Source organism: Burkholderia sp. BCC0097, from assembly GCF_902832985.1.
Taxonomy (GTDB): domain Bacteria; phylum Pseudomonadota; class Gammaproteobacteria; order Burkholderiales; family Burkholderiaceae; genus Burkholderia; species Burkholderia orbicola.
On record NZ_CADFDM010000006.1, the window covers coordinates 452,574 to 510,244 of the forward strand.

Here is a 57,671-nt window from a genome sequence, read left to right on the forward strand (position 1 = left end):
GTGCCGTTGTTCTTGGCATCGGCGATCTGCGACCCGGAGCCGACAGCGATGTTGCCGTTGCCGGTGCCCGGTTTCGCGGCGACGACTTCGCCGCTATCCTTGCCGCTGCCGCCCGTGCCGCTGATCAGGTCGTTGCCGTTCTTGCCCGAACCGCCGGTGTTGTCGTCGCCGGGCTTGGTTGCCACGGTCAGGCGTTCGTCGATATCGTTGACGCGCCCTTCCAGTTTCGAGAACTGGCCGTAGTTCACGGCGTCGTACTGGGTCTTGCCGTCCGCGACGTTCGTCAGCACCACCGGCCCCGTCGACAAGCCGTTACCAAGCGTCACCTTGCCCCAATTCACGGTGCCGTCGCCGTTCTTGTCGTACGCGACCGCGCCGACCAGCTTCGTGGCTTCACCGAGATTGTTCTGGATCTGCGTGACCCGCGTGTCGATGTTGGTCAATGCGTCGCCCGCGTTGTGGAAGCTGTCGCCACCCACCTTGTAGGTCGGTGCAACAACCTCGCCAGTGGTCTCGTCGATCTTGGCACCGCCGCCGAGCGCATCGGTCACGCCGCTCAGCTGGCTGACGTTCACCGCATCCGTCTTGGCCGTACCCGCCGCCACGTTATGCAATGCGACAGGTGCTGCGGCGCCCTTGCCGCCGAGCGTCACAGAGCCGTAGTTCGTCGTGCCGTCGTCGTTCTTGTCGTACACGACCGCCGATTGCAGCTTGCCGTCTTCACCGACCAGGCCGGCCGAGCGCAACTGCCGCACGTTGACCGCATCGGTTTCGTCGGTACCGTCCGCGACGTTCTTCAGCTTGACCGGCGCGGCCGCACCCACGCCACCGAGCGTGATGGAGGTGTGGTTGTCGTCGTCGTACTGAACCGCGTTCTTGACGCCCTGCTTCAGCGTCTCGATCTGCGTCGTGTTCGCCGTCGTACGCTCATCGACATGCTTGAACGCATCGCCGACGTTGTCGTACGTGTCCTTGAACCCGTCCGCCCCGGTCAATTCATACGTCGGCGCCGAAACATCGCCGGTCACCGGATCGAACTTGGCGCCGCCGCCGAGACTGTCCGCGATGCTGGACAACGCGAAATTCATCTGGCCACCGTTGACTGCCTCGGTGCTGTCCAGCGCCAGCGAACCGTCCGCGACGTTGCGAATCACCGTGCCCTTCGCGCCTGCCAACGTCACCGATGCCTTGGTGGCGTTGTCATAGGCGACCGCGTTCGGGTTCGTGCCGTTGCCGGAACCGCCGTCACGCTGCTCGAGCGCCTTGATTGCATCGCCGACCGACGCGTAGTCCGTGCCGTCGACCGTATACACCGGCGCGGTGATCTTGCCGTCCGCGTCGATGCCCAAGCCGCCACCGATCGCGTCGGTCACGCCCTTCAGCTGCGACACGTTGACCGCGTCCGTCGATGCCTTGCCGTTTGCGATGTTATGCAATGCGACAGGGATACCGGCGTTCGTGCCCCCGAACGTCACCGACGCGAAGTTCGTGGTGCCGTCGGCGTGCGTGTCGTAGGTCACGGCCGAGAGCGATTTTCCGCTCTCGCCGATCAGGCCCGACGACTTCAGCTGCGCCACGTTCACCGCGTCCATGTCGGCCGTACCGGCCTTCACGTTCGACAGCGTCGTGCCGCTCTGGCCAGCCAGCGTCACCTTGTCCTTGCTCACGTTGTCATAAGCCACCGCCAGCGGGTTCATACCGCCTTCCACGTCACGGATTGCGTCCGTCAGTTGATCGACGTTCACCGCGTCGGTGCCAGCCTTACCCTTGGCCACGTTCGACAATGTCACCGGATCCGCCGACTTCCCGCCGCCCAGCGACACCGAGCCGTAGTTCGTCGTGCCATCCAGGTTACGGTCGTACGTCACCGCGGCAATCGACTTGCCGTCGTCACCGATCAAGCCCGACGACTTCAGCTGCGACACGTTCACCGCGTCCGTGTCGGCCTTGCCCGCCGCCACGTTCGACAGAACCGTGCCGCCTTCGCCCGCGAGCTTCACCGACTTGTAGTTCGGCGTGCCGTCCGCGTTCTTCTCGTACGTCACTGCGGCAACCGACTTGCCGTCCTCGCCGATCAGGCCGGACGACTTGAGCTGCGACACGTTCACTGCGTCCATGTCGGCCTTGCCCGCCGCCACGTTCGACAACGTCGTACCGTTCTGGCCGGCCAGCGTCACCGAGTCCTTCTGCGCACCGTCATAGGCGACCGCATTCGGATCCGTGCCGTTACCGCCATCGCTGCCACTCTTCGCCGCAGCCTGCAGCGCGTCGTTGACGTTGTGGTACTCCTTGCCGTCGATCGTGTACGTTGGCGCGGTCACGTCGCCATTCGCGTCGAAGCCCGTACCGCCGCCGACCACGTCCGCGAGACCCTTGAGCTGCGCGAGGTTCACCGCGTCGGTGTTCTGCGTGCCCTTCGCGACGTGGACGATCTGACGCTCGGCGCCTGCCGAGCCGATCGACAGCGCATTCGCACGATCCGCGAGCGAGCCGGCGCCCAGCGCGATGCTGTTCGACTGAGTCGCCTTCGCGTTCGCTCCGAGCGCGACGGCGTCGGCCACGTTCTTTGCCACGTTCGCGTTCGTGCCGATGGCGATGCCGTTCACACTCCCGCTCAGCGTCGTCGCCTTGTCGCCCAGGGCGATCGAGCTCTTGCCAACGGCCATCACGCCGTTGTTACCGACCGCCACCGCGTTTTCCGCATTGGCCTTCGCGTGGGAACCGATGGCGAGCGCACCGGCGCCGTTCGTCGTGACCATGCTGCCCATCGCGACCGAGAACGGTTGATCAACCCCCGTCTGCGCAAAGCTGCCGAGCGCAACCGAGCTCGCCGAAAGGGCGCCCGCCTGCAGACCGATCGCGACCGCATCGAGCCCGCCCGCGGCGCTCCCTACGCCGATGGCCGCGGCCGTTCCGAGCGTCGGATCCGCACCGCCAATCGATGCCACGTTCGGCATGGTGCCGTCCGCACCCATCCCTTCGATCGCAACGAAGGTGCCTGGCTTCGATTCGACGTCACGCGTCATTCGCAGCATCTTCTGATCGATGTTCGTATTGGCGGTTTTCATCGCATCGGTCAGCTGCTGCATCGTGACGGCATCCGTTGCGTCAATGCCATCGGCGAGGTGGACGATTCGGCGCTTCTGACTCGTGTCGCCGACAGCCACCGTGAAGTCCTCGTCGGCGACCGAGTTCGCACCGATTGCAACCGAATGGTCGCCGGTCGCGCGCGAACCCGAACCCAAAGCCAGCGTAAAGGGCTTGCTTGCAAACGCGCTCGAACCGATCGCGACAGATTCAGCGCCGTTCGCAACTGCCTTGAGACCTGCCGACTTGACCTTGATGTACTTGAGATCGATCGCGCCGTTGGTGAGCCTGTCATACATATCGTCCAACTGGTCGACGTTGACGGCATCGGTGCCAGCCACACCGGCCGCCACGTTCGACAGCGTCACCGGGCCCGTCGACTTCCCGCCGCCCAGCGTCACCGCGTTGTAATTCGGCGTGCCGTCCGTGTTCTTGTCGTACGTCACCGCGGCAATCGACTTGCCGTCGCCGTCGATCAGGCCCGACGACTTCAGCTGCGATACGTTCACCGCGTCCGTGTCGGCCTTGCCTGCGGCAACGTTCGACAGGATCGTGCCCGTCTTGCCACCGGCCAGCGTCACCTTGTCCTTCGACGTGCTGTCGTACACCACCGCCAGCGATTCACCCGTCGTGCCGTCGATGACGCCGCCCTCCTTCAGCGCGTCCTTCAGGCCGCCCAGGCTCTCGTTCGTCGCGAACAGTTGCGAGCCGTTCACTGCATCCGTGCTCGTCGCCGACAGTTCGCCAGCCTTCACGTTCGTCAGCGTCGTGCCGCCTTCGCCTGCCAGCGTGGCTGACTTGTAGTTCGTCGTGCCGTCCGTATTCTTGTCGTACGTGATCGCGGCCAGCGACTTGCCGTCCTCGCCGATCAGGCCCGACGACTTCAGTTGCGATACGTTCACCGCGTCCTTGTCAGCCTTGCCATCCGCCACGTTCGACAGAACCGTACCGCCTGCACCGGCCAGCTTCACCGACTTGTAGTTCGGCGTGCCGTCCGCGTTCTTCTCGTAGGTGACCGCGGCGACCGACTTGCCGTCCTCGCCGATCAGGCCCGACGACTTCAGTTGCGATACGTTCACCGCGTCCGTGTCGGCCTTGCCCGCCTTCACGTTCGACAGCGTCGTACCGCCTTCGCCCGCCAGCGTCGCCGACTTGTAGTTCGGCGTGCCGTCCGCGTTCTTGTCGTACGTGATCGCGGCCCGCGCCTTGCCATCTTCACCGATCAGGCCCGTCGACTTCAGCTGCGATACGTTCACCGCATCCTTGTCGGCCTTGCCGTCCGCCACGTTCGACAGGATCGTGCCGCCTTCGCCCGCCAGCGTCGCCGACTTGTAGTTCGGCGTGCCGTCTGCCTTCTTGTCGTATGTCACCGCGGCTAACGACTTGCCGTCGTCGCCGATCAGGCCCGACGACTTCAGCTGCGACACGTTCACCGCGTCTTCGTCGGCCTTGCCGGCCTTCACGTTCGACAGCGTCGTACCGCCTTCGCCGGCCAGCTTCACGGACTTGTAGTTCGGCGTACCGTCCGCGTTCTTCTCGTACGTGACCGCGGCGACCGACTTGCCGTCGTCACCGATCAAGCCCGACGACTTCAACTGCGACACGTTCACCGCATCCTTGTCGGCCTTGCCGTCCGCCACGTTCGACAGGATCGTGCCGCCTTCGCCAGCCAGCGTCGCCGACTTGTAGTTCGGCGTGCCGTCTGCCTTCTTGTCATACGTCACCGCAGCCAACGACTTGCCGTCGTCGCCAATCAGCCCCGATGACTTCAGCTGCGACACGTTCACCGCGTCCGCATCGGCCGTACCGGCCTTCACGTTCGACAGCTTCGTGCCGCCTTCACCCGCCAGCGTGGCCGACTTGTAGTTCGGCGTGCCATCCGCGTTCTTGTCATACGTCACCGCGGCCAGCGTCTTGCCGTCTTCGCCGATCAGGCCCGTCGACTTCAGTTGCGATACGTTCACTGCATCCATGTCGGCCGTACCGGCCTTCACGTTCGACAGCTTCGTGCCGCCTTCGCCAGCCAGCGTCGCCGACTTGTAGTTCGGCGTGCCGTCCGCGTTCTTGTCGTACGTCACTGCGGCCAGCGTCTTGCCATCTTCGCCGATCAGGCCCGACGACTTCAGTTGCGACACGTTCACCGCGTCCATGTCGGCCGTACCAGCCTTCACGTTCGACAGCTTCGTGCCTCCTTCGCCAGCCAGCGTCGCCGACTTGTAGTTGGGCGTGCCGTCCGCGTTCTTGTCGTACGTCACCGCGGCACGCGTCTTGCCGTCTTCGCCGATCAGGCCCGACGACTTCAGTTGCGACACGTTCACTGCATCCTTGTCAGCCTTGCCATCTGCCACGTTCGACAGGACCGTGCCGCCTGCACCGGCCAGCTTCACCGACTTGTAGTTCGGCGTGCCGTCCGCGTTCTTGTCGTACGTCACTGCGGCAATCGACTTGCCATCGTCGCCGATCAGGCCCGACGACTTCAATTGCGACACGTTCACCGCGTCCGCATCGGCCTTGCCAGCCTTTACGTTCGACAGCGTCGTACCGCCTTCGCCTGCCAGCGTCACCTTGTCCTTCGCCACGGTGTCATACGACACCGACAGCGGGTTCATGCCGCCTTCCACATCGCTGATCGCCTTCGTCAGCTGATCGACGTTCACCGCGTCAGTGCCGACCTTACCCGCGGCAACGTTCGACAGCACCGTGCCGCCTTCGCCTGCCAGCGTCACCGACTTGTAGTTCGGCGTGCCGTCCGCGTTCTTGCCGTACGTCACCGCGGCAATCGACTTGCCTTCGCCGTCGATCAGGCCCGACGACTTCAGCTGCGATACGTTCACCGCGTCCGTGTCGGCCTTGCCTGCGGCAACGTTCGACAGAATCGTGCCCGTCTTGCCGCCGGCCAGCGTCACCTTGTCCTTCGACGTGCTGTCGTACACCACCGCAAGCGACTCACCCGTCGTGCCGTCGATGACGCCGCCGTCCTTCAGCGCGTCCTTCAGGCCGCCCAGGCTCTCGTTCGTCGCGAACAGCTGCGAGCCGTTCACCGCGTCCGTGCTCGTCGCCGACAGTTCGCCAGCCTTCACGTTCGTCAGCGTCGTGCCGCCTTCGCCCGCGAGCTTCACCGACTTGTAGTTCGGCGTGCCGTCCGCGTTCTTCTCGTACGTCACCGCAGCAATCGACTTGCCGTCTTCGCCGACCAGACCCGACGACTTCAGCTGCGACACGTTCACTGCATCCGTGTCGGCCTTGCCTGCGGCAACGTTCGACAGAATCGTGCCCGTCTTGCCGCCGGCCAGCGTCACCTTGTCCTTCGACGTGCTGTCGTACACCACCGCCAGCGATTCACCCGTCGTGCCGTCGATGACGCCGCCATCCTTCAGCGCGTCCTTCAGGCCGCCCAGGCTCTCGTTCGTCGCGAACAGTTGCGAACCGTTCACCGCGTCCGTGCTCGTCGCCGACAGTTCGCCAGCCTTCACGTTCGTCAGCGTCGTACCCTTCTCGCCAGCCAGCGTCACCTTGTCCTTCGCCACGGTGTCGTACGACACCGACAACGGGTTCATGCCGCCTTCCACGTCGCTGATCGCCTTCGTCAGCTGATCGACGTTCACCGCGTCAGTGCCGACCTTACCCGCGGCAACGTTCGACAGCACCGTGCCGCCTTCGCCTGCCAGCGTCACCGACTTGTAGTTCGGCGTGCCGTCCGCATTCTTGCCGTACGTCACCGCGGCAATCGACTTGCCGTCGCCGTCGATCAGGCCCGACGACTTCAGCTGCGATACGTTCACCGCGTCCGTGTCGGCCTTGCCTGCGGCAACGTTCGACAGGATCGTGCCCGTCTTGCCACCGGCCAGCGTCACCTTGTCCTTCGACGTGCTGTCGTACACCACCGCCAGCGATTCACCCGTCGTGCCGTCGATGACGCCGCCCTCCTTCAGCGCGTCCTTCAGACCGCCCAGGCTCTCGTTCGTCGCGAACAGCTGCGAGCCGTTCACCGCGTCCGTGCTCGTCGCCGACAGTTCGCCAGCCTTCACGTTCGTCAGCGTCGTGCCGCCGTCGCCTGCCAGCTTCACCGACTTGTAGTTCGGCGTGCCGTCCGCGTTCTTCTCGTACGTCACCGCGGCAACCGACTTGCCGTCTTCGCCGATCAGACCCGACGACTTCAGCTGCGACACGTTCACTGCATCCGTGTCGGCCTTGCCTGCGGCAACGTTCGACAGCACCGTGCCGCCTTCGCCTGCCAGCTTCACCGACTTGTAGTTCGGCGTGCCGTCCGTGTTCTTGTCGTACGTCACCGCAGCGCGCGTGTCGCCATCACCGTCCACCAGGCCGGTGTTCGTGAACTGGTTATTGATGTTCGTGATGTCGCCCGTGTTTTTCGCCACACGGTTGTCGAGATTCTCCAGTGCATCGCCGACCGTGTGATGCTCGACCTTCTTCGAGTTATCCGAAGGATCGGTCAGGCTATACGTCGGCGCCGTCACCTTGCCGTTCTCGTCCACCGTCGAGTCACCGCCCAACGCGTCCGCCACGCTCTTCGCCGTGCCGTAAAGTTGCGAACCGTTGACCGCGTCCTTGCTGTCGACGCTCACCTTGCCAGCCTTCACGTTCGACAGCGTCGTACCGCCTTCGCCAGCCAGCGTCACCTTGTCCTTCGCCACGGTGTCATACGACACCGACAGCGGATTCATGCCGCCTTCCACGTCGCTGATCGCCTTCGTCAGCTGATCGACGTTCACCGCGTCAGTGCCAACCTTACCCGCGGCAACGTTCGACAGCACCGTGCCGCCTTCGCCTGCCAGCGTCACCGACTTGTAGTTCGGCGTGCCGTCCGCATTCTTGCCGTACGTCACCGCGGCAATCGACTTGCCGTCGCCGTCGATCAGGCCCGACGACTTCAGCTGCGATACGTTCACCGCGTCCGTGTCGGCCTTGCCTGCGGCAACGTTCGACAGGATCGTGCCCGTCTTGCCACCGGCCAGCGTCACCTTGTCCTTCGACGTGCTGTCGTACACCACCGCCAGCGATTCACCCGTCGTGCCGTCGATGACGCCGCCATCCTTCAGCGCGTCCTTCAGGCCGCCCAGGCTCTCGTTCGTCGCGAACAGCTGCGAGCCGTTCACCGCGTCCGTGCTCGTCGCCGACAGTTCGCCAGCCTTCACGTTCGTCAGCGTCGTGCCGCCTTCGCCCGCGAGCTTCACCGACTTGTAGTTCGGCGTACCGTCCGCGTTCTTCTCGTACGTCACCGCGGCAACCGACTTGCCGTCCTCGCCAATCAGGCCCGACGACTTCAACTGCGATACGTTCACTGCATCCGTGTCGGCCTTGCCTGCGGCAACGTTCGACAGGATCGTGCCCGTCTTGCCGCCGGCCAGCGTCACCTTGTCCTTCGACGTGCTGTCATACACCACCGCCAGCGACTCACCGGTCGTGCCGTCGATGACACCGCCATCCTTCAGCGCGTCCTTCAGGCCGCCCAGGCTCTCGTTCGTCGCGAACAGCTGCGAGCCGTTCACTGCGTCCGTGCTCGTCGCCGACAGTTCGCCAGCCTTCACGTTCGTCAGCGTCGTGCCAGTCTTGCCCGCGAGCGTCACCTTGTCCTTCGTATCGGTGTCGTACGCGACTGCGTTCGGATCCGAACCGCCGCTGTTCTTCGCCATGGCGTCCAGCGCATCGCCGACATTGTTGTACGTCGTGTCACCGACCTTGTACGTCGGTGCCTTGATGGTGCCATCCGTATCGACGAGCGCGCCGCCACCGAGCGCGTTGGTCACGCCCGTCAACTGGCTTACGTTCACCGCGTCGTTGTTTTTCGTGCCCTTCGCGACATTGACGATCTGGCGCTGCATCGAGTTTGACCCGACGGAAAGCGCATTGCCTCGATCGGCGACGGAATTGGCGCCGAGCGCAACACCGCCGTTATTGCCCGACGCCACGCTTGCGTTGGCACCCAATGCCATGGCGTCGGTTACGTTTTGGGCAATCTTTGCAGACGTGCCGAGCGCCACACTATTCGTGCTGCCGCCCAGCGTCGTCGCCTTGTCGCCCATGGCAATCGAGCTCTTGCCGATGGCCATCGCGCCGTTGTTACCGACCGCCACCGCGTTTTCCCCGTTGGCCTTCACGTGGGAACCGATGGCCAGCGCACCCGCGCCGTTCGTCGTGACCATGCTGCCGATCGCGACCGAGAACGGTTGTTCGACGCCCGTCTGCGCAATGCTGCCGAGCGCGACCGAACCCTCAGAAAGGGCAGCCGCCTGCAGGCCGATCGCGACCGTATCGAGGCCACCCGCAGCGCTCCCTACACCGATGGCCGCAGCCGTTCCCAGCGTCGGATCAGCGCCGTTGATCGATGCCACGTTCGGCATGGTGCCGTCCGCACCCATCCCTTCGATTGCGACGAAGGTACCCGGCTTCGATTCGACGTCACGCGTCATCCGCATCATGCGCTTGTTGGTGGTTTGCATCGCATCGGTCAACTGCTTCATCGTGACGGCATCGGTTTCGTCGACACCATCGCTGACGTTGACGATCCGGCGCGTCGCCGCAGTGTCGCCGACCGACACGGTATTGGCGCCCGACGCGACCGAGTTGATCCCGATCGCGACGGAGTTCCTGCCCGACGCCCGGGCACCCGAGCCGATCGCCAGCGTATCGGCGTTGGTCGCCATCGCCTGCGAGCCGATCGCCACGCTGTTCTTGCCCAGCGCATTGGCCTGCATGCCCGTGGCATTGACCTTGATGTACTTCATGTCCAGCGTGCCGTCGCCGAGGTCCTTCTTGATCTCGTCCTTGACGTCGCTCATGCCGCTTTGAAGCTGAGCGACGTTGACGGCATCGGTCGCGGCCGTGCCCGTCGCGACGTTCTTCAGCGCGACCGGCTTCGTCGCAGTCGTGCCGCCCAGCGTCACGCTCGACTTGTTCGTGCCGTCATAGTGCACGGCGTTCGCATCCTCGCCGCCGGCGCCGGCCGACGAGGCCGCGGCCTGCAGCGCATCGCCGACGTTGTTGTAGGTCTTGTCGCCGACCTTGTAGGTCGGCTTCGAAAGGGTGCCGTCCGAATTGACGGTCGTTTGGCCACCGAGTGCGGACGCGACGCTCGTCGACACGTCGTACAGTTGACCGCCGTTCACGGCGTCCTTGCTGGCCGACGCGACCTTGCCGGCCTTCACGTTCGTCACGACCGTGCCGCCCGAGCCACCCAGTGCGACGGCGCTCTTCGTGGCATCTTTGTAGACAACGGCGAGCGATTCACCCGTCGACGGATCGATCAGGCCGCTGTCGTTCAGCGATTGCTCGACCTTCGTTACGCGATTGTTGGTCGCGAACAGTTGCGCGCCGTTGACGGCGTCCGTGCTGTTCGCCGACAGCGTGGCCGCGCGCACGTTGGTGAGCTTGACCGCGGGCGCGCCCGTATCGCCGAGCGTCACCGAAGTCTTCGCGTCGGTGTCGTACTCGACCGCGTTCGCCGCTCCGCCCCCCGACTTGGAGGCGGCCAGCAGCGCATCGCCGACGTTGTCGTAGGTCTTGTTGTCGATCGTGTAGGTCGGCTTCTTGATGTTCCCGGTGGTGTCGACGCCGGCGTTGCCGCCCAACGCGTCGGTCACGCCCTTGAGCTGTGCGACGTTGACGGCGTCGGTCGCCTGCGTGCCGCGGCCGACGTTGACGATCTGACGCTCGAAGCCGGCCGTACCGACCGATACCGTCTGATCCCGGTCGGCTTCCGAGTACGAGCCGAGTGCGAGGGAGTCGGCACCGCGCGCCGCCGCGCTCTGACCGATCGCGATTGCATTTTCCGCGGCAGCCGCGGCCTGCGAGCCGATCGCCATCGTGCCCTGGCGCGTCGCCATCGACGAATCGCCGATCGCCAGCGCGGATTCCCCGGTTGCCTTTGCCTTCCGGCCGAGTGCATAGGCGCCCCAACCGGTCGCCTGCGAGTCGTTGCCCAGCGCGATCGACGACTTGCCGCTCGCGTTGGCGCCCGCGCCCAGCGCGATCGCCCCTTCTTCGCCCAGGGCCGCCGCATTGGCGCCGAACGCGACGTTGTTGCCCGACGCCGTCGCCGCATTGCCGATCGCCACCGCACCGCCGAGGCCCGTCGCCGACGGGCGCGTGCTCGCCTTGGCGCCGATCGCGATCGAATTCTGGCCCATCGCCGATGCGTTGTCCGAGCCATCGCCCTTCGCGTCGACCTTCACGTATGCGCTGTTGTCGGTCACGACGGCCCGCGTGTTGGGCGCACCCCGCTTGAGGTTCTCCGGATTCTCGAGCTTCACTTCCGTCAGCGGAACGCGATCGTCGGCCGGGGAATCTGTCGCGTCGACCTCGTCCGCGTACGCGGCCCCCATGGAAGCAACGACGAGCGCGGCAGCCGCCGCGATTTTCGATTTCGCGGAACGCGACGATTTCGAGCGCCCTCGGGCAATTTCCGATGCCGCGCACCAGGTGCTGGTCGATGCGTTCCACACGACACGATACGACTTGTTCATACGAACGTTTTCCTTTGGTAAACCTCTCCACGATGCGCATCGGTCCTGTACAGCGATATCGATACGGCGACTCGGCGAGAGCGATGACAAATAAGCTCAACGCTTACGGCTTTCCGGAAAGAAATGCGAAACGTGCGTGCTGGGGAATCACCCGAACAGGAGGTGAAAAATCATGCCGCAGGGCCGCCGAATCACGCGTTTCAACCGGATAGTGAAAGCTGGTTGGAACTCTATTGGCGGGCACCCATCTCGAAAACGGGACTGTTACTAAATCAGTCCGCATGGAACTAGAATTCGTACTATTTATTTTTGATACTCGTGAATTTTTACAAGATTTGAAGGATCTAGCGCGCCATGCTTCCGACTGAATAATTTGATATTTTTTGTATTGAAAATCGGAGCATCCGGTCTTGCAGACGCAAATCGGGCACGGCCGCACGCGTCGATACCGGGCGTGAGCGGGCCCCTGCGATCGCGCACGCGCCCGCCGCGAAAAATCCGCTATACTTTGCCGACTTGCCGCCCCTGCGGCGGCAGGTCGGAAGCGCGCCGATTTGCTGACTCGATTGCGGGCGCGCGAACCGGCCGGAACATTGACGTGCTGATGTGCGTTCGTCCCGGCGGTTCACTACAAATGCGGCTAAAGAGGTCGTCAGCCGCGCACCTTCGCCTCCGCGCATCGCCGACACCGTTTAGCCGCCCAGTCATAAGGCGGAACGAATGGAATCGATCGGCATCGTCGCTCCACAGACCATGCACTTCGCCGAACCGCTGCGCTTGCAAAGCGGCAGCGTGATCGGCAACTATCAGCTCGTCGTCGAGACGTACGGCGAGCTCAACGCCGCGCGCTCGAACGCGGTGCTCGTGTGCCACGCGCTCAATGCGTCGCACCACGTCGCCGGCGTCTACGCGGACGATCCGCGCAGCACCGGCTGGTGGGACAACATGGTCGGCCCGGGCAAGCCGCTCGACACCAACCGCTTCTTCGTGATCGGCGTGAACAACCTCGGCTCGTGCTTCGGCTCGACCGGCCCGATGAGCATCGACCCGTCGACCGGCAAGCCGTACGGCGCCAAGTTTCCGGTGGTGACCGTCGAGGACTGGGTGCATGCGCAAGCGCGCGTCGCCGACGCATTCGGCATCGAGCGCTTCGCCGCGGTGATGGGCGGCAGCCTCGGCGGCATGCAGGCGCTCGCATGGAGCTTGATGTATCCGGAGCGCGTCGCGCACTGCATCGACATCGCGTCGACGCCGAAACTGTCCGCGCAGAACATCGCGTTCAACGAGGTCGCGCGCTCGGCGATCCTGTCCGATCCCGATTTCCACGGCGGCGACTACTACGCGCACGGCGTGAAACCCAAGCGCGGCCTGCGCGTCGCGCGGATGATCGGCCACATCACGTACCTGTCCGACGACGACATGGCCGAGAAATTCGGCCGCGCGCTGCGCCGCGCCGACGGCGCGCTCGATGCGTACAACTTCAGCTTCGACGTCGAGTTCGAGGTCGAGTCGTACCTGCGCTACCAGGGCGACAAGTTCGCCGACTACTTCGACGCGAACACGTACCTGCTGATCACCCGCGCGCTCGACTACTTCGATCCGGCGAAGGCGTTCGACGGCAACCTGACGGCCGCGCTCGCGCACACGCAGGCGAAGTACCTGATCGCGAGCTTCTCGACCGACTGGCGCTTCGCGCCGGCGCGCTCGCGCGAGATCGTGAAGGCGCTGCTCGACAACAAGCGCACGGTCAGCTACGCGGAAATCGATGCGCCGCACGGCCACGACGCATTCCTGCTCGACGACGCGCGCTATCACAACCTGCTTCGCGCGTATTACGAACGAATCGCCAACGAGGTGGGAGCATGAACCAGCAAGCACTGAACTCCCTGTCCGCGCGCGCGGACTTCCGCACGATCGCGCGCTGGGTCGAGCCGCGCTCGACCGTGCTCGACCTCGGCTGCGGCGACGGCTCGCTGCTCGCGCTGCTGATGGAGGAGCTGGACGTCACCGGCTACGGGATCGAACTGAACGACGCGGGCGTGCTCGCGAGCGCGAAGAACGGCATCAACGTGATCCAGCAGAACCTCGAGGACGGCCTGCGCCTGTTCGAGGACCACAGCTTCGATATCGCGATCCTGTCGCAAACGCTGCAAACGATCCACCAGACGGCCGCGATCCTGCGCGAAACGGCGCGCGTCGGCCGCGAGTGCATCGTGTCGTTCCCGAACTTCGGCTACTGGCCGCACCGGCTGTCGGTGCTGAACGGCCGGATGCCGGTATCGAAATCCCTGCCTTACCAGTGGCACAACACGCCGAACGTGCGGGTGCTGACGATCGAGGATTTCGAGGCGCTGGCGCCCGAAGTAGGTGTCACGATTCTCGACCGCGTCGTGCTGCACGAAGGCCAGCCGATTCGATGGGGAGCGAACTGGCGTGGTAGTCTTGCTGTCTATCGCGTCAAGCGCAGCTGAGCCGGGGAGCCGTTGACGGAAGATCCGGCCCGCCCAAGCGCGCGGCCGCCCCTCCTGTGCCGTGCGCGCCGCCTGCGCTGCCGCCGCCATCAGTCAACGCTACCCAGTTCCAGTCCATGTCGAAAACGCCACACGAGGCGCCCGCACTCACCGCTCACGAGGATCACCCCGGCTGGCGCGCCTATCTGAACACGCACATGCTGATCTGCGTGTTCCTGGGCTTCACGTCGGGGCTGCCCCTGTTCACGCTCGTCTACCTCGTGCAGGCATGGCTGCGCTCCGAGGGCGTGAACCTGAAGGAAATCGGCCTGTTCGCGCTGATCCAGTTCCCGTATACGTGGAAGTTCCTGTGGGCGCCGCTAATGGACCGCTACATCCCGCGCCTGCCCGGCTGGCGGCCGGGCCGCCGGCGCGGCTGGCTGCTGCTTACGCAGCTGCTGGTCGCCGGCGCGATCGCCGCGCTCGGCTTCGTGTCGCCGCGCGACTCGATCTGGACGGTCGCCGCGCTCACGACGCTCGTCGCGTTCTTCGGCGCGAGCGCCGACATCGTGATCGACGCGTATCGCCGAGAGCTGCTGCGCGACACCGAGCAGGGCCTCGGCAACGCGGTGCACGTGAACGCGTACAAGCTCGCCGCGCTGATCCCCGGTTCGCTCGCGCTGATCCTGTCCGACCACCTGCCTTGGGACGCCGTGTTCGCGATCACCGGCGCGTTCATGCTGCCGGGCATCCTGATGACGCTCGTCGTACGCGAGCCGGAAGTGGTCGGCACGCCGCCGCGCAACCTGCGCGACGCGATCGTGCTGCCGTTCCGCGAATTCATCCAGCGCGACGGCTGGGCCGGCGCGCTGCTCGTCATCGCGTTCATCTTCCTGTTCAAGATCGGCGACACGATGGCGACCACGCTGTCGACGTCGTTCTTCCTCGACATCGGCTTCTCGCGCACCGAGATCGGCATCGTCGCGAAAACCACCGCGCTCGTCGCGAGCGTCGCCGGCGGCATCATCGGCGGCATCTGGCTCGTGAAGATCGGCATCGGTCGCGGGCTGTGGATCTTCGGCGCGCTGCAGATGGTGTCGACGCTCGGCTTCGCGTGGCTCGCGCAGCTCGGCCCCGGCTCGCCGGTGCTCGCGATGCTGTACGACTTCACGGTCGCGGCCAGCCACGCGCTCGCGTCGTTCATGTCGGTGTTCGGTGTCGAGATCACGCCGAAGCTAAGCCCGATGACGGTCGCGCTCGCGCTCGTCTACGGCTTCGAAACCTTCACGACCGGCCTGACGATGGCCGCGTTCGTCGCGTATATCGCGAGCACGACCGACCCGCGCTATACGGCCACGCAGTTCGCGCTGTTCACGAGCCTCGCGTCGGTGCCGCGCACGCTGGCGTCGGCTGCGAGCGGCTTCGTCGTCGCGAAGATCGGCTGGTACGACTATTTCATCGTGTGCACCGCGCTCGCGATTCCCGGCATGCTGCTGCTGTTCAAGATCGCGCCATGGAACGGTGCCGCGCGCAACGGCGAGGCGAGCCGTGCGCGGTAACCGCCTGCATCGTCTCGCGCGCGTGACGGCTGCGTTGAGCGTCGGCGCCGCGGCACTGGCCGCGACGAGTGCGTACGCGACCGACATCGGCGCGACGGCTGCGGGCTCCGCACCGGCCGCCGCGCCGCCCGCCCCCGCCACGTCTGCCGCGCCCGTCCCGCCGTCCGCCGCCGAAGGCGCGCAGCCGACCGGCGCGGCGGTGCCGGCGAAAGCCTATACGCCGACGCCGCCGCAAGTCCGCTACGGCAACGCGATCGCGTTCCGCACGCTGATCCCGTCGCCGCTCCTCGAGCAGCTCACCGCGAACGAATACGCGCAGATCGTGCAGACGGCCGCCGACAGCAACCGCCTGCTGAGCGCGAACCAGCCGCGCGTGAAGCGGCTGCGCGCGATCGTCGCGAAGCTCGCGCCGTATTCGGTGAAGTGGAACGACCGCGTGAAAAGCTGGGCGTGGGACGTGAACGCGATCCGCTCGCGCGACATCCGCCTGACCTGCCTGCCGGGCGGCAAGGTGCTGGTGTACGGCGGCATGCTCGACCGCGTGCGCCTGAACGACGACGAACTCGGCGTGCTGCTCGCGCACGGCATCGCGCATGCGCTGCGCGAACACGCGCGCAGCAACTTCAGCGTGAGCTCGCAGACGTCGCTGCGCGCGGCCGCGCTGCCGCCGCTGTTCGGCGTCGGCGATCCGCTGCCGCAGGCGCTGAACCTCGGCGAGCGTCTGCAATCGCTCCACTACGATCCGACCGACGAGACCGAGGCCGACGTGATCGGCGGCGACATCGCCGCACGCGCGGGCTTCGATCCGCGCGCGGCGATCACGCTGTGGGACAAGCTCGCGGTCGCGACGCGCGCGAACAAGGCGTCGGGCTTCATCTACACGCACCCGTACAGCGCCGCGCGCCGCCAGGATCTGCTGAACCGGCTGCCGGACCTGATGCCGCTGTACGCGAAGGCGACGGGCAAACGCGTCGAATCGCTGCCCGACTATGCGGGCATCAGCGCGCAGCGGCGCAAGATCACCCGGCGCTGAGCCGCCGCGCGAGACGCGGGACGCTATGCGTCCGCATCGGCCATCGCCGGGCGCACCCCGCTGTCACGCATCCAGCGCACGTCATCCGCGGGGCTACGGCCGAACAACCGCTTGAACTCGCGACTGAACTGCGACGCGCTCGCATAGCCGACCCGCGCGGCCGCCGCACCGGCGCCCAGCCCGTCGCGCACCATCATCAGCCGCGCCTGGTGCAGCCGCGCGGTCTTCACGTACTGCATCGGCGACGTCGCCGTCACGTGCTTGAACTGCGCGTGAAACACCGCGAGGCTCATCCCGGCTTCGCGGGCAAGCGTCTCGACGTCGAGATCGGCCCTCAGCTCCGCATGGATGCGTCGCAGCGCCTTCGCGATGCGGCCGAAATGATGCTGCTGCACGAGGGCCGCGCGCATCGCGTCGCCCTGTTCGCCGGTCAGCACGCGATACGCGATCTCGCGCATGATCGCGGGCCCCAGCACGCGCGTGTCGTGCGGCGACGCGAGCGCTTCGAGCAGCCGCACGACCGCGTCGGCCAGCGGCGCGTCGAGCGGCGTCGAATAGACGCCGAGCGGCTCGCTGATCGCCGCGCCGAGCGTCTCGTCGAGCAGGATCGCGAGCTCGGCGATCACCGCGAGATCGACGCGGATCGAGATCGCGAGAAACGGCTCGTCCATGCTCGCGAACGTCTCGCATTCGAACGGCAGCGGCACCGACAGCACCAGGTATTGCTGCGCGTCGTACACGAATGAGCGGTCGCCGAGATAGCCGAGCTTGCGCCCCTGGCACACGACGATGATGCTCGGCTCGTACAACACGGGCATGCGCGGCGCGGGACGGCTCACGCGGAGCAAGCGCACGCCGTCGAGCGCCGCGAGCGTGTCGCCCTCGTTCGGCGCAAGGCGCGTGTGCAGCTCGATCATGCGGCGCTGCACGCGGTCGCCCGAGTCGGCAAAAAGGGGCTGGAAGCTCATCTGCGTGGTCCTGTCCGGCAAGAGAATCTGGCTCGCAATTTAGCACCTTGAACGCGTTTTGACGGGCGTTCGCGCGTAATTCAAGAGGAATAGGCAAATCTTCCAGACCTTCATGTATTTCGCCGCAGCGGTGCGCTCCTTACGATAGGCACCTGTCTCGCCGCATCGCCACATGATGCGGCGGCAGTCTGTTTCGCCGGATGTTTCCGGACAAGGAGCCTTTGCATGAGCACGACCTATGCCTACGCGGCGACCGATTCGCAATCGCCGCTCGCCCCGTTCGAATTCCAGCGTCGCGCGCTGCGCGACCTCGACGTCCAGATCGACGTCCTCTACTGCGGCGTCTGCCACTCCGACCTTCACCAGGCGCGCAACGAATGGCGCAACACGATCTACCCGGTCGTGCCCGGCCATGAAATCGTCGGCCGCGTGACCGCGACCGGCCCGCAGGTGTCGCGCTTCAAGGTCGGCGAGCTGGTCGGCGTCGGCTGTCTCGTCGATTCGTGCCGCACCTGCGCGAGCTGCGAAGAAGGCCTCGAGCAGTATTGCGAGAACGGCTTCGTCGGCACCTACAACGGCCAGGACCGCGTGACGGGCGACATCACGTACGGCGGCTATTCGACGCAGCTCGTCGTCGACGAGGCGTTCGTGCTGCGCGTGCCGGACACGCTCGACCCGGCCGGCGCCGCGCCGCTGCTGTGCGCGGGGATCACGACCTACTCGCCGCTGCGGCAGTGGAACGTCGGCCCCGGCAAGAAGGTCGGGATCGTCGGTCTCGGCGGCCTCGGCCACATGGGCGTGAAGCTGGCGCGCGCGATGGGTGCGCACGTCGTGCTGTTCACGACGTCGCCGTCGAAGATCGAGGACGGCAAGCGGCTCGGTGCGCATGAAGTGGTGATCTCGAAGGACGAAGCGCAGATGAACGCGCACCTGAACAGCTTCGACTTCATCCTGAACACGGTCGCCGCGCAGCATGACCTGAACCCGTTCCTGCACCTGCTCAAGCTCGACGGCACGATGACGCTCGTCGGCGCACCGGAGCACGACCATCCGTCGCCGCAGGTGTTCAACCTGATCTTCAAGCGCCGCCGCCTCGCGGGCTCGCTGATCGGCGGGATCGCGGAGACGCAGGAAATGCTGGATTTCTGCGCGGAGCACGGGATCACGTCCGATATCGAAACGATTCCGATGCAGCAGATCAACGCCGCCTACGAGCGGATGCTGAAGAGCGACGTGAAGTACCGGTTCGTGGTGGACATGGCATCGCTGAAGCAGTAAGCCGCGCCCCAAACGAAACGGGCCGCATGTTCGACATGCGGCCCGTTTCGCATTCGGCGGCTACGCGCACCGCGTAGCGCCGGCCATCACTTCGCGTAGTCGTAATCGATCGTCAGCGGCGCATGATCGCTGAACTTGATGTCCTTGAAGATCGACGTGCTTTTCGCGGTACCGGCCACGCCCGGGGTCGCGATCTGGTAATCGATCCGCCACCCGACGTTCTTCGCGTACGCCTGGCCGCGGTTGCTCCACCACGTGTACTGCTCGGGGCGCTGATCGAGCGTGCGGAACACGTCGACGTAGCCGACGTCGTCGAACAGCTTCGTGAGCCACTCGCGTTCTTCCGGCAGGCAGCCCGAGTTCTTCTGGTTGCTCTTCCAGTTCTTGATGTCGATTTCCTTGTGGACGATGTTCACGTCACCGCACAGGATCACCTCGCGCTTCTTCTTCAGCGCCGCGAGGTGCGGCATGAATTCGGCCATGAAGCGGTACTTCGCCTGCTGGCGCTCTTCGCCGCTCGAACCGGACGGCACGTACACCGACACGACCGACAGCTTGCCGTAGCGCGCCTCGACGTAGCGCCCTTCGGGATCGAACTCGCTGCTGCCGAAACCGATGATCACGTCATCGGGCTCGCGGCGGCTGTACACGCCCGCGCCGCTGTAGCCCTTCTTCTCGGCGTGGTGGAAATAGCTCTTGAAGCCGTGCGGCTCGACGAATTCGGCCGGCAGGTCGTCGGCCGACACCTTGATTTCCTGCACGCATACGCAATCGGCGTTCTGTTCGCCGAGCCAGTCGAAGAAGCCCTTCTTCGCGGCGGAGCGGATGCCGTTCAGGTTGGCGGTAATCACTCGCATCATGTCGGGTTCCGTTCAGTTCGATGTTTTTACAGGGGGGCAGCTTAACGGATCTTCACGCCTTCGAGCTCGGGCTTCGGCGGCGGGAATTCCAGCTTCATGTCGGTCATCGTGCGCAGCAGCAGCTCGGCGATCATCACGTTGCGGTGCGTCTTCGAATTCGCCGGAATCACGTACCACGGCGCATGCTCGGCCGACGTCGCGGCGAGCGCGTCGCGGTATGCGGACTGGTAGGCGTCCCAGTGCTTGCGCGCGTCGAGATCGGAGATGTCGAATTTCCAGTGCTTGGTCGGGTCGTCGATGCGCGCCTGCAACCGTGCGCGCTGCTCGTCCTTCGAGATGTGCAGGAAGCACTTGACGATGGTCGTGCCGTTCTCGAACAGCATCGTCTCGAAATCGCGGATCTGCCGGTAGCGGCGCTCGCACTCCTTGTCGCCGATCGCGCCGAGCACGCGCGGCACCAGCACGTCTTCGTAGTGGCTGCGGTTGAAGATCGCGAGCTCGCCCGCCGCCGGCACCTGCGCATGCACGCGCCACAGGAAGTCGTGCGCGGCCTCGATCGGCGTCGGCGCCTTGAACGGCACGATGCGCAGGCCGAGCGGGTCGACCTCGCGAAACACCGCGCGCACGGTGCCGTCCTTGCCGCTGGTGTCCATCCCTTGCAGCACGAGCAGCACGCGCTTCTTCTGCTGCGTGTGCAGGCGCTCCTGCTGCACGTCGAGCTCGGTCGACACGACCGACAGCCGTTCGCGGTCGGCCTCCTTCGAGCCGGACGAAAACGGCTTCTCGGCCGGGTCGAACGCGTCGAGCTTGAATGCGGCGGCTTCCTTCTCGCGCGTGCTGTAGGGCACGCGGAAATCGTCGAGCGACGGTTGTTTCGCCATTCGTTCCTCCGTTGGACGGTGTGGTGCATACGATAACGCATCCACCAAACGCGACGGGCCGCCCCGAACTGGTTCGGAGCGGCCCGTCGTCAAGCGCGGTTCAGACGCGCGCGCATGCTCAGCCGAGCTTCTTCTTCAGCAGTTCGTTGACCTGCTGCGGATTGGCCTTGCCCTTGGTCGCCTTCATCGCCTGGCCGATCAGCGCGTTGAACGCCTTTTCCTTGCCGGCGCGGAATTCCTCGACCGACTTCGCGTTCGCCGCGAGCACTTCGTCGATGATCGCTTCCAGCGCGCCGGTGTCGGAGATCTGCTTCAGGCCCTTCGCGTCGATGATGCGGTCGGCCGCGCCTTCGTCGGTCGCCTTCTCGTCCCAGATCGTCGCGAAGATTTCCTTCGCGATCTTGTTCGAGATCGTGCCGTCGGCGATGCGCTGCAGCAACAGCGCGAGCTGCGCGGCCGACACCGGAATCGCGTCGATCTCGATGCCGTCGCGGTTCAGTTGCGACGACACGTCGCCCATCAGCCAGTTCGCGACGATCTTCGCATTCGCCGCGCCGGCCTTCGCGACCACCGACTCGAAGTACGCGGCCATCGCCTTGCTCGACGTCAGCACGCCCGCGTCGTACGCGGATACGCCGTACTCGTCGACGAAGCGCTGCTGCATCGCGGCCGGCAGCTCCGGCATGCCGGACTGCACGCGCTCGACCCAGTCCCGGCCGATCACGAGCGGCATCAGGTCGGGGTCGGGGAAGTAGCGGTAATCGTGCGCGTCTTCCTTGCTGCGCATCGAGCGTGTCTCACGCTTGTCCGGGTCGTACAGGCGCGTTTCCTGCACGACTTCGCCGCCGTCCTCGATCAGCTCGATCTGGCGATGCACTTCGTAGTTGATCGCTTCCTCCAGGAACCGGAACGAGTTCAGGTTCTTGATTTCCGCGCGCGTGCCGAACTTCTCCTGGCCGACCGGGCGCACCGACACGTTCGCGTCGCAGCGGAACGAGCCTTCCTGCATGTTGCCGTCGCAGATGCCGAGCCACACGACGAGCGCGTGCAGCGCCTTCGCGTACGCAACGGCCTCGGCCGCACTGCGCATTTCCGGCTCGGTGACGATCTCGAGCAGCGGCGTGCCCGCGCGGTTCAGGTCGATCCCGGTCATGCCGGCGAAGTCTTCATGCAGCGACTTGCCCGCGTCTTCCTCGAGGTGCGCGCGGGTCAGGTTGACCGTCTTCTCGTACGCAGGCTTGCCGGCCTTCTCGTTGGCGGGCACCTGGATCGTGATCTGGCCGCCCTGCACGACCGGAATCTCGTACTGGCTGATCTGATAGCCCTTCGGCAGATCGGGGTAGAAATAATTCTTGCGCGCGAAGATGCTGCGCGGCGCGATGGTCGAGCCGATCGCGAGGCCGAAGCGGATCGCCCGCTCGACCGCGCCGCGGTTCAGCACCGGCAGCACGCCCGGCAGCGCCAGGTCGACCGGGCACGCCTGCGTGTTCGGCTCGGCGCCGAACTGCGTCGATGCGCCCGAGAAAATCTTCGAGACGGTCGACAGTTGCGCGTGCGTCTCGAGACCGATAACGACTTCCCACTGAGTAGCCATGTGCTTACACCCCCGCCGGAACTTGCTTGTGCCAGTCGGTCGCGCGCTGGAACGCGTCGGCGACCTGCAGCATCCGGGCTTCGTTGAAATAGTTGCCGATGATCTGCAGACCGACCGGGCGCTTCGCGTTCGCGCCCGCGCCGAAGCCGCACGGCACGCTCATGCCGGGCAGGCCCGCGAGGCTCACCGACAGCGTGTAGATATCCGCGAGATACATCTGCACCGGATCGTCGCCCTTCGCGCCGAGATCCCATGCGACCGTCGGCGAAGCCGGGCCCATGATCACGTCGCAGGACTTGAACGCTTCCTGGAAATCGTTCGCGATGATGCGGCGGATCTTCTGCGCCTGCAGGTAGTACGCGTCGTAGTAGCCGTGCGACAGCACGTAGGTGCCGACGAGAATCCGGCGCTTCACTTCAGGCCCGAAGCCTTCCGCGCGCGACTTCTTGTACATGTCGAGCAGATCGCCGTACTGCGCGGCGCGGTGGCCGAAGCGCACACCGTCGAAACGCGACAGGTTGGACGACGCTTCCGCCGGCGCGATCACGTAGTACACGGGGATCGACAGTTCCGTCTTCGGCAGCGACACCGGCACGAGCGTCGCGCCGAGCGCTTCGTATTGCTTGAGCGCCGCATCGATCGTCGCACGCACGTCGTCGGCGAGGCCCGCGCCGAAATACTCGTTCGGCAAGCCGATGCGCAGACCCGCGAGCGGCTTGGCCGCGTCGTTGCCGGCCGCCCACGGCTGACCGAGGTGGCGCGTGAAGTCTTCGTCGTCGCGCTCGAGGCTCGTCGAGTCGCGCTCGTCGAAGCCGGCCATCGCGTTCAGCAGCAGCGCGCAGTCGGACGCGCTCTGCGCCATCGGGCCGCCCTGGTCGAGCGACGACGCGAACGCGATCATCCCGTAGCGCGACACGCGGCCATAGGTCGGCTTGATGCCCGTCACGCCCGCGAACGACGCGGGCTGGCGGATCGAGCCGCCGGTGTCGGTGCCGGTCGCGGCTGGCGCGAGGCGCGCGGCGACGGCCGCCGAGCTGCCGCCCGAGCTGCCGCCCGGCACTGCGTTCGTGTCCCACGGGTTCTTCACCGCGCCGAACGCCGAATTCTCGTTGGACGAGCCCATCGCGAACTCGTCCATGTTGGTCTTGCCGAGCGTGACCATGCCGGCCGCCTGCAGGCGGGCGACGACGGTCGCGTCGAACGGGCTCTCGTAGTTCGCGAGCATCTTCGAGCCGGCGGTCGAGCGCCAGCCGCGCGTGACGAACACGTCCTTGTGCGCGATCGGCAGGCCGGTGAGCGCGCCGCCCGCGCCGCGCGCGAGTTCGGCGTCGGCGGCTTTCGCCTGCGCGAGGGTGAGGTCGGCGTCGACGTGGACGAACGCGTTCAGGTCGCGCGCGGCGTCGATCCGTTTCAGATAGTGCTGCGCGAGCTCGACGGCCGAGCATTCCTTGGCGGCGAGCGCGGCGCGCAGTTCGGTCAGGCTTTTTGCGTGCATTGAGTGGTTTTCCTGGGAATTCTGGGTGGCGCGCGGCGCTGGACGGCCGGCGCGCTTGTCATCGAATGCTTACTCGATCACCTTCGGCACGAGATAGAGGCCGTCCTGGACGGCCGGCGCCGGACGCTGGTTGTCGTCGCGATTGACGACTTCCGTCACGGCGTCGTCGCGCAGGCGCTGCGCGACTTCCTGGATCTGTTCGATCGGGTGGGCGAGCGGCGCGATGCCGGCGGTGTCGACCGCCTGCATCTGTTCGACGAGGCCGAAGAATTCATTGAGCTGGCCGAGCATGTGCTCGGCGTCGGCGTCGGCCATTTCGAGTCGCGCCAGGTGCGCGATGCGTTTCACATCGGTCAGGGTCAGGGCCATGCGATCACCGGAAAAACAAGGCTGCGCAGTGCATCGAAAGCAGCACTGCGGCGGGGGGTTGGAGGGTGCGATCCCACCCTCAAAAATCGGGGCCGAAGCGGCAAAAATACCGCCCGTTTCGATTCAAATACCGTGAAATTATAAGGTATCATTACGCGTTCGACCCAAACCCGGCAGCCTTTTCCCGCACCGTTTCGCCCTGCTTCGGCAAGCCGTGCGTGCTTCGTGCGATCCCCGGTAGACATCACTCGCAGCTTCGTGCGCCGCGGCGGCCGCTTCCGCCACGCTTCCCGAGGCTGTTATTTTTTCCGCTGCCGCCCTCAGCGCTCGCTATGCAGGGCCGGCCCAGAGCGAAACAGGATTCTGAATGTTCGGTTTTTTGCGCAGCTACTTCTCCAACGATCTCGCGATCGACCTCGGCACCGCAAACACCCTGATCTACATGCGCGGCAAGGGCATCGTGCTCGATGAGCCGTCCGTCGTGTCGATCCGCCAGGAAGGCGGCCCCAACGGCAAGAAGACGATCCAGGCGGTCGGCAAGGAAGCCAAGCAGATGCTCGGCAAGGTGCCGGGCAACATCGAGGCGATCCGCCCGATGAAGGACGGCGTGATCGCCGACTTCACCGTCACCGAGCAGATGATCAAGCAGTTCATCAAGACGGCCCACGAGTCGCGCATGTTCTCGCCGTCGCCGCGCATCATCATCTGCGTGCCGTGCGGCTCGACCCAGGTCGAGCGCCGCGCGATCAAGGAAGCGGCGCACGGCGCCGGCGCGTCGCAGGTCTACCTGATCGAGGAGCCGATGGCGGCCGCGATCGGCGCGGGCCTGCCGGTCTCGGAAGCCACCGGCTCGATGGTCGTCGACATCGGCGGCGGCACGACCGAAGTCGGTGTGATCTCGCTCGGCGGCATCGTCTACAAGGGCTCGGTGCGCGTCGGCGGCGACAAGTTCGACGAGGCGATCGTCAACTACATCCGCCGCAACTACGGGATGCTGATCGGCGAGCAGACCGCCGAGGCGATCAAGAAGGAAATCGGCTCCGCGTTCCCGGGCTCCGAAGTCAAGGAAATGGAAGTGAAGGGCCGCAACCTGTCGGAAGGCATCCCGCGCAGCTTCACGATCTCCAGCAACGAAATCCTCGAAGCACTGACCGATCCGCTGAACCAGATCGTGTCGTCGGTGAAGATCGCGCTCGAACAGACGCCGCCGGAACTCGGCGCCGACATCGCCGAACGCGGGATGATGCTGACGGGCGGCGGCGCGCTGCTGCGCGACCTCGATCGCCTGCTCGCGGAAGAAACCGGCCTGCCGGTGCTCGTCGCGGAAGATCCGCTGACCTGCGTCGTGCGCGGTTCGGGCATGGCGCTCGAGCGCATGGACAAGCTGGGCAGCATCTTCTCGTACGAGTGATCGCCCAGTGATCGCCTAGGCAGTCCCGTTTGATATGACGCACCCGCGGCGTGGCCGGATCGCTCGTTCAGAACGAACCGCCGCGCCGTTTGCGCGTCTGAGCATTATTTAACCGATCACACGCGCCCGGCGCCGACCATGGAATACAGTCCGCCGCCCCTCTTCAAGCAAGGTCCGCCCGCGCTCGCGCGGCTCATCTTCTTCGTCGCCCTCGCCATCGCGCTCCTCGTGTCGGACGCGCGCTTCAGCACGCTCGAAATCGTGCGCGGCGTGCTCGGCACCGTGCTCTACCCGCTGCAACGCGCGGCGCTCGTGCCGCGCGACCTGTTCATGGGCGCGGCCGACCTCGCCGTCACCGGCGCGGCGCTGCGCCACGAAAACGACGATCTCCGCAAGCGCAACCTGCAATTGTCCACGCAGGCCAACCAGGCCGCCGTGCTCACGCAGGAGAACGCGCACCTGCGTGCGGTGCTTGAACTGCGCCAGCACATCGCGACGCAATCGACGCCGGTCGAGATCCAGTACGACACGAGCGATCCGTTCACGCAGAAGATCGTGGTCGGGCAAGGCTCGCAGCAAGGCATCCAGGACGGCTCGCCCGTCGTCAGCGAGGACGGCGTGATCGGCCAGGTCACGCGCGTGTTCCCGCTGCAATCCGAAGTCACGCTGGTCACCGACCGCGATCTCGCGATTCCCGTGCAGGTGCTGCGCACCGGCCTGCGCAGCGTGATCTACGGCACGCCGAAGGGCGATTCGCTCGACCTGCGCTTCGTGCCGACCAGCGCGGATCTCGTCGCCGGCGACGAGCTGATCACGAGCGGCCTCGATGGCGTCTATCCGCCCGGCCTGCCGGTCGCGAAGGTCGTGCGCGTCGACAAGCTCGCCGATACCGCGTTCGCCCGGGTGACCTGCGCGCCGGTCGCGGCCGTGCGCGGCGCGCGCCAGATGCTCGTGCTGCATTACCGCAATGACATCCCGCCGCGCCCGGCCGAGCCCGATCCCGCCGCCGAGAAGAACGCGAAAGGCAAGAAGGGCGCGAAAGCCGCCGCGAAGGGCGAGAAGGCCGAGAAAACCGACAAGGCCGACGCGAACGCGAAGCCGGCCGCCGCGGCCCAGCCCGGTGCGAAGCCGGCGCCCGCGGCGCCTGCCGCGCCGGCCCAGCCCGCCGCCGCGCCCGCGAAGCCCACGGCCGGGCAATCAGGAGCCCAGCGATGAACCGCCCGCAATACATCCTGCAGCCGGTCAATCCGTACTTCATCGTCTTCAGCCTCGCCGCCGCGTTCCTGCTGAACCTGATGCCGTGGGGCCGCCTGCCCGGCGTGCCCGATTTCGTCGCGCTCGTGCTGCTGTTCTGGAACATCCACCAGCCGCGCAAGGTCGGGATGGGCGTCGCGTTCGCGCTCGGCATCCTGATGGACGTGCACGACGCGGGGCTGCTCGGCGAGCACGCGCTCGCCTATACGCTGCTGTCGTACGGCGCGATCACGATCCACCGCCGCGTGCTGTGGATGCCGATCGGCGTGCAGGTGCTGTACGTGACGCCGCTGCTGGTCGCCGCGCAGCTCGTGCCGTTCGTGATCCGCCTGCTGATGGGCGCCGCGTTCCCCGGCTGGCGCTATCTCGTCGACGGTTTCGTCGAAGCTGCGCTGTGGCCGATCGCGAGCCACCTGCTGCTGATGCCGCAACGCCGCCCGGTCGACCCGGACGATACGCGCCCGATCTGAGCCGGACCAACCTTGAATACCCGCCGCCCCCACGCCCGCCGCGCGCCGCGCTCCGGGGCGGCACCTCGCCCGCGTCCGCGCGCGGGCCAGATTGCCCTTAAATGACCGAATTCAACGACACCCAACAGCAGCTCTCGAGGTTCCGCCTGCGCGTCGCGGCGGCGGGCGTGTTCGTGTTCGTCTGCTTCGGGCTGCTCGCGAGCCGCTTCTTCTACCTGCAGTTGATGCAGCACGGCAAATACGCGCTGCAGGCCGAGGAAAACCGCATCTCGGTCGCGCCGATCGTGCCGAACCGCGGGATCATCACCGACCGCAACGGCGTGATCCTCGCGAAGAACTACTCGGCGTACACGCTGGAGATCACGCCGTCGAAGCTCGACGACACGCTCGACAACACGATCGACAAGCTGTCCGAGATCATCCCGATCGACGCCCGCGACCGCCGCCGCTTCAAGAAGCTCCAGGAAGACTCGAAGAATTTCGAGAGCCTGCCGATCCGCACGCGGCTCACCGACGCCGAAGTCGCGCGCTTCACCGCGCAGCGCTTCCGCTTCCCCGGCGTCGACGTGCGCGCGCGGCTGTTCCGCCAGTACCCGCTCGGCATGACGGCCGCGCACGTGATCGGCTATATCGGCCGGATCTCCAAGCGCGACCAGGATCGCATCGACGCGATGAGCGACGACAACGACAGCGACCAGGAGCACTACGATCCGCGCCGCGACGCGAACAACTACAAGGGCACCGACTACATCGGCAAGATCGGCGTCGAGCAGAGCTACGAGACCGAGCTGCACGGGCTGACGGGCTTCGAGGAAGTCGAGGTGACGGCCGGCGGCCGGCCGGTGCGCACGCTGTCGCGCACGCAGGCGACGCCCGGCAACAATCTCGTGCTGTCGCTCGACATCGGGCTGCAGCAGGTCGCCGAGCAGGCGTTCGCCGGCAAGCGCGGCGCGCTCGTCGCGATCGAGCCGAAGACGGGCGACGTGCTCGCGTTCGTATCGTCGCCGAGCTTCGACCCGAATTCGTTCGTCGACGGCATCGACCAGCAGACCTGGGACGAGCTGAACAACTCGCCCGACAAGCCGCTCCTGAACCGCCCGCTGCACGGCACCTACCCGCCCGGCTCGACGTACAAGCCGTTCATGGCGCTCGCGGGCCTCACGCTCGGCAAGCGCACGCCGGGCTGGGGCTTCCAGGACCCGGGCTACTTCACGTTCGGCGGCCACACGTTCCGCAACGACGTGCGCTCGGGCCAGGGCTGGGTCGACATGAACAAGGCGATCATGGTGTCGAACGACACCTACTTCTACATGCTCGCGCGCGACCTCGGCGTGAACGCGATCGCGAACTTCATGAAGCCGTTCGGCTTCGGCCAGATCACCGGGATCGACATCCAGGGCGAGGCGCGCGGGATCCTGCCGTCGACCGACTGGAAGAAGAAGGCGTTCAAGAAGGCCGCGCAGCAGAAGTGGTTCGACGGCGAGACGATCAGCCTCGGGATCGGCCAGGGCTACAACTCGTTCACGATCCTGCAGCTCGCGCACGCCACGGCAACGCTCGCGAACAACGGCGTCGTGATGAAGCCTCACCTCGTGAAGGAAGTCGAGGACCCGATCTCGCGGGCGCGCCACCTGACCGTGCCGAAGGAAAGCGAGGTGATCCCGCTGAAGGCGGCCGACATCGACGTCGTGAAGCGCGGGATGGAGAACGTGATCGAGAACCCGTCCGGGACCGCGTACAAGGTGTTCCGCGGCGCGCCGTACCTCGCCGCCGGCAAGACCGGTACCGCGCAGGTGTTCTCGCTGCAGGGTTCGAACTACAAGGGCCACCTGCTCGCCGAACACCTGCGCGACCACGCGCTGTTCATCGCATACGCGCCGGTCGACCATCCGCAGATCGCCGTCGCGCTGGTCGTCGAGAACGGCGGCTGGGGTGCGCAGGCCGCCGGGCCGATCGCACGCCGCGTGCTCGACTACTACCTGGTCGAGCGCCAGAACCCGAAGAACGAGGCCGCGGCCGTGGCCGCCGCGGCGTCGGCGACCGAGCCGGTGAGCGCGCCGGTGGTCGGCGACACGTCGAAGCCGGCCACGATCGCGGCTGGCTTCACCGCGCTGCCGCAGCCGGTCGTGCCGTCGGCGGCCAGCGCGGCCGAGGCGGCATCGGCCGCGTCCGGAGCCTCGGGCGCCTTGGGTGCGGCTGGCGCCAGCGCCACGGCGCCGGCCGACGCGAGCGCCGCGGCGCCGATGGCCGCGAGCCTGCCGCCGATCCGGCGCCCGCACCGGCCGCGCCGGCCCGCCAGCGACGCGCAGCCGGTCGCCGCCGCGCCGCGGGACGACAACCATCGTGCGACGGCCCCCGCGAAAGCGGCGAACGCCGGCACCGCTCATTAACGGAGAAAGGCATGCAATTCGACAAGCGCGCCTGGCTCGACAAGATCAAGCAGATGTTCGCGGGCTTCGATCGCCCGCTCGCCCTCATCGTGTTCCTGCTGCTGTGCGTCGGCATCGTCACGCTGTACAGCGCGTCGATCGACATGCCGGGCCGCGTCGAGGACCAGTTGCGCAACATCCTGCTGACGTTCGTGCTGATGTGGGTGATCGCCAACATCCCGCCGACCACGCTGATGCGCTTCGCGGTCCCGCTCTACACGTTCGGGGTCGCACTGCTGATTGCGGTCGCGCTGTTCGGGATGACCAAGAAGGGCGCGAAGCGCTGGCTGAACGTCGGCGTCGTGATCCAGCCGTCCGAAATCCTCAAGATCGCGACGCCGCTGATGCTCGCGTGGTACTACCAGCGCCGCGAAGGCGGGCTGCGCTGGTACGACTTCATCGCCGCGTTCGGAATCCTGCTGGTGCCGGTCGGGCTGATCGCGAAGCAGCCCGACCTCGGCACGGGTCTGCTCGTGTTCGCGGCCGGCTTCTTCGTGATCTACCTCGCCGGCCTGTCGTTCAAGCTGATCGTGCCGGTGCTCGTCGCGGGCGTGCTCGCGGTCGGCTCGATCGCCGTGTTCGAGGAACGCATCTGCCAGCCCGAAGTACAGTGGCCGCTGATGCACGACTACCAGAAACACCGGGTGTGCACGCTGCTCGACCCGACCTCCGACCCGCTCGGCAAGGGCTTCCACACGATCCAGGCCGTGATCGCGATCGGCTCGGGCGGCGTGCTCGGCAAGGGCTACCTGAAAGGCACGCAGGCGCACCTCGAATTCATTCCGGAAAAGCACACCGACTTCATCTTCGCGGTGTTCTCGGAGGAATGGGGGCTCGCCGGCGGGCTCGTGCTGCTGACGCTGTACATGGCGCTGATCGCGCGCGGGCTCTACATCGCCGCGCAGGGCGCGACGCTGTTCGGCCGGCTGCTGGCGGGCTCGCTCACGCTCGCGTTCTTCGTCTACGCGTTCGTCAACATCGGGATGGTGAGCGGCGTGCTGCCGGTCGTCGGCGTGCCGTTGCCGTTCATGAGCTATGGCGGCACCGCGCTCACGACGCTCGGCATCGCGATCGGGATGATCATGAGCGTCGGGCGGCAGCGGCGGCTGATGAAGAGCTGATCGCGGCCCCGCTCCGCGGCACACGAAAACGGCGCCCCGGCGCCGTTTTTCACTGGATGCGCCGAATGCGGCCGCCTACTGCGACGGCGCGTGCGGCTTGCCCTGCTCCGCGCCGGCGCCCGATGCCGGCCCCGGCGCCTTCAGCCGCGCGCTCAGTTCCTTGAATTTCATCCCGGCCGTCTCGTCGCCCTGCGCGGCCGCCGCCGCGTAATACGCACGTGCGATGTTCAGGTTCTGCGCGACGCCGTCGCCGCCGCGCTCGTAGAACGACGCCGTCACGTACTGCGCGGTCGGCTCGCCCGCGTCGGCGGCCTGCTTGTACCAGGCGAACGCCTGCCGGTTGTCGCGCGGCGTGCCGCGCCCGTCGAGGAACTGGTTCGCGAGCGACAGCTCGGCCTGCACGTGCCCCTGCTTCGCGGCGCGCAGGAACCAGCGATGCGCTTCCGCCGGATTGCGCGCGACGAACTCGCCATCGTCGAACATCCGGCCGTACACGTACTGCGCGTGCGACATGTTCGCGTCCGCCGCGCGCTTGAGCCAGCGCAGCCCTTCGTCGACGTTCGCCGTCACGCCTTCGCCCGTCAGCAGCATCATCGCGTAGTTGAACTGCGCGAGGCGATCGCCGCGCTCGGCCGCATCGTGGAACTGCACCAGCGCCGCGCGATAGTCGCCGGCGTTGTAGTCGGCAACCGCCGATTGCGTCTCGCGCGACGGGTCGGGCTTCGCTTGCGGCGCGCCCTGCGCGGCAGCCACCGCCCACACGGCCCACAGGCCGATCATCGTCCCGATCCGCGCGCGCCCGCGGCACGCACCGTCTGCGCCATTCATGACCGTACCTCCTGCAACGCCTGCCGCGTCGCACGCAATAGCCAGCTCACGTCGGCCGACACCGTGATCATCCGGTAACCGGCGTCGCGATACTGGCGCGCGGCCGCCGTGTCGCCCGCGAAGATGCCGACCGCGACGCCCGCCTGCTTGCCGGCCGCGAGCACGCGCGCCATCGCGGTTTCGACGTCCGGATGGCGGATGTCGCCGAGATGCCCGAGGCTCGCCGCGAGATCGGCCGGGCCGACGAACAGGCAATCGACGCCGGGCGTCGCCGTGATCCGCTCGACTTCGTCGACGCCGCGCGCCGATTCGACCTGCACGACCACAGCGACTTGCGCATTCGCCGTCTGCAGGTAGTCGCGGCGCATGCCGAACGCCGCCGCGCGCACCATGCCCGCGACACCGCGCAGCCCGTCGGGCGATTCGGGCGACGGGAAGCGCGTGAGCCGCACCGCGTGCGCGGCGTCGTCGGGCGTCTCGATACACGGGAACATCAGCGTGCGCGCCCCGGCGTCGAGCGCGCGCTTCACGAGCCACGGCTCGCGCGCCGGCACGCGCACGACCGGCTCGCTCGGCAGATGCGCCGCGGCGATCGCACGTAGTTGCGACGCCACGTCGCGACTGTCGTTCGGCGCATGCTCCATGTCGATGCAGAGCCAGTCGTAACCGGCGTGCGCGAGCGCTTCCGCGGCCGAGTCGCTGCCGAGCGACAGCCACAGGCCGTATAGCGGCTCGTCACCGTCGCGCAGGCGTTGTTTGAGGGAATTGGTGAGCGTGCTCATCGATACGGCCTCCGGAACGGAACGGCAATCGAACGGGACAAGCAACAGGCGCAGCGGAAAGCGGAATACACGCCGCCGGGCAACCGAAGCACGGTGGCGGCGGCAGATCGCGCGCCGGAGAACGTGAGTCGGCCCGGGACGGCCGATCTGACAGCGCGGGCCGCGCAATGGCTCGCGCGAGCGTTTTTCGGTGCGGCACGTCGATCATAGCGCGGCGGGCGCTCGATGCGGGAACCGACGGGGGGAAGCCGTACCGACGCGGGACGGAGGGAGACGAGGCCGCGGTGCGCGGCGACGGGCAGCCCGCGCCGGACGGCGGGCTGCGGGGGCAGGCAGGATCAGCGGCCGGGCTGGCGCTCAACGTCGGCCCAGCAGTTGGGCGTTTCGTACAGCCGCACGCGCTCGAGGCGCAGGTTCACGCCGTAGTGCGCGTCGTACACGTTCGCGAGGAGGTCGAACGCGATCGCCGCGAGGTTCTCGACGGTCGGGATCCGGTCGATCACGACCGTCTTGTGGTCGGCCATCTGCTCGAGGAACGAGCGTACGACCTCGTCGCGCGCATAGACCAGGAACGCGTGGTCCCACTTGCTGACGAGGTGCTCCATCGCGAGCGCCTTCACGTCGGCGAAATCCATCACCATGCCGCGGTCGGGTGCCCCCTCGGTATCGACGAGATCGCCGCGCAGCGTGATTTCGAGCACGTAGCGATGGCCGTGCAGGTTCCTGCACTGGCTGCGGTGATCGGGAATGCGGTGGCCCGCGTCGAATTCGAGTTTTCGGGTAATCAGCACGATGTCAAAAGCCGTGGCTCAGGGAATGTTCAGATATTTGTGGGTCTGCATCGACAGCCGCCACTGCGGATGACGCTTGCACCAGTCGATCGCGAGCTTCGTGTTGAGGTCGCGCGACGGGCCGTCCATTGGCTGGACCAGGAAATACTCGAAATCGAGCTTCGCGTAGTCGGCCAGCCGCTGGTTGTCCTGCGGCACGACGACCTTCAGTTCGTTGCCCTTCGTGACGACGAGCGGCGCATCGGCCTTCGGGCTCACGCAGATCCAGTCGATCGTGTCGAGCACCGGCAACGAACCGTTCGTCTCGATCGCGATCTCGAAGCCGGCCGCGTGCAGCTCGTCGACGAGCGGCTGGTCGAGTTGCAGCATCGGCTCGCCGCCCGTGCAGACGACGAAGCGGTGCGCTTCGCCCTCCGGCCACAGGCCGGCGATCGTCGCGACGAGCGCGGCGGCGTCCTTGAACTTGCCGCCGTTCTCGCCGTCGGTGCCGACGAAATCCGTATCGCAGAAGCGGCACACGGCCTCCGCACGATCCTCTTCGCGGCCCGACCACAGGTTGCAGCCGGCGAACCGGCAGAACACGGCCGGCCGGCCCGCATTCGCGCCCTCGCCCTGCAACGTGTAGAAAATTTCCTTGACCGCGTAAGTCATCGTGCTTCGTCCGGCTCGCGCCGCTCGTTGTCGATCAGAATCCGTTGTCCATCAAGCGCTGCCCGCGCGAGCCGCATCACAGCGGCGCTTCGGTCACCCGCTCGCCCTTCAGGTAAGCCTCGTAGCCGCGCTTGCGCAGCTTGCAGGCCGGGCATTCGCCGCAGCCGAAGCCCCAGTCGTGCAGTTCCGCGCGCTCGCCCACGTAGCACGTGTGCGTCTCGACGCGGATCAGTTCGACGAGCGCGTCGCCGCCGAGCTGTTCGGCGAGCTGCCAGGTCTGCGCCTTGTCGAGCCACATCAGCGGCGTCTCGAGCACCATGCGCGTATCCATCCCGAGATTCAGCGCGACCTGCAGCGCCTTCATCGTGTCGTCGCGGCAGTCGGGATAGCCCGAGAAATCGGTCTCGCACATCCCGCCGACCAGCACGCGCAGCCCGCGGCGATAGGCGATCGCCGCGGCGATCGTCATGAACATCAGGTTGCGGCCCGGCACGAACGTGTTCGGCAGGCCGTTGGCCGTCATCTCGATCTCGATCGTGCGCGTCATCGCGGTATCGCTGATCGCGCCGAGCACCGACAGGTCGATCATGTGATCGTCGCCGAGCCGGTCCGACCACGCCGGAAACCTGTGCTTCAGCGCTTCGCGCACGCCTTCGCGGCACTCGAGTTCGACGCGATGACGCTGGCCGTAATCGAAGCCGAGCGTCTCGACCGTCTGGTAGCGTTCGAGGGCCCATGCCACGCACGTGGCGGAATCCTGCCCGCCGGAAAACAACACGAGCGCGCCGTCTTTAGCGTCTGTCCGAATCACCGTGATACTCCGTGAATGTGTAGGCTCGCGTCGCACTGCGCCCCGAGGCCGGCTGCCGCCGGGCGGCCCGACGCGACCGGCCTGCGCCGGCTCGACCAGTATAGGCAGCGCGGTTGGCCGCGAATGCGGCGGCGCGCTTATACCGCTCATCGCGCGGCATCGTTGCCGCGCGCCACGACAGGCGCGCCGCGGGCAGCCTGCCATGCGCATGAAGCGATGCGCTAAGTCATTGAGCGGGCACGGATTTTATCATGCCCCGGCGAATGCTGCCGGGCCCGTCGCCCACGACACGCGATACCCACCACAAACGAAAAACCCCAAGAACCTTCCGATTCTTGGGGTTTTAAATGCTGGTGGCCTGGGACGGAATCGAACCATCGACACGCGGATTTTCAATCCGCTGCTCTACCAACTGAGCTACCGGGCCAACGAAGAATGAAAGTATATCGAGCTATCCGCCCCCAGGCAAGTGCTTTCGCAAAATATTTTACAGCGCGCCTTCGGACGGCTTCTTGCCGAGCTCGACGCCGAGCTGCTTGAGCTTGCGATACAGGTGCGTGCGCTCGAGGCCCGTCTTCTCCGCGACGCGCGTCATGCTGCCGTTCTCGCGCGCGAGGTGATACTCGAAGTACGCGCGCTCGAATGCATCGCGCGCTTCGCGCAACGGGATGTCGAACGGGATCGCCGCCGTCTGGCCCGCGAGGCCGAGCGCCGACGCCATGTCGTCGCCCAGCGTCGGCAGCGCCGCCGCGGACGCGACCGCCGCCGGCCCCGCGGCCTGCCCGCCGCCCGCCTTCGCCGCCGCGTTCGCGGACACCGGCGCCGCGCCGCGGGCGAGACCGTGCTCGACCGACTTCAGCAGCTTCTGCAGCGCGATCGGTTTTTCGAGGAAATCGAGCGCGCCGATCTTGGTCGCCTCGACGGCGGTATCGATCGTCGCGTGCCCGGACATCATGATCACGGGCATCGTCAGCAGCCCCTGTGCCGCCCATTCCTTGAGCAGCGTGACGCCGTCGGTATCGGGCATCCAGATATCGAGCAGCACGAGATCGGGCGCCTGATTCAGCCGGTATTCCCGCGCGGCCTGCGCGTTCTCCGCCGCCTCGACGACATGTCCTTCATCGCTGAGGATCTCCGAGAGCAATTCCCGGATGCCCATTTCATCATCTACCACCAGGATGGTTGCCATTTACGCTGCCTTTGTCTGCTCACTTGCTTTTGTCTTGGCGGGAGTCGTCCCGTCCTGTGCACCCGGTTCGGCGCCTGGCGTATCGCTCGCCATCTGCAGGAACAGGATCGATACCTGCGCACCCTCGACGGTCTCGCCGTGCATGCGATTGCGCAGATCGATCCGCGCGCCGTGCTCGTCAACGATTTTCTTGACCGTGGCCAGCCCGAGCCCCGTGCCCTTCGCCTTCGTCGTCACGTAAGGCTCGAACGCGCGGGTCAGGATGCGTGCCGGAAAACCGGGCCCGTTGTCGGACACGGTAAGCCGTACCGCGACGCGCGTTTTGCCCTCGGCGTCGGGGTCGCCATATTCTACTGTCTTGGTTTCGATCAACACACGCGGATGCGCGGACTCCGCGACCGAATCCTGCGCATTCTGCAGCAGGTTGTGAATCACCTGGCGCAATTGCGTCGCGTCGCCGCGAATCACCGGCAGCGACGGCGCGAGTTCCGCGACGATCGGGTTCTTGCCTTCGCCGACGCCGTACAGCCCGAGCACCTCGCTCGCCAGTTCGTTCAACTGCAGGTTCGCCAGCACCGCCGGCGGCGTGCGCGCGTATTCGCGGAAATCGTCGACCATCCGCTTCATCGCGGCCACCTGGTTCACGATCATCGTCGCGCCGCGCTTGAGCACGTCCGCGTCGGGCGGCGCAAGCTTGTCCGACAGCTTCATCTGCAGCCGCTCGGCCGACAGCTGGATCGGCGTCAGCGGATTCTTGATCTCGTGCGCGAGCCGCCGCGCGACCTCGCCCCACGCGACCGAACGCTGCGCGGAAATCACGTCGGAGATGTCGTCGAACACGACGACGTAGCCGGACGTCTGCGGATCGTCGGCCTGCCCCTCGACCGTCGACACGAGCCGCGTGCCGCGCACGAGCAGCGTCAGCGGATCGGTTTCGCCCGGCACCTCGATCGCGAACTGCTGCTGCCAGTGGCCGCGATCGCCGCTGCCGCCGTCGGACGCCGCCTCGCGATCGGCGAACGCCTTGCGCACCATCGCGCCGAACCCGGCGGCCACGCCGATCCGGTCGAGCGTCGTGCCGATCAGCGAATTGAACGGCTGCCGGAAGATCCGCTCGGCGCCGCGATTGGCCGTCGTCAGCCGGAACTGGCGGTCGAGCACGAACACGCCGGCCGTCAGGTTCGCGAGGATGCTCTCGAGATACGTCTTCGAATGCTCGAGCGCGATGCGGTTCTTCTCGACCGCGAGCCGCGCCTCGGACAACTGGCGCGTCATCGCGTTGAACGACTGCGTGAGGAAGCCGAGCTCGTCGCGCGTCTTGATCTCGCGCTTCGGCGTGTAGTCGCCTTCCGTGATCTCCTTCGTGCCCTGCGCGAGCAGGAACAGCGGCCGCGCGAGCTGCTGGCCGAGCGCGAGCGCGAGCATCATCGCGATGAAGGTCGCGAGGAACAGCGCGAGCGTCAGCGTGCCGATGTACATCTTGCGCAGGCCCGTACGGCCGAGCGACTTTTCCTGGTACTCGCGGTACGCGCGCTGCACGGCGTCCGCGTTGTGCGCGAGCCCGGGCGGCACCGGCTGCGTGAGCTGCAGGAACCGCTCCGCCGGCTGCAGCAGCGACGTCGTCGCGTCCGGAATCGGTCGCACGACGCGCAGCCGCAGCGCGCCCTTCGCGCCATGCGCGCGCGGGTCGCCGTCGACCTCGCCCTCGATCGCCGCATACGCGCCGTGTTCGCGCGCCTGGCTCAGCATCAGCGGCGTCGGCAGGTCGTCCGGAATCAGCGCCGCGAAGTTGCCCGACGCCTGCGCGACGATGTGCAGGTCGGGCGCGGCGCCCGAGCCGCCGCGACTCGGCTCGACGATCGTCGCGTCCTGCACGCCGAACTGGTCGCGCAACCGCAACAGCGTGAGCGTCGTGCCGTTCGTGTTCGCATCGACGCTCGCGAGCTGGTCGGACATCAGCCGCGCCTTGGTCTGCAGATCGGACAGCGACGCGTCGAGCATCCCGCGGCCGAGGTTCAGCCCGGCCGTCAGCGCCGTCTCGACGTTCACGTCGAACCACGACTCGATACTGCGCGACACGAACTGGTACGACACGATGTAGATGATCCCGCCCGGCACCACGCCGACGAGCGCGAAGAACACCGCGAGCTTCGCGAGCAGCCGCGTGCCGAACTTGCCCTTCCTCAGCCGCACGACGATCATCCCGATCAGCCCGAGCACCACGAGCAGGAACACGAGCGCGACGATGATGTTGGTCGCGTATAGCCACGAGTAGTAGCGGTCGAAGAATTCGGTGTTCGCGCTCGCGGCCGCGAGCAGCACGAGCAGCAGCAGTGCGGTGATCGCGACCGTCGAGACGATCACGCGGATGAGGAGGCTCTTCCCGCTGGCCGCGCGGCGTACTTTATTTAGCACGTTCGGTCACCGTGAAGTTGAAGCGCTTCCAGTCCGACCCGAGCGTCCAGTCGCGGTTGTTCACGGCATCGACCTGGAACGGCTTCGGCATCAGCGCCGTGTCGAGCTGCATCCGCACCGACGCCGTGTAGGTTTCGCCCGCCCGCACCTGGTTACGGTCGATCACGTGCCACGACGTGATGTGGCGGACCACCGCGAGCGCATCCTTCAGCGAGGGGAAGCCGAGCTGCAGGCCGCCCGTCGACACGCGGTACTCGCGTGTGAGCGGCTGGAACGACAGGCGGATCGTCTGCGTGACCGCCACCGGCTGCTCGTCGAACCAGTACCAGCGCGCGCGGCTCAACTCGAAGTCGGTCGTGAAGTAAAGCGGGATGCCCTTGTTGACGGCATCCTCGAGGTTCGGATTCAGCTCGAAGTCGAACCGCGCGTCGAGGCTCCAGCCGCTGCCGTCGGACTGGAGCGATGCGCGCTGCACGGCGATCGATTCGGCATGCGCCGGCCGGACGACGGCCAGGCACAGCGTCAACGCGACCAGCAAGACGGCCGCGAGCCGAAAGGGAAAAAGGTGTTTGATCGTCACCGTTTCTGAAACCGCGCGTAGAAAAATCCGTCGTGATCGGTGTTCTGGTCGAGTGCGCCGGCGGCCGCCCGTCCCTGCACGCTGCCCGGCAGCAGTTGGCCGGGGGCGTCCAATCGTACCGCATCTTCACAGGCCGCTTCAAACCAGCGGGCCTGCAATTCGCCTTCCTCGGGGAAGATCGAACAGGTCACGTAAAGCAGTTCGCCGCCCGGTTTCACGAGCGGCCACAGCGCCGACAGGATGCGACGCTGCTCCGCGACCAGCGCCGGGATGTCGGCCTCGCGGCGCAGCCAGCGGATGTCGGGGTGCCGCCGCACGATGCCGGACGCCGAGCACGGCACGTCGGCCAGGATGCGATCGAACGGACGCCCGTCGTACCAGGTGTCCGGCGCGCCCGCATCGCCGACGCACACGTTCGCCGCGAGCGACAGGCGCACGAGATTCTCCCCGATGCGCGCCGCGCGCGTCGCGTCGCTTTCGAGCGCCACGACTTCCGCGTCGGCGAGTTCGAGAATATGGCCGGTCTTGCCGCCGGGCGCCGCGCACGCGTCGAGCACGCGCATGCCGTCGCGCGCGCCGAGCCATTCGGCCGCGAGCTGCGCGCCGGCGTCCTGCACCGACACCACGCCGTCGGCGAAGCCCGGAATGCGCTCCACCGGCAGCGCCGACGCGAGCCGCACCGCGTGTCGGCCGATCGCAGTCGCGTCGATTCCGCTCACACGCAGCGTGTCGAGATACGCATCGACGCTCGCGCGGCGCGCATTCACACGCAACGTCAGCGGCCCCTGATGCTCGCCGGCCGCGAGAATCGCCTGCCACGCGTCGGGCCATGCTCGCTTCACCGCGTCGACCCACCACGCGCGGTAGTTCCAGCGTGCGACCGGGTCGTCCTGCATCGCGGCGACGAGTGCATCGCGCTCGCGCAGGAAACGGCGCAGCACCGCGTTGACCATCCCCTTCGCGAACGCGAATTCGCGGCGCGCACCGATGACGGTGACGGCCTGGTCGACCACCGTGAACGCCGGGTACGCTGCCTCGTCAGGCGGGTCGAGCAGCAGCGCGAACGCGCCGGCGAGCACCGCGTGCACGTGCGCGGGCGGCGCCTTGCTGACGAACTTGCCGGTCAGCCAGTCCGCGCTGCCGAGGCGACGCATCGTCCGGTAGGCGACGTCCTGCGTCGCGCCGCGCGCGAGCGCCTGCGCACCGGACGGCATCTGCGCGAATACCGTCGACAGCGCCGCCGGCAACGCGGTGCCGCGTCGCACCGCGTCGACCGCCTGCGCGGCCGCGTCGAGCGCGAAGCCGAGCGAATCGGGCGCCAGGTGCAGCGCAGCCAGGCGCGCCGGGCGGCCGGAAGAAGTCGGAGCGGAAGAACGGGGTCGTGTCATCGGTGCGGAATCGGCAAGCAGGCGCGGCAATCAGGTGCGGCAAACAAATACGACGAACGGCGGGATCGCAACCGCCAGATGGCCCGGCGATCCCAAACCGCGCATTGTAGCGTGCGGCCATGCTGGCCCTTTGGCCCCTTTACGGCGCGCACAAACGAAACACCCCGCAGCGCGAAGCATGCGGGGTGGCGGGGCGGCCCCACGCGGCGGCGGCCGCGCGGGTTGCCGAGGGTCACTCGAAGCGGCCGGTACGCGCCATCTCCATCAGGCGCGCGATGCGCTCCTCGGTGGCCGGGTGCGTCGAGAACAGGTTCTGCAGGCCGCCGCCGTGCAGCGGGTTCATGATCATCATCTGCGCGGTGGCAGGATGCGCCTCGGCCGCCTGGAACGGGATGCCCGCCGCATAGCGATGAATCTTGTCGAGCGCGGTGGCGAGCGACTGGGGGTCGCCGGAAATCTGCGCGCCGCCGCGGTCGGCCTCGAACTCACGGGCCCGCGAAATCGCCATCTGAATCAAGGCGCCGGCGATCGGCGCGAGCAGCGCGACCGCGATCCCCGCGATCGGGTTGGCCGGCCGGCCGTTCTCGTCGCGCCCGCCAAAGAACATCGCGAAGTTCGCGAGCGCCGAGATCGCGCCCGCCATCGTCGCAGTGATCGTCGAGATCAGGATATCGCGGTGCTTCACGTGCGCGAGCTCGTGCGCCATCACACCGCGCATCTCGCGCTCCGACAGCACGCGCAGGATGCCCGTCGTCGCGGCGACCGCCGCGTGCTCGGGGTTGCGGCCCGTCGCGAACGCGTTCGGCGCATCCTCGTTGATCAGGTAGACGCGCGGCATCGGCAGGTTCGCGCGCGTAGCCAGCTCGCGGACCATCCGGTAGAACTGCGGCGCCGTGTTCTCGTCGACTTCCTGCGCGTTGTACATGCGCAGCACCATCTTGTCCGAGAACCAGTACGAGAAGAAATTCATGCCGAGCGCGAACAGCAGCGCGATCGTCATGCCGCGCGAGCCGCCGATCATCCCGCCGATCACGATGAACAGGGCCGTGATCGCGGCCATCAGCATCGCCGTTTTGACCCAATTGAACATACCCACTCCTTATCCGTCAGGGGACCCGCCGCGCATCACTGGGCACGGCGGAAAATTGTAAGCGATTTGTTAGATAAGGGCTTGCCGAAAAAATTCAATCTCAGCGTTGCGAAGCTGCCAGACGAAGGCCGAGGCCGACGAAAGCGCTGCCGACCGTGCGATCGAGCCACTTCCTGACGCCCGGCTTGCCGGAAAAGCGCTGCGTGACGCTGCCTGCCACCCACGCGACCAGGCTCGTCCAGACCGTGCTCATCGCGACGAACACCGCGCCGAGGGTCAGGAACGCCCAGGCCTTGTGCGGACTGTCGGCCGACACGAACTGCGGGAAGAACGACACGAAGAACAGCACGACCTTCGGATTCAGCACGTTGGTCCAGAAACCCTGCATGAACAGCTGGCGCAGCGGCTTGGCGGCCGCGGCCTGCGCGGCTGCGGCGCCCGACGGCGCGGCGGCCTGCTTCGCGATGATCATCCGCACGCCGAGATAGATCAGGTACGCGGCGCCGACCAGCTTGATCGCCGTGAACGCGGTGGCCGACGCGGCCAGCAGCGCGGTCAGGCCGAATGCGCAGGCGAGCGCGTGAACGCAGCAGCCGGCCGAAATGCCGAACGCCGACATCAGCCCCGCGCCGCGCCCCTGCGCGACGCTGCGGCCCACGATGTAGGCCGTATCGGGGCCGGGCGTGATGTTCAGCAGGAAAACCGCGAACACGAAGAAGCCGAAATGGGTGATGCCGAACATGAAAACCTCGAAACCGGGGAGCGCAGGGAAATTCTACGCGTGCCTGCCGCCGCGCGCGACTCGGCCGTCCGGCCAGTTGCGCCGAGCCGGCAGACCGGGTCGAATGGCGCTCAGGCCTGTCAGTCGACGTCGGGCAGCGCGAAACGCTGGCCGGCGGCGAGCGGCGAACCGGCGAGGAATTCGCGTGCAGGCAGCCGCTTGCCGCCGGGCTTCTGCAGCTGGGTGACGCGCAGCGCGCCGCTGCCGCATGCGACCACCACGCCGTCCGGCGCGGCTTCGATGATCGTGCCGGGTGCCGCGTTGGCGATCGTGCCATGCGCCGCCACGGGCTCGGCCGCCCACAGCTTGATGGCCGCGCCGTCGAGCGTCGCGACGCCGCCCGGGAACGGGTCGAACGCACGCACCTGGCGCGCGAGTACGTCGGCCGGCTTGCGCCAGTCGAGCGCCGCTTCGTGCTTGCCGATCTTTTCCGCGTAGGTCACGCCGTCGGCCGGCTGCGGCGTCGCCGGCAGCGCACCGTCGCGCTCGAGCCGCACGAGCGCGTCGACGATCAGCCGCGCGCCGGCGGCGGCGAGGCGGTCGTGCAGCGTCGCGGTCGTATCGTCGGGCGCGATCGCGATGCGCGCCGCCTCGATCATCGCGCCGGTGTCGAGGCCGACGTCCATCTGCATCAGCGTGACGCCCGTCTCGGCGTCGCCTGCCTCGATCGCACGATGGATCGGCGCGGCGCCACGCCAGCGCGGCAGCAGCGATGCGTGAATGTTGATGCAGCCGGCGCGCGGGATATCGAGCACTTCCTGCGGCAGCAGCAGGCCGTACGCGGCCACCACCATCACGTCGTGCGGCGTCGTGCGCAGCAGCTCGATCGCGTCGGCCGCCTCCGCCGGGTACTTGCCCGCGCGGCGCAGCGACGGCGGCTGCGCGACGGCCATCCCGTGCTCGACGGCGTAGCGCTTCACGGCACTCGCCTGAAGCTTCATCCCGCGCCCGGCCGGGCGATCAGGCTGGGTGAGCACGAGCGGCACCGGGAAACCGGCCTCGTGGATCGCGGCAAGGGCAGCCGCGGCGAATTCCGGCGTGCCGGCAAAAATCACGCGCAACGTATGGGTCATGACAGCGTTCGGGGTCGGGCTGGGCGCACGCGCATCACATCGCGCGTTCGAGTTTCTTCATCTTCGTCTTGATGCGCGTCTGCTTGAGCGGCGACAGATATTCGACGAACACGCGGCCCATCAGGTGATCCATCTCGTGCTGGACGCACACGGCGAGCAGGCCTTCGCAGTCGAGCTCGAACGTCTCGCCCTGCTCGTTGAGCGCACGCACGCGCACGTGGTCGGGGCGTTCGACTTCGTCGTAGATGCCGGGCACCGACAGGCAGCCTTCTTCATAGGTCTGCTTCGCGTCGCTCGACCACACGATCTCCGGGTTGATGAACGCGCGCAGCTCGTTCTTCTCTTCGGAGACGTCGATCACGATCACGCGCTCGTGCACGTCGACTTGCGTGGCCGCCAGGCCGATGCCGGGCGCCGCATACATGGTCTCGGCCATGTCGGCGACGAGCTTGCGGATCCGGTCGTCGACCTTGTCGACGGGCTTCGCGACCTTGTGCAGCCGCTTGTCGGGGTAATGAAGAATATTGAGCAATGCCATGGTGTTCGGTATTCGGTGGAGCGGCGTGCCGCATCGGCCATCCGGCCGGCTGGCGCCGCCGCCGGGATGCAATGAAGATGAGGCGGATGCGTGGCATATCAATGCCGCGGATCGCGCCTCCTGCAATCGGCCGCGTGCCTGCGCGCACGGCCCTGTCGAGTATTTCGGATGATGAAAATTTTATCATGGCGCCACGCGCTCCGCTGGCCGCCGCATTCGAGGGCCGCCTCATGTCCCCGCAAGCGCTGACGCCCGCCGCGCTGCGCGCCTGGCTGCAACTCGCGCATGCGCCCGGCCTCTCGCCCGCCGTGCTGCAGGTGCTGCTCGCGGCTTTCGGCTCGCCGGACGCGTTACTGCGCGCGCCCGACGAGGCGATCGCCGCCGTGAGTAGCCCCGCTGCCGCGCAGGCCGTGCGTGCGAGCGAGCGCGACGATCTCGATATGCGCACCCACGCCGCGCTCGCATGGCTCGACGGGCCGGGCAACGTGCTCGTCACGCTGAGCGATCCGGCCTACCCGCCGCGGCTGCGCGATCTGCACGATCCGCCGCCGCTGCTATATGTAAAGGGGCGACTCGACCTGCTGCACGCACGCGGCCTCGCGGTGGTCGGCAGCCGCCATGCGACGCCGCAGGGGCTCGCCGACGCCACGGATTTCGCCAACGCGTTGTCCGACGCGGGCCTCACGATCGTCTCGGGCCTCGCACTCGGGATCGACGGCGCCGCGCATCGTGGCGGGCTCGACGGCCGCTCGGGCACCGTCGCGGTGATCGCGACGGGCGCCGATCTCGTCTACCCGGCGCGACACCGCGCGCTCGCCCACGAAATCGCCGCACACGGCGCGATCGTGTCGGAATGGCCGCTCGGCACGCCGGCCCGCGCCGCGCATTTCCCGCAGCGCAACCGGCTGATCGCCGCGCTCGCGATCGGCGCGCTCGTCGTCGAGGCCGCCCCGCGCTCGGGCTCGCTGATCACCGCGCGGCTCGCGAACGAATTGGGGCGCGATGTGTTCGCGATACCCGGTTCGATCCATGCCCCGCTCGCGCAGGGCTGCCACGCGCTGATCCGCGACGGCGCGAAGCTCACCGCGGCGCCGCTCGATGTGCTCGAGGAATACGGGCTGGGCGAACCGGTGGCGCGCGCAACGAGCGGCGCGATGCGAACCGATAATCAGGGCGCGAATGCCGCCGAGATCCGCGAACCCGAAACTGCCGGCATCGCGCAAGCGGGTCGCCCTGCCGCGACCACCGCACCGGCCTCAATCGAAGCCACTCCACCGGGCACCCCGTCGGAACAGGCGGTGCTCGCCGCGCTGGGATACGGCCCCGTGACGTACGAATGGCTGGCCGAGCACAGCGGCCTGTCCGACGACGTGCTGCATGGCGCGCTGCTCGCACTGGAGCTGGCTGGCCGCGTCGCGAGCATCGCCGGCGGACGCTTCGCGCGGCTTGACGCCGCGCCCACCCCCTCTGCGCGGGGCGTGCTACATTCCCCGGCATAGGGGCGGCCCGGCCGCCGACGCTACCCAAGGAATTCCATGCCCGCGCTGAATCTCGACACCGATGCAGATCGGATCGCCGAGCGCCTCGCCGATCCCGGCACGTTGCTGGTCGCCTGCCTGTGCGCCGAGTGGTGCGGCACGTGCCGCGACTACCGGAGCGCCTTCGACCAGCTCGCCGATGCGCATCCGGACGCCTGCTTCGCCTGGATCGACATCGAAACCCATGCCGACCGCCTCGACGATCTCGACGTCGAGAATTTCCCGACCATCCTGATCGAGGATGCCCACACCGCACGCTTCTTCGGCACGGTGCTGCCACACGCGGCGATCGTCGAGCGCATGCTGTCCGACCTGAGTGCGGTGCCCGGTGCGCCGCACGCACCGAAATTGCGCGACATCCTGAACGTCGAAGCCTGAATTCGCGGGCCCGCCCGGCGGTTTTGCGCAGGTTGGCGCAGGCCGCCGCGCCGGGCGCTTGCCGCCATTGCAGCCCCCCTCTATGATGAGCCGCTTTTTACACGCCGAGCCGCCGTCGCTGCGGCGTGTGCTATAAAGCGGTCGTAAAAGGGACCCACAACCGGCGAACCCGGTCTACCAACACACACCTGTCATGTCCAAAGCACTGATCATTGCGGAAAAGCCTTCTGTCGCGAACGACATCGCACGCGCTTTGGGCGGCTTTACCAAGCATGACGAGTATTACGAGAGCGACGATTTCGTCCTTTCGTCCGCTGTCGGCCACCTGCTGGAAATCGCCGCCCCGGAAGAGTACGAGGTCAAGCGCGGGAAATGGAGCTTCGCGCATCTGCCCGTCATTCCCCCGCATTTCGACCTGAACCCGATCGCAAAAAGCGAGTCGCGCCTCAAGGTGCTCACGAAGCTGATGAAGCGCAAGGACGTCGACCGCCTGATCAACGCATGTGACGCGGGGCGCGAGGGCGAGCTGATTTTCCGCCTGATCGCGCAACACGCGAAGGCGAAGCAGCCGGTCCAGCGCCTGTGGCTGCAATCGATGACGCCGCAGGCGATTCGCGACGGTTTCGCGAACCTGCGCAGCGACACGGACATGCAGCCGCTTGCCGACGCCGCACGCTGCCGCTCGGAAGCCGACTGGCTCGTCGGGATCAACGGCACGCGCGCGATGACCGCGTTCAACAGCAAGGGCGGCGGCTTCTTCCTGACCACCGTCGGCCGGGTTCAAACGCCAACGTTGTCGATCGTCGTCGAACGTGAAGAGAAAATCCGCCGCTTCATCCCGCGCGACTACTGGGAAGTGAAGGCCGAATTCGCGTGCGCGAGCGGCTTCTACGAAGGGAAGTGGTACGACCCGAAATTCAAGCGCGACGAATTCGATCCGGAAAAGCGCGACTCCCGTCTGTGGAGCCTGCCGGCTGCCGAGACGATCGTCGCTGCCTGCCGCGACCAGATCGGCACGGTGTCCGAGGAATCGAAGCCGTCGACGCAACTGTCGCCACTGCTGTTCGACCTGACGAGCCTGCAGCGCGAAGCGAACGGCCGTTTCGGCTTCTCCGCGAAGAACACGCTCGGTCTCGCCCAGGCGCTGTATGAAAAGCACAAGGTGCTGACCTACCCGCGTACCGACGCGCGCGCGCTGCCGGAAGACTACCTGTCGACCGTGCAGTCCACGCTCGAGATGCTCAAGGAGAGCAACAACTACCTGCCGCACGCGAAGCAGGTGCTCGACAAGGGCTGGGTGAAGCCGAACAAGCGGATCTTCGACAACTCGAAGATCAGCGACCACTTTGCAATCATCCCGACGCTCCAGGCGCCGAAGGCGCTGTCCGAGCCCGAGCAGAAGCTGTACGACCTGGTCGTGAAGCGCTTCCTCGCCGTGTTCTTCCCGGCGGCCGAATTCCGCGTCACGACCCGGATCACCGAAGTCGCCGGCCATCACTTCAAGACCGAAGGCAAGGTGCTGGTCGAGCCGGGCTGGCTGCAGGTGTACGGCCGCGACGCCGAAGGCGCGGACGCGAACCTGGTGCCGGTGCAGAAGGACGAGAAGGTGAAGACCGACGAGATCGCCGCCGTCGCGCTCGTGACCAAACCGCCCGCACGCTACTCGGAAGCGACGCTGCTGTCCGCGATGGAAGGCGCCGGCAAGCTGGTCGAGGACGACGAGCTGCGCGAGGCAATGGCCGCGAAGGGCCTAGGCACGCCGGCGACGCGTGCGGCGATCATCGAAGGCCTGCTCGGCGAGAAGTACCTGCTGCGCGAAGGCCGCGAACTGATCCCGACCGCGAAGGCATTCCAGCTGATGACGCTGCTGCGCGGCCTCGGCGTGAAGGAACTCACCGCGCCCGAACTCACCGGCGAATGGGAATACAAGCTGTCGCAGATGGAGCGCGGCAATCTCGGCCGCGACGCGTTCATGCAGGAAATCGCCCGCATGACGCAGCAGATCGTCAAGCGCGCGAAGGAATACGATTCCGACACGATCCCCGGCGATTACGCGACGCTCGAGACACCGTGCCCGAACTGCGGCGGCCAGGTGAAGGAAAACTACCGACGCTTCGCGTGCACGAAGTGCGACTTCTCGATCTCGAAGATCCCGGGCAGCCGGCAGTTCGAGATCCCGGAAGTCGAGGAGCTGCTGCAGAAGAAGGAAATCGGGCCGCTGTCCGGGTTCCGCAGCAAGATGGGCCGCCCGTTCTCGGCGATCCTCAAGCTGTCCTTCGATGACGAGACGAAGAACTACAAGCTCGAGTTCGATTTCGGTCAGGACCAGGGCGGCGAGGAAGGCGAAGCGCCCGACTTCTCCGCGCAGGAGCCGGTCGGCGCGTGCCCGAAGTGCAAGGGCCGCGTGTTCGAGCACGGGATGAGCTACGTGTGCGAACACTCGGTGGCGAACCCGAAGACCTGCGACTTCCGCTCGGGCAAGGTGATCCTGCAGCAGGAAATCACGCGCGAGCAGATGGGCAAGCTGCTCGCCGACGGCCGCACGGATCTGCTGCCGAACTTCAAGTCGTCGCGTACCGGCCGCAACTTCAAGGCGTTCCTCGTGAAGCAGCCGGACGGCAAGATCGGTTTCGAGTTCGAGAAAAAGGAACCGAAAGCCGCTGCCGCGAAGAAGACGGCCAAATCGGCGACGAAAGATGCCGAAACCGTGACGGAAGGCGCCGAAGAGAAACCGGCACCGGCCCGCAAGACCGCCGCCCGCAAGACGACGGCGCGCAAGACGGGTTCGTGACGGGCCTGGCCGCCGGGCGCTGTCTTTCGCGCACCCGGCGCGCCCCGTTCCGGCACGCAGCCATAAAAAAACGCGGATCGATCGATCCGCGTTTTTTCTTTGTGCCGGCCGTAACGCTGACGGGCCGCCGCGCCGTTACAGCGGCGACGGCATCGCCACGCGCGTGCGCGGCGAGCGGGCAATACGCGGCTGCAGGTTCGGATCGGTCGATTCAGGCTGCTCGGCACGCATCTCGACGCCGATCGGCGGCAGCGTCGCACTCTGCGCGGCCCACTGTTCGCCCATCGTCGCATCGGTCGAGTGGCTGAAATGCTCGACGAGATGGTCGATGAACGTGCGCACCTTCGCCGGCAGATGGCGCCGGCTCGGGTAGGCGATGTTGATCTCGACCTGCGGCAGCCGGAAATCCGGCAGCAGCCGCACGAGCGCGCCGCGCGCGATGTCGCTGCCGATCAGGTAGCTCGGCAGGATCGCGACCCCCATCCCAAGCAACGCGAACTGGCGCAGCATCGCGGTGTTGTTCGCGACGATCACGTTGGTCGGGCGCACGCGCACCTCGCCGTCCGGCCCCGTGAACACGCGCTCGTCGCCCCAGTATTCGGTCGGCAGGCTCAGGGCCGGGTGCTCGGCGAGCTGTTCCGGATGCGTCGGTACGCCGTGCTTCTCCAGATAGCTCGGCGTCGCGCACACGGTCATGCAACCGGTGGTCAGGCGCCGCGTGACGATGCTCGCGCTACGCATCTGGCGCGTGACGACGATCCCGACGTCGAAACCTTCCTCGACCAGATCGACCTGCCGGTCGACCAGCGTGAGATCGGGCACCACCTTCGGGAAGTTTTCCGTATACGACTGCAGCACGGGCGCGAGGTTGTGCAGGCCGAACACGACCGGCGCGACGATGCGCAGCGTGCCGACCGGCTCGTGATTGCGTGCGACGACCATCTGCTCGACGTCCTCGAGCTCGTCGAGGATCTGGCGGGCACGCTCCAGATAGACCTGACCCGACTCCGTCAGGGAGAGGCTGCGCGTGGTGCGGTTAAGCAAACGCGTGCCGAGCCGGCCCTCCAGATCGGCGACGTGGCGCGTCGCGACCGCGTTGGAGATATCCATTGCGCTCGCGGCCCGCGCGAAACTGCCGAGATCTGCAACCTTGACGAACACGCGCATCGACTGCAAATGATCCATAAACGACTCCTGCCGCTGTTACAACTTCAAAAAGATGAAGCAAATGCGTAATTCTCCTACGACAGCGGAAATGATGCAGAGTTGCTCAACAAGGGGGCGGTTGACGATAAAAATAGTCAAAAATCCTCGGCTTCTGCGGATAGTTGATCCAATTATTCTGCCGAGAGCAACAATTGGGTGAACCTCGTCGAGTAAATGGCCGAATCAGGAAGGACATATTTGATGCGACACAACAGCGCACCCCGTCGCACCGCGCGGGAGCGGCGCCGGGTGTGGCTGGCGCCGATTGCGGCGGAGCGTAACAACCTGTTAAAAAGACACCATGGAGGCAGCCGACGTAGCATCATGTCGGCCCCGGCCGGGCGGGACGGGTGCGCAAGGTGCGCCGCCGCCACGCCCCCGCTTTCAACGCGCGACACCCGTTCACCATGAAAATTGCCATTCTCGACGACTACCAGGACGCCGTCCGCAAGCTGAACTGCTTCGAGATGCTCGCGGGCCACGACGTAAAGGTCTTCAACAATACGGTGCGCGGCCTGGGACAGCTCGCCAGCCGTCTGGCGGAAGTCGAGGCGCTCGTGCTGATTCGTGAACGGACCCCGATTACTTCCCAGTTGCTCGCCAAGCTGCCGAACCTGCGCATGATCAGCCAGACCGGCCGCGTATCGAGCCACATCGATCTCGACGCGTGTACCGATCGCGGCGTCGCGGTGCTCGAAGGCACCGGTTCGCCGGTCGCGCCGGCCGAGCTGACCTGGGCGCTCGTGATGGCCGCCCAGCGCCGCATTCCGCAGTACGTCGCGAACCTGAAGCAGGGAGCCTGGCAGCAGTCGGGCCTGAAGACCTCGGCGCTGCCGCCGAACTTCGGCCTCGGCCAGGTGCTGCGCGGCCAGACGCTAGGCATCTGGGGCTACGGCAAGATCGGCCGGCTCGTGGCCGGCTACGGCAAGGCGTTCGGGATGAACGTGCTGATCTGGGGCCGCGAGCATTCGCTCGAAGCCGCGCGCGCCGACGGCTATACGGCCGCCGAGAGCCGCGAAGCGCTGTTCGAGCAGAGCGACGTGCTGTCGCTGCACCTGCGCCTGCACGACGACACGCGCGGCATCGTGAAGCAGGAAGACCTGATGCGGATGAAGCCGACGTCGCTGCTCGTCAATACGAGCCGCGCCGAGCTGCTCGAAGAAAACGCGCTCGTCAACGCGCTGTCGCACAACCGGCCGGGCATGGTCGCGATCGACGTGTTCGAAAGCGAGCCGATCCTGCAGGGCTACAGCCTGCTGCGGATGGAAAACGTGATCTGCACGCCGCACATCGGCTACGTCGAGCGCGAAAGCTACGAGCTGTATTTCAGTGCCGCATTCCGCAACATTCTCGCGTTCGACGACGGCGACATGTCGAGCGTCGCCAACCCGGAAGCGCTGACGCCGATCCGCAAGCGCTGACCGCACGGGCCGCGCGCGTCGCACGGCCCCCTTTCATTCCCGCTCTTCAGGCGGCCACGCGGCCGCCCGTCATCGCGCCGACGCGCGTGAGGAAATGCTCGCCGTCGCGCCGCCCGAGATCGTACGCATGCCGCATCTGCGACGGGCTCGTGTAATCCCAGCTCGAAATCGGCACCTTGCTCGACGGCTGCACGTACAGCCGCCGCTGGTCGCCATGCGCGACCGTAAACATCTGCGGACGCGGATACAGCCGCGTCACCAGCACCAGCACGTCGCCCGGCGACGGATCGAGCGCATCGACCGGCACGTTGTCGACCATCCCGCCGTCGAGCACCGGCCGGCCGCCACGCCGCAGCACCGGCGTGAACGGCGGCGTGCAGGACGACTGCAGGATCAGGTCGGCGAGCTCGTCGACGTGCGTGCAGGCCTGCGCCCGCACGAATTCGGGGCGAAAACCCAGCGTGCGCCCGAGCGTCGGGTGCAGCGTCTTGCGCACGTACTTCTCGATGTTGTATGCGACGAGGCCGGCCGCGACCGCGCTGCGCGCACCGAGCCAGCGCGGCACGTGCGACACGCCGATGCGGATCTCCGGCGCCGCGGCGAGCTGCGCGAACGGTTCGCCGTAGATATCGAGCAGCGCCTGACGGTAGATCCGGTAATGCGGAAACACGGGCTCGCGCCCGAACAGGTTGCCCCAGTAGGCATTCTTCCGGTTGTGGCGCAGCGCCTCTTCGTAATAGCGCATCACCCATGCGGCGTCGCGCGTATACAGCATGCATGCGGTGGCCGCGCCGGCCGAGATGCCGGTGATCACGCGCGGGCGCAGGGCGAGGGCCGGCTGTGCGACGTCCCAGAAGCCGGCCTGCCACCAGCAGCGATTGCCGCCGCCCGCAAAGACGATCTGGTCGAACATCGCGCCGCTCAGCTGACGAGCGCGTAGGTCGACGTCGCGTGGACGGCCATCTTGCCGTCCTCGTCGAACAGCTCGACTTCGCCGAACACGAGGTTGCGGCCCATCCGCAGCACGCGCGCGGTGACGAGCACGTCGCCCTTGCGCACCGGGCGCATGAAGTTGGTGTTCAGCGACACCGTCGTCATCGGCCGGAATTCGCCGAGCGCGGCCGAGATCGCGACCACCATCGCGGTGTCGGCGGCCGCCGTGAACACCTGGCCGCAGATGATGCCCCCCGAATGACGGAACTCGCCGGAAAACGGCAGGCGCAGCGTGACGCTGTCATCGCCGATCGACACGGGAACCAGACCCAGCGAGCGGACCCACGGGGCCAGCAGGCGATCCAGCAATTCGCGGACTGCGTTTTCGTCCATCTTCGATGTCCAGAAAGCGTTGCGCGACCGCCGCGCAACACGTGTGGCGTCATCATACCGGGAGCGCGCGAACTGCGATCGCTCGTTACCGCGCCGGCAGCCGTCGTTGTCTTGACGAAATATTTTCAGGAAATTTGCACAAAGGGCTTGCCATGTCCTGAAAACCCCGGCATAATCTTTCTTCTGTTGGGGGCGTTAGCTCAGTTGGTAGAGCAGCGGACTCTTAATCCGTAGGTCGAGTGTTCGAGTCACTCACGCCCCACCAGGAATTTCAAAGGCCGGTCAGCGAAAGCTGACCGGCCTTTTCCGTTTTGGCGCCCCGCACTCGTGGCGCGCGCACCCTTCGCGGCGGTATGCAACCGCGCGCCTGCCGCCCATCGTTTCCGCTAGAATCGTCCGACAAATATCACACGACCGGCGCCAAGCATCATCGTTTGCCCGCCGGCACTGAGAGAACATGGGACGTCAGACATGGAAGCATGTGAACGAGACGCGACCATTCAGAGGGCATGGTTGCGTCAATATCGGCCCGTCCGTCGCGATGGGCCGCTCAGCCAGGCACACCCGAATCCGCGCGACGCACGAACCGGATCGCGTCATGCCGGGTAAGGACGCGCTGATCGCGCTGATGATCGGTGTCGTCCTGTTCGTGCTGGCCGGCGTACTCGCCGTCACGGCCGGCCGGGAACCCGGCCGCCTGGTCCGCGCGCCGGGCACGGTCGTGCGGATCGTCCAGGACAGCGATGCGATGCGCGCGTACCGGCCGATCGTCGCCTACCTCGCGAACGACGGCCAGCGCCGCGAAGTCGCCGGCAATACCGCGTCGACGGTCCCCGCATACGACATCGGCGAAAACGTCGACGTCCTGATCGACCCCGATCACCCCGAGCGCCCCGCGCTGATCGACGATTTCACGCAACGCTGGTTTCCGGTGGCCGTGCCGGCGCTGCTCGCCGTCGCGTCGTTCGCGATCGGCGGGCTGCTGATGGCCAGCGAGCGCCGCCGCCGGCAATCGGACCCGGCACCACGCCGAGTCGCACGCAAGCCGGCACGGCGCCGCTGGGATGTCGCGATCGTGCTGATTCCGATCGCGATCGGCACGGGCTTCCTCGCCGGGGCCGGCGCGGCCGGCCTGCGTCAGTGGCAAATCGTCCACCACTATGCGCGCTCGACCGGCCACGTCGTCGAGATCGCGAAAAACGGGCGGTCATCGCGGTCGCGCACGGCGCTGTATTCGGCCGTCGTCGCGTTCACGACCGACAGCGGACGACTCGTCACGTTCGCCCAAGGCTCGGCGTCGTCGCACCCCGGGCTGCACGAAGGCGACGCGGTCAACGTGCTGTACGACCCCGTCACGCCCGAGCGCGCGCTCGTCGACCGCTTCTGGGATCGCTGGGGCCTCACGGCCATCCTGTTCGCGATCGGTGCGCCGTTTCTTGCAGCGGGGCTGTTCGTCGCCGCGACGTTATGGCCCGATCATCGGCCGCACGAAGCCGCTCAATGACGCACGCGCGGCGCGGCAATCGTCGCGACGCGCGCGTCACCGCTCCCTGAACGCCTCCACCTTCGCGCGATTCCCGCACGTGCGCATGTCGCACCACCGCCGCCCCACGCCGCGGCCGCGATCGACGAAGAACCACGTACACCGGCCACATTGCCGCACGCGCGCGAAATCGTCGCTGCGCATCAGATGCTCGAAACCGAGCGCGACCGCATCGACCCAGCGCGACGCGGCCCGTGCATCGGGCCGCCATGCGAAGCGGCCGCCGACCGCGTCGAATGCGCTGCGCCCGATCGCTTCGCGGATCGCCAGCGCGAGTCGAAACGCCTCGCGCGCGCCCGCGCTGCTATCGCCTTCGGCCGTCAGATGCGCGATCGCGACGTACGCGTCGTCGCGAAAGCGGCGCAGCGCCGCCAGCTCGCCGGGGCCGTCCTGCCGCGGATGACGCAGCAGCCGCGCCAGATCGTCGGGCGCCAGCAAGCCCGCTTTCCCGGCCCATGCACGCACGGTCGGCCAGTCGACGAGCTTGTCTTCGTCGCGCGTCTTGCCCGTGTCGGCCACCGTATTGAGGAAGTCGAGCGCCGGATGGCCGCCGATGAAATCGGCCGCGCGCCATTCGTGTCCGTGTCGCGCCGGGTTGGAACGAGTAACCATTTATTTTCACCTATCGGTTTCACATCCGGACAATCCGGCGTAACCTGTTAACAACGAAAACAGGTTATCACGGAGAAGCCGATGCTCGAACTCCCGAACCGCTTCAATTTCGAAGGCCACCGGATTGCATGGGGCACGCTCGGCGAAGGCCCGCCGCTCGTACTCGTGCACGGCACGCCGTTTTCGTCGCAGGTCTGGCGCCGGATCGCGCCGTGGCTCGCGCGGCGCCATCGCGTGTACTTCTACGACCTGATCGGCTACGGCCAGTCCGACATGCCGGACGCGGACGTGTCGCTGGGCCGCCAGAACGTGCTGTTCGGTGCGCTGCTGAATGAATGGAAACTAGTGCGGCCGCGCGTGCTGGCGCACGACTACGGCGGCGCAACCGTGCTGCGCGCGCACTTTCTCGACGGCATCGCATATGCGGACCTCACGCTCGTGAACCCGGTCGCGATCGCGCCGCAAGGCTCGCCGTTCGTGCGTCACGTCGCGCAGTACGAAGCCGCGTTCAATGGCTTGCCCGCGTATGCGCACCATGCGCTCGTGTCGGCGTATATCGGCCAGGCAGTCGCACGGCCGTTGAGCGACGACGTGCTGTCGATCTACCGCGAGCCGTGGCTCACGCCGGCCGGCCAGGCCGCGTTCTATCGGCAGATCGCGCAGATGCGCCAGCGCTACATCGAGGAAGCGGAGGCCCGCTACGCGCCGCCGGACTTTCCGGTGCGCATCGTGTGGGGCGAGGACGACGTGTGGATTCCGCTCGAACAAGGGCAGGCGCTGGCCGACCGCATCGCGAATGGCCAGTTGATCCGGGTTCCGCACGCGGGCCATCTGGTTCAGGAGGATGCGCCGGAAGCGATCGTCGCCGCCGTGCTCGACGGATACGCGCCGGGCTGAACATCACCGCATCGCGTATCGCGTGCCGCGTCAGAACACCGGCACGCCTTGCGCGAGCGTCGCGACGAACTTCGCGGTGCGCGGGTCGCGCGGCCGGCCGAACAGGTCGCGCGACGGGCCGGCTTCGACGATGCGGCCATCGGCGAGGAACACCGCATCGTGCGCGATCGACGCGGCCAGGCGCAGGTCGTGCGTGGCCATCAGCATCGTCGTGCCTTCGCGCGCGAGCTGGCGCAGCACCTCGACCACTTCGACGGACAGCTCCGGATCGAGCGCCGATGTCGGCTCGTCGCACAGCAGCACCTGCGGCGACGGCGCAAGCGCCCGCGCGATCGCCACGCGCTGCTGCTGTCCGCCCGACAGCGTGGCCGGCCATGCGTCGGCCTTGTCCGCGATGCCGACCTTGTCGAGCAGCGCGAGCGCCCGCTCCCGGGCCCGCTCGCGCGGCCAGCGCTGCACGGTCACGAGCCCCTCCATCACGTTCTGCACGACGCTCAGATGCGGAAACAACTGGAAGTTCTGGAACACCATGCCGGTCTGCTTGCGCACCGCGAATACCGCGTCGCGCGACGGCCGACGCGCCGGCACGAATTCGATGCGCGCCTCGCCGACCGCGAGCGCACCGGACTCCGGCACTTCGAGCAGGTTCACGCAGCGCAGCAGCGTGCTCTTGCCGCTGCCGGACGGGCCGATCAATGCGGTCACGCTGCCCGGCTGCAGCGCGAGATCGATCCCGCTCAGCACGCGGTGCGTGCCGAACGACTTGTCGATGCGTTCGAGTCGGATCATCGCAACTCCGCGTGGAACAGCGCGTGGCGGCCGAAGCGAAGCTCGAGCCGGCGTTGCAGCGACGACAGCACCGAGCTGAACAGCAGATAGATCAGCGCGGCTTCGGTATAGAGGATCAGCGGCTCGTAGGTCACGGCCGCGATGCGTTGCGCGGCCTGGAAGATCTCGGGCACGGTCAGCACGGCCGCGAGCGACGTGTCCTTCACGAGCGAAATGAACGAATTCGACAGCGCGGGCAGCGCGACGCGCGCGGCCTGCGGCAGGATCGCGCGGCGCAGCGCCTGCGCGCGCGTCATCGACATCGAGTACGCGGCCTCCCACTGCCCCTTGGGCATCGATTCGATCACGCCGCGAATCACTTCCGCGTTGTACGCGCCGACGTTCAGCGAGAAACCGATCACGGCGGCCGTCAGCGGATCGAGCACGATGCCGACGTTCGGCAATCCGTAGAAGATCACGAACAGTTGCACGAGCAGCGGCGAGCCGCGAAACAGCCAGATATAGAAGCGCACGACGGCCTGCGCCCAGCGCGGCCCGAACAGCCGCACGAGCGCCGCGCCGAACGCGAGCAGCAAGCCGATCGCGAACGACGCGAGCGTGAGCGGAACCGTGAACACGAGCCCCGCGACCAGCAGGGGGCGCAACGATTCCACCATCAGGTGCAGCCAGTCCGGCATCGTTCAGCCTCGCGTCACGGCTGCGACACGTCGCGGCCGAAGTACTTCTGCGAGATCTTCGCGTAGGTGCCGTCCGCCTTGATGTCCGCGAGCGCCTTGTCGATCGCGGCCACCAGCGCGGGGCTGCCCTTGCGCAGCAGCACGCCGGATGCGTCGCCCGCGCCGCTCGTGTCGGTCGCCGCGATCTTCAGTTTCGCGTCGGGCTTGTGCTTGCGGAAATCCAGGTACGACAGCGAATCGTTGATCGTCGCATCGACGCGGCCGGACGTCAGCAGGTCGATCGATTCGTTGAAGCCCTGCACCGGCACCACGTCGGCGCCGTGCGCGGCGGCGAGCTTGCCGAAATTGCTGGTCAGCGTGTTCGCGGATTTCTTGCCCTTCAGGTCGTCGAACGAGCGGATCGTCGTGTTGTCCGAGCGCACGATCAGCACCGCGTGCGACGTGATGTACGGCGTCGAGAAATCGTATTTCGCCTTGCGCGCATCGGTGATCGACACTTCGTTGACGACCGCGTCGTAGCGGTTCACGTCGAGGCCCGCGATCAGCCCGTCCCATTTTCCTTCGACGAACTGCGGCTTCACGCCGAGACGCTGCGCGATCGCGGTCGCGATGTCGACGTCGAAGCCCGTCAGCTTGCCCGTCTCGTCGTGGTACGTGAACGGTGCGTAGGTGCCTTCGGTGCCGACGCGGAACACGCCGGCCGACTTGATCTGCGACAGGTCGTCGGCAGCCAGCGCGCTGGTGACCGCGGCGGCCTGCAGCAGCGCGACGACCAGGATGGAGCGGAGGAATTTCATGGTGCGGACCCCGAATGATTGGAGAGGATCATCCCGC

Annotated in this window: 43 protein-coding genes and 2 tRNA genes (1 of these 45 only partly in view); 17 read left to right on the forward strand and 28 right to left on the reverse strand. The window is 66.8% G+C overall.

Annotated features, from left to right (window positions below; genetic code table 11):
- On the reverse strand, positions 1-11,570 hold the 5' portion of the coding sequence (locus HWX07_RS22555) for a YadA-like family protein (RefSeq protein WP_175877731.1). The gene continues 493 nt to the left of window position 1, outside the view; only the first 11,570 of its 12,063 coding nucleotides appear in the window; its start codon is at positions 11,568-11,570; its stop codon lies beyond the left edge, outside the window.
- A gap of 720 nt (positions 11,571-12,290) precedes the next feature.
- Here HWX07_RS22555 and HWX07_RS22560 point away from each other — a divergent pair.
- The 4 genes from HWX07_RS22560 (at position 12,291) to HWX07_RS22575 (ending at position 16,612) form a co-directional block, all read left to right on the forward strand.
- On the forward strand, positions 12,291-13,436 hold the full coding sequence (locus HWX07_RS22560; RefSeq protein WP_175877732.1) for a homoserine O-acetyltransferase: 1,146 nt from the start codon (positions 12,291-12,293) through the stop codon (positions 13,434-13,436).
- Positions 13,433-14,041, forward strand: coding sequence for a methionine biosynthesis protein MetW (metW, locus tag HWX07_RS22565; RefSeq protein ID WP_006755281.1), 609 nt, complete (start codon positions 13,433-13,435; stop codon positions 14,039-14,041). The genes HWX07_RS22560 and metW overlap by 4 nt, the downstream gene beginning before the upstream one ends.
- 116 nt (positions 14,042-14,157) lie before the next feature.
- Positions 14,158-15,579 (forward strand): AmpG family muropeptide MFS transporter, encoded by a 1,422-nt coding sequence (locus tag HWX07_RS22570; protein WP_175877733.1) that lies wholly within the window; start codon positions 14,158-14,160, stop codon positions 15,577-15,579.
- Positions 15,569-16,612: a M48 family metallopeptidase gene (locus HWX07_RS22575; protein WP_175877734.1), complete on the forward strand. Its 1,044-nt coding sequence runs from the start codon at positions 15,569-15,571 to the stop codon at positions 16,610-16,612. Before HWX07_RS22570 ends, HWX07_RS22575 begins: the two co-directional genes overlap by 11 nt.
- A 23-nt stretch (positions 16,613-16,635) precedes the next feature.
- Here HWX07_RS22575 and HWX07_RS22580 read toward each other — a convergent pair whose 3' ends face one another.
- The gene (locus HWX07_RS22580; RefSeq protein ID WP_011694440.1) at positions 16,636-17,580 is read right to left on the reverse strand and encodes an AraC family transcriptional regulator; all 945 of its coding nucleotides are present in this window, start codon (positions 17,578-17,580) and stop codon (positions 16,636-16,638) included.
- Positions 17,581-17,805: 225 nt separating this feature from the next.
- Between HWX07_RS22580 and HWX07_RS22585 the strand changes: the two genes are divergently transcribed.
- Positions 17,806-18,858, forward strand: coding sequence for an NAD(P)-dependent alcohol dehydrogenase (locus HWX07_RS22585; RefSeq protein ID WP_175877735.1), 1,053 nt, complete (start codon positions 17,806-17,808; stop codon positions 18,856-18,858).
- Positions 18,859-18,944: 86 nt separating this feature from the next.
- Here the strand turns inward: HWX07_RS22585 and HWX07_RS22590 are convergent, their stop codons facing one another.
- The 5 genes from HWX07_RS22590 to gatC form a co-directional block, all read right to left on the reverse strand.
- Positions 18,945-19,718, reverse strand: a complete 774-nt coding sequence (locus tag HWX07_RS22590) for an exodeoxyribonuclease III (protein WP_089468737.1) — start codon at positions 19,716-19,718, stop codon at positions 18,945-18,947.
- 41 nt (positions 19,719-19,759) lie between these two features.
- Positions 19,760-20,599 (reverse strand): polyphosphate kinase 2 family protein, encoded by an 840-nt coding sequence (locus HWX07_RS22595; protein WP_175877736.1) that lies wholly within the window; start codon positions 20,597-20,599, stop codon positions 19,760-19,762.
- A gap of 118 nt (positions 20,600-20,717) precedes the next feature.
- A complete protein-coding gene (gene gatB, locus HWX07_RS22600) occupies positions 20,718-22,193 on the reverse strand; it encodes an Asp-tRNA(Asn)/Glu-tRNA(Gln) amidotransferase subunit GatB (RefSeq protein WP_175877737.1) in 1,476 nt (491 codons plus the stop codon).
- Between the two features lie 4 nt (positions 22,194-22,197).
- Positions 22,198-23,688, reverse strand: coding sequence for an Asp-tRNA(Asn)/Glu-tRNA(Gln) amidotransferase subunit GatA (gene gatA / locus HWX07_RS22605; RefSeq protein WP_175877738.1), 1,491 nt, complete (start codon positions 23,686-23,688; stop codon positions 22,198-22,200).
- 69 nt (positions 23,689-23,757) lie between these two features.
- Positions 23,758-24,057, reverse strand: coding sequence for an Asp-tRNA(Asn)/Glu-tRNA(Gln) amidotransferase subunit GatC (gene gatC, locus HWX07_RS22610; protein ID WP_006477478.1), 300 nt, complete (start codon positions 24,055-24,057; stop codon positions 23,758-23,760).
- 367 nt (positions 24,058-24,424) lie between these two features.
- Between gatC and HWX07_RS22615 the strand changes: the two genes are divergently transcribed.
- The 5 genes from HWX07_RS22615 to rodA all read left to right on the forward strand — a co-directional run bounded on the left by HWX07_RS22615 (position 24,425) and on the right by rodA (position 30,742).
- On the forward strand, positions 24,425-25,468 hold the full coding sequence (locus HWX07_RS22615) for a rod shape-determining protein (RefSeq protein WP_004189550.1): 1,044 nt from the start codon (positions 24,425-24,427) through the stop codon (positions 25,466-25,468).
- 138 nt (positions 25,469-25,606) lie between these two features.
- Entirely contained in the window at positions 25,607-26,683 is a 1,077-nt protein-coding gene (gene mreC, locus HWX07_RS22620) for a rod shape-determining protein MreC (protein WP_175877739.1), read from the forward strand.
- The gene (gene mreD / locus HWX07_RS22625) at positions 26,680-27,192 is read left to right on the forward strand and encodes a rod shape-determining protein MreD (protein ID WP_006477476.1); all 513 of its coding nucleotides are present in this window, start codon (positions 26,680-26,682) and stop codon (positions 27,190-27,192) included. The genes mreC and mreD overlap by 4 nt, the downstream gene beginning before the upstream one ends.
- A 101-nt stretch (positions 27,193-27,293) precedes the next feature.
- Complete coding sequence (gene mrdA, locus HWX07_RS22630) at positions 27,294-29,582, forward strand: penicillin-binding protein 2 (protein WP_175877740.1); 2,289 nt, start codon at positions 27,294-27,296, stop codon at positions 29,580-29,582.
- A gap of 11 nt (positions 29,583-29,593) precedes the next feature.
- Positions 29,594-30,742 (forward strand): rod shape-determining protein RodA, encoded by a 1,149-nt coding sequence (gene rodA / locus HWX07_RS22635; RefSeq protein ID WP_175877741.1) that lies wholly within the window; start codon positions 29,594-29,596, stop codon positions 30,740-30,742.
- 75 nt (positions 30,743-30,817) lie between these two features.
- Here rodA and HWX07_RS22640 read toward each other — a convergent pair whose 3' ends face one another.
- The 14 genes from HWX07_RS22640 to def form a co-directional block, all read right to left on the reverse strand.
- Positions 30,818-31,570 carry a tetratricopeptide repeat protein gene (locus HWX07_RS22640; protein WP_175877742.1) on the reverse strand — a complete coding sequence of 251 codons (753 nt, stop codon included), beginning with the start codon at positions 31,568-31,570 and terminating at the stop codon, positions 30,818-30,820.
- Positions 31,567-32,352, reverse strand: coding sequence for an aldolase/citrate lyase family protein (locus HWX07_RS22645; RefSeq protein WP_175877743.1), 786 nt, complete (start codon positions 32,350-32,352; stop codon positions 31,567-31,569). The genes HWX07_RS22640 and HWX07_RS22645 overlap by 4 nt, the downstream gene beginning before the upstream one ends.
- Before the next feature lie 338 nt (positions 32,353-32,690).
- Positions 32,691-33,143, reverse strand: coding sequence for a 6-carboxytetrahydropterin synthase QueD (queD, locus tag HWX07_RS22650; RefSeq protein WP_006482561.1), 453 nt, complete (start codon positions 33,141-33,143; stop codon positions 32,691-32,693).
- Positions 33,144-33,161: 18 nt separating this feature from the next.
- A complete protein-coding gene (gene queE / locus HWX07_RS22655) occupies positions 33,162-33,794 on the reverse strand; it encodes a 7-carboxy-7-deazaguanine synthase (RefSeq protein ID WP_175877744.1) in 633 nt (210 codons plus the stop codon).
- Between the two features lie 76 nt (positions 33,795-33,870).
- On the reverse strand, positions 33,871-34,605 hold the full coding sequence (gene queC, locus HWX07_RS22660) for a 7-cyano-7-deazaguanine synthase QueC (RefSeq protein ID WP_062911126.1): 735 nt from the start codon (positions 34,603-34,605) through the stop codon (positions 33,871-33,873).
- Positions 34,606-34,956: 351 nt separating this feature from the next.
- A tRNA-Phe gene (locus HWX07_RS22665) sits at positions 34,957-35,032 on the reverse strand.
- Positions 35,033-35,092: 60 nt separating this feature from the next.
- Positions 35,093-35,794 (reverse strand): response regulator transcription factor EsaR, encoded by a 702-nt coding sequence (gene esaR / locus HWX07_RS22670; RefSeq protein WP_006495385.1) that lies wholly within the window; start codon positions 35,792-35,794, stop codon positions 35,093-35,095.
- Positions 35,795-38,209 (reverse strand): sensor histidine kinase EsaS, encoded by a 2,415-nt coding sequence (gene esaS / locus HWX07_RS22675; RefSeq protein ID WP_175877745.1) that lies wholly within the window; start codon positions 38,207-38,209, stop codon positions 35,795-35,797. It lies immediately after the preceding gene.
- Positions 38,199-38,789 (reverse strand): DUF4390 domain-containing protein, encoded by a 591-nt coding sequence (locus tag HWX07_RS22680; RefSeq protein ID WP_006477467.1) that lies wholly within the window; start codon positions 38,787-38,789, stop codon positions 38,199-38,201. Before HWX07_RS22680 ends, esaS begins: the two co-directional genes overlap by 11 nt.
- The gene (gene rsmB, locus HWX07_RS22685) at positions 38,786-40,177 is read right to left on the reverse strand and encodes a 16S rRNA (cytosine(967)-C(5))-methyltransferase RsmB (protein WP_175877746.1); all 1,392 of its coding nucleotides are present in this window, start codon (positions 40,175-40,177) and stop codon (positions 38,786-38,788) included. Before rsmB ends, HWX07_RS22680 begins: the two co-directional genes overlap by 4 nt.
- 232 nt (positions 40,178-40,409) lie before the next feature.
- The gene (gene htpX / locus HWX07_RS22690) at positions 40,410-41,267 is read right to left on the reverse strand and encodes a zinc metalloprotease HtpX (protein WP_011546484.1); all 858 of its coding nucleotides are present in this window, start codon (positions 41,265-41,267) and stop codon (positions 40,410-40,412) included.
- Between the two features lie 100 nt (positions 41,268-41,367).
- Positions 41,368-42,009, reverse strand: coding sequence for a LysE family translocator (locus HWX07_RS22695; RefSeq protein WP_175877747.1), 642 nt, complete (start codon positions 42,007-42,009; stop codon positions 41,368-41,370).
- 119 nt (positions 42,010-42,128) lie between these two features.
- On the reverse strand, positions 42,129-43,121 hold the full coding sequence (fmt, locus tag HWX07_RS22700) for a methionyl-tRNA formyltransferase (RefSeq protein ID WP_175877748.1): 993 nt from the start codon (positions 43,119-43,121) through the stop codon (positions 42,129-42,131).
- A 34-nt stretch (positions 43,122-43,155) separates the two neighbouring features.
- Positions 43,156-43,659 carry a peptide deformylase gene (gene def, locus HWX07_RS22705; protein WP_006485794.1) on the reverse strand — a complete coding sequence of 168 codons (504 nt, stop codon included), beginning with the start codon at positions 43,657-43,659 and terminating at the stop codon, positions 43,156-43,158.
- Between the two features lie 185 nt (positions 43,660-43,844).
- Between def and dprA the strand changes: the two genes are divergently transcribed.
- The 3 genes from dprA to HWX07_RS22720 all read left to right on the forward strand — a co-directional run bounded on the left by dprA (position 43,845) and on the right by HWX07_RS22720 (position 48,366).
- The gene (dprA, locus tag HWX07_RS22710) at positions 43,845-45,158 is read left to right on the forward strand and encodes a DNA-processing protein DprA (RefSeq protein ID WP_175877749.1); all 1,314 of its coding nucleotides are present in this window, start codon (positions 43,845-43,847) and stop codon (positions 45,156-45,158) included.
- Between the two features lie 36 nt (positions 45,159-45,194).
- Positions 45,195-45,575, forward strand: coding sequence for a thioredoxin family protein (locus HWX07_RS22715; RefSeq protein ID WP_006477457.1), 381 nt, complete (start codon positions 45,195-45,197; stop codon positions 45,573-45,575).
- A 193-nt stretch (positions 45,576-45,768) separates the two neighbouring features.
- Positions 45,769-48,366, forward strand: a complete 2,598-nt coding sequence (locus HWX07_RS22720) for a DNA topoisomerase III (RefSeq protein ID WP_011546488.1) — start codon at positions 45,769-45,771, stop codon at positions 48,364-48,366.
- 135 nt (positions 48,367-48,501) lie between these two features.
- Here HWX07_RS22720 and HWX07_RS22725 read toward each other — a convergent pair whose 3' ends face one another.
- The gene (locus tag HWX07_RS22725) at positions 48,502-49,551 is read right to left on the reverse strand and encodes a LysR family transcriptional regulator (protein WP_175877750.1); all 1,050 of its coding nucleotides are present in this window, start codon (positions 49,549-49,551) and stop codon (positions 48,502-48,504) included.
- A 428-nt stretch (positions 49,552-49,979) separates the two neighbouring features.
- Here HWX07_RS22725 and HWX07_RS22730 point away from each other — a divergent pair, with 428 nt between their 5' ends.
- Positions 49,980-50,993, forward strand: coding sequence for a D-2-hydroxyacid dehydrogenase family protein (locus tag HWX07_RS22730; protein WP_011546490.1), 1,014 nt, complete (start codon positions 49,980-49,982; stop codon positions 50,991-50,993).
- A gap of 46 nt (positions 50,994-51,039) precedes the next feature.
- Here the strand turns inward: HWX07_RS22730 and HWX07_RS22735 are convergent, their stop codons facing one another.
- Both HWX07_RS22735 and HWX07_RS22740 read right to left on the reverse strand, forming a co-directional pair.
- Entirely contained in the window at positions 51,040-51,906 is an 867-nt protein-coding gene (locus HWX07_RS22735; protein WP_006477451.1) for a patatin-like phospholipase family protein, read from the reverse strand.
- Between the two features lie 8 nt (positions 51,907-51,914).
- Complete coding sequence (locus tag HWX07_RS22740; RefSeq protein ID WP_006477449.1) at positions 51,915-52,319, reverse strand: PaaI family thioesterase; 405 nt, start codon at positions 52,317-52,319, stop codon at positions 51,915-51,917.
- Between the two features lie 189 nt (positions 52,320-52,508).
- Here HWX07_RS22740 and HWX07_RS22745 point away from each other — a divergent pair.
- Both HWX07_RS22745 and HWX07_RS22750 read left to right on the forward strand, forming a co-directional pair.
- A tRNA-Lys gene (locus HWX07_RS22745) sits at positions 52,509-52,584 on the forward strand.
- 192 nt (positions 52,585-52,776) lie between these two features.
- Complete coding sequence (locus HWX07_RS22750) at positions 52,777-53,823, forward strand: DUF3592 domain-containing protein (protein WP_175877751.1); 1,047 nt, start codon at positions 52,777-52,779, stop codon at positions 53,821-53,823.
- 36 nt (positions 53,824-53,859) lie between these two features.
- On the opposite strand, the gene HWX07_RS22755 is transcribed toward HWX07_RS22750, so the two are convergent.
- Positions 53,860-54,474 carry a CGNR zinc finger domain-containing protein gene (locus tag HWX07_RS22755; protein WP_175877752.1) on the reverse strand — a complete coding sequence of 205 codons (615 nt, stop codon included), beginning with the start codon at positions 54,472-54,474 and terminating at the stop codon, positions 53,860-53,862.
- 81 nt (positions 54,475-54,555) lie between these two features.
- On the opposite strand from HWX07_RS22755, the gene HWX07_RS22760 reads away from it, so the two are divergent.
- Positions 54,556-55,371, forward strand: a complete 816-nt coding sequence (locus tag HWX07_RS22760) for an alpha/beta hydrolase (protein WP_175877753.1) — start codon at positions 54,556-54,558, stop codon at positions 55,369-55,371.
- Positions 55,372-55,401: 30 nt separating this feature from the next.
- Here the strand turns inward: HWX07_RS22760 and HWX07_RS22765 are convergent, their stop codons facing one another.
- From HWX07_RS22765 to HWX07_RS22775, 3 genes are read right to left on the reverse strand one after another with little or no spacing between them, the layout of a single operon-like run.
- A complete protein-coding gene (locus HWX07_RS22765) occupies positions 55,402-56,160 on the reverse strand; it encodes an amino acid ABC transporter ATP-binding protein (protein ID WP_175877754.1) in 759 nt (252 codons plus the stop codon).
- Positions 56,157-56,837 carry an amino acid ABC transporter permease gene (locus HWX07_RS22770; RefSeq protein WP_175877755.1) on the reverse strand — a complete coding sequence of 227 codons (681 nt, stop codon included), beginning with the start codon at positions 56,835-56,837 and terminating at the stop codon, positions 56,157-56,159. The genes HWX07_RS22765 and HWX07_RS22770 overlap by 4 nt, the downstream gene beginning before the upstream one ends.
- Positions 56,838-56,851: 14 nt before the next feature.
- On the reverse strand, positions 56,852-57,634 hold the full coding sequence (locus HWX07_RS22775) for an amino acid ABC transporter substrate-binding protein (RefSeq protein WP_175877756.1): 783 nt from the start codon (positions 57,632-57,634) through the stop codon (positions 56,852-56,854).
- Between the last annotated feature and the right edge of the window lie 37 nt (positions 57,635-57,671).

Excerpts from the sequence above, each read along its gene's own strand:
- HWX07_RS22560 (WP_175877732.1), top strand. The coding sequence starts at position 12,291 with ATGGAATCGATCGGCATCGTCGCTCCACAGACCATGCACTTCGCCGAA.
- metW (WP_006755281.1), top strand. The coding sequence starts at position 13,433 with ATGAACCAGCAAGCACTGAACTCCCTGTCCGCGCGCGCGGACTTCCGC.
- HWX07_RS22570 (WP_175877733.1), top strand. The coding sequence starts at position 14,158 with ATGTCGAAAACGCCACACGAGGCGCCCGCACTCACCGCTCACGAGGAT.
- HWX07_RS22580 (WP_011694440.1), bottom strand. The coding sequence starts at position 17,580 with ATGAGCTTCCAGCCCCTTTTTGCCGACTCGGGCGACCGCGTGCAGCGC.
- HWX07_RS22585 (WP_175877735.1), top strand. The coding sequence starts at position 17,806 with ATGAGCACGACCTATGCCTACGCGGCGACCGATTCGCAATCGCCGCTC.
- HWX07_RS22590 (WP_089468737.1), bottom strand. The coding sequence starts at position 19,718 with ATGATGCGAGTGATTACCGCCAACCTGAACGGCATCCGCTCCGCCGCG.
- HWX07_RS22595 (WP_175877736.1), bottom strand. The coding sequence starts at position 20,599 with ATGGCGAAACAACCGTCGCTCGACGATTTCCGCGTGCCCTACAGCACG.
- gatB (WP_175877737.1), bottom strand. The coding sequence starts at position 22,193 with ATGGCTACTCAGTGGGAAGTCGTTATCGGTCTCGAGACGCACGCGCAA.
- gatA (WP_175877738.1), bottom strand. The coding sequence starts at position 23,688 with ATGCACGCAAAAAGCCTGACCGAACTGCGCGCCGCGCTCGCCGCCAAG.
- gatC (WP_006477478.1), bottom strand. The coding sequence starts at position 24,057 with ATGGCCCTGACCCTGACCGATGTGAAACGCATCGCGCACCTGGCGCGA.
- HWX07_RS22615 (WP_004189550.1), top strand. The coding sequence starts at position 24,425 with ATGTTCGGTTTTTTGCGCAGCTACTTCTCCAACGATCTCGCGATCGAC.
- mreC (WP_175877739.1), top strand. The coding sequence starts at position 25,607 with ATGGAATACAGTCCGCCGCCCCTCTTCAAGCAAGGTCCGCCCGCGCTC.
- mreD (WP_006477476.1), top strand. The coding sequence starts at position 26,680 with ATGAACCGCCCGCAATACATCCTGCAGCCGGTCAATCCGTACTTCATC.
- mrdA (WP_175877740.1), top strand. The coding sequence starts at position 27,294 with ATGACCGAATTCAACGACACCCAACAGCAGCTCTCGAGGTTCCGCCTG.
- rodA (WP_175877741.1), top strand. The coding sequence starts at position 29,594 with ATGCAATTCGACAAGCGCGCCTGGCTCGACAAGATCAAGCAGATGTTC.
- HWX07_RS22640 (WP_175877742.1), bottom strand. The coding sequence starts at position 31,570 with ATGAATGGCGCAGACGGTGCGTGCCGCGGGCGCGCGCGGATCGGGACG.
- HWX07_RS22645 (WP_175877743.1), bottom strand. The coding sequence starts at position 32,352 with ATGAGCACGCTCACCAATTCCCTCAAACAACGCCTGCGCGACGGTGAC.
- queE (WP_175877744.1), bottom strand. The coding sequence starts at position 33,794 with ATGACTTACGCGGTCAAGGAAATTTTCTACACGTTGCAGGGCGAGGGC.
- esaR (WP_006495385.1), bottom strand. The coding sequence starts at position 35,794 with ATGGCAACCATCCTGGTGGTAGATGATGAAATGGGCATCCGGGAATTG.
- rsmB (WP_175877746.1), bottom strand. The coding sequence starts at position 40,177 with ATGACACGACCCCGTTCTTCCGCTCCGACTTCTTCCGGCCGCCCGGCG.
- htpX (WP_011546484.1), bottom strand. The coding sequence starts at position 41,267 with ATGTTCAATTGGGTCAAAACGGCGATGCTGATGGCCGCGATCACGGCC.
- HWX07_RS22695 (WP_175877747.1), bottom strand. The coding sequence starts at position 42,009 with ATGTTCGGCATCACCCATTTCGGCTTCTTCGTGTTCGCGGTTTTCCTG.
- fmt (WP_175877748.1), bottom strand. The coding sequence starts at position 43,121 with ATGACCCATACGTTGCGCGTGATTTTTGCCGGCACGCCGGAATTCGCC.
- def (WP_006485794.1), bottom strand. The coding sequence starts at position 43,659 with ATGGCATTGCTCAATATTCTTCATTACCCCGACAAGCGGCTGCACAAG.
- dprA (WP_175877749.1), top strand. The coding sequence starts at position 43,845 with ATGGCGCCACGCGCTCCGCTGGCCGCCGCATTCGAGGGCCGCCTCATG.
- HWX07_RS22715 (WP_006477457.1), top strand. The coding sequence starts at position 45,195 with ATGCCCGCGCTGAATCTCGACACCGATGCAGATCGGATCGCCGAGCGC.
- HWX07_RS22720 (WP_011546488.1), top strand. The coding sequence starts at position 45,769 with ATGTCCAAAGCACTGATCATTGCGGAAAAGCCTTCTGTCGCGAACGAC.
- HWX07_RS22725 (WP_175877750.1), bottom strand. The coding sequence starts at position 49,551 with ATGGATCATTTGCAGTCGATGCGCGTGTTCGTCAAGGTTGCAGATCTC.
- HWX07_RS22730 (WP_011546490.1), top strand. The coding sequence starts at position 49,980 with ATGAAAATTGCCATTCTCGACGACTACCAGGACGCCGTCCGCAAGCTG.
- HWX07_RS22735 (WP_006477451.1), bottom strand. The coding sequence starts at position 51,906 with ATGTTCGACCAGATCGTCTTTGCGGGCGGCGGCAATCGCTGCTGGTGG.
- HWX07_RS22740 (WP_006477449.1), bottom strand. The coding sequence starts at position 52,319 with ATGGACGAAAACGCAGTCCGCGAATTGCTGGATCGCCTGCTGGCCCCG.
- HWX07_RS22750 (WP_175877751.1), top strand. The coding sequence starts at position 52,777 with ATGGGACGTCAGACATGGAAGCATGTGAACGAGACGCGACCATTCAGA.
- HWX07_RS22755 (WP_175877752.1), bottom strand. The coding sequence starts at position 54,474 with ATGGTTACTCGTTCCAACCCGGCGCGACACGGACACGAATGGCGCGCG.
- HWX07_RS22760 (WP_175877753.1), top strand. The coding sequence starts at position 54,556 with ATGCTCGAACTCCCGAACCGCTTCAATTTCGAAGGCCACCGGATTGCA.
- HWX07_RS22765 (WP_175877754.1), bottom strand. The coding sequence starts at position 56,160 with ATGATCCGACTCGAACGCATCGACAAGTCGTTCGGCACGCACCGCGTG.
- HWX07_RS22770 (WP_175877755.1), bottom strand. The coding sequence starts at position 56,837 with ATGCCGGACTGGCTGCACCTGATGGTGGAATCGTTGCGCCCCCTGCTG.
- HWX07_RS22775 (WP_175877756.1), bottom strand. The coding sequence starts at position 57,634 with ATGAAATTCCTCCGCTCCATCCTGGTCGTCGCGCTGCTGCAGGCCGCC.